Origin of the sequence: Streptomyces sp. NPDC014894, from assembly GCF_043080985.1 — a bacterium.
Taxonomy (GTDB): Bacteria; Actinomycetota; Actinomycetes; order Streptomycetales; family Streptomycetaceae; genus Streptomyces.
Window position 1 is genome coordinate 369677 of record NZ_JBIBWD010000003.1, and the last position, 57671, is coordinate 427347.

At 72.7% G+C, this 57671-nt stretch carries 40 protein-coding genes, 2 tRNA genes and 1 pseudogene (1 of these 43 cut by a window edge); 35 read left to right on the forward strand and 8 right to left on the reverse strand.

The annotated features are described in order from the left end of the window. Positions 1-382: 382 nt before the first annotated feature. Entirely contained in the window at positions 383-1417 is a 1035-nt protein-coding gene (locus ACF089_RS09515) for a lytic polysaccharide monooxygenase (protein ID WP_392024107.1), read from the reverse strand. Positions 1418-2130: 713 nt separating this feature from the next. Here ACF089_RS09515 and ACF089_RS09520 point away from each other — a divergent pair. After that, positions 2131-2511 (forward strand): ATP-binding protein, encoded by a 381-nt coding sequence (locus ACF089_RS09520; protein ID WP_392024109.1) that lies wholly within the window; start codon positions 2131-2133, stop codon positions 2509-2511. A 148-nt stretch (positions 2512-2659) separates the two neighbouring features. Here ACF089_RS09520 and ACF089_RS09525 read toward each other — a convergent pair whose 3' ends face one another. Both ACF089_RS09525 and ACF089_RS09530 read right to left on the reverse strand, forming a co-directional pair. Next, on the reverse strand, positions 2660-3064 hold the full coding sequence (locus tag ACF089_RS09525; RefSeq protein WP_392024111.1) for a peptidase inhibitor family I36 protein: 405 nt from the start codon (positions 3062-3064) through the stop codon (positions 2660-2662). A gap of 364 nt (positions 3065-3428) precedes the next feature. Further along, positions 3429-4595, reverse strand: a complete 1167-nt coding sequence (locus ACF089_RS09530; RefSeq protein WP_392024112.1) for a cation:proton antiporter — start codon at positions 4593-4595, stop codon at positions 3429-3431. 267 nt (positions 4596-4862) lie between these two features. Between ACF089_RS09530 and ACF089_RS09535 the strand changes: the two genes are divergently transcribed. The 3 genes from ACF089_RS09535 to ACF089_RS09545 are packed head-to-tail and all read left to right on the forward strand — an operon-like array spanning position 4863 to position 8840. Then, positions 4863-5864 (forward strand): ATP-binding cassette domain-containing protein, encoded by a 1002-nt coding sequence (locus ACF089_RS09535; protein ID WP_392024115.1) that lies wholly within the window; start codon positions 4863-4865, stop codon positions 5862-5864. Then, positions 5864-8320, forward strand: coding sequence for an ABC transporter permease (locus ACF089_RS09540; RefSeq protein ID WP_392024117.1), 2457 nt, complete (start codon positions 5864-5866; stop codon positions 8318-8320). The genes ACF089_RS09535 and ACF089_RS09540 overlap by 1 nt, the downstream gene beginning before the upstream one ends. Before the next feature lie 58 nt (positions 8321-8378). Next, positions 8379-8840 carry an HD domain-containing protein gene (locus tag ACF089_RS09545; protein WP_392024120.1) on the forward strand — a complete coding sequence of 154 codons (462 nt, stop codon included), beginning with the start codon at positions 8379-8381 and terminating at the stop codon, positions 8838-8840. A gap of 78 nt (positions 8841-8918) precedes the next feature. On the opposite strand, the gene ACF089_RS09550 is transcribed toward ACF089_RS09545, so the two are convergent. Next, entirely contained in the window at positions 8919-10100 is a 1182-nt protein-coding gene (locus ACF089_RS09550; RefSeq protein ID WP_392024122.1) for an acyltransferase family protein, read from the reverse strand. Positions 10101-10545: 445 nt separating this feature from the next. Between ACF089_RS09550 and ACF089_RS09555 the strand changes: the two genes are divergently transcribed. After that, complete coding sequence (locus ACF089_RS09555; RefSeq protein WP_392024125.1) at positions 10546-10740, forward strand: hypothetical protein; 195 nt, start codon at positions 10546-10548, stop codon at positions 10738-10740. 241 nt (positions 10741-10981) lie between these two features. Here ACF089_RS09555 and ACF089_RS09560 read toward each other — a convergent pair. After that, positions 10982-11052: transfer RNA gene (locus ACF089_RS09560), tRNA-Gly, on the reverse strand. A 176-nt stretch (positions 11053-11228) separates the two neighbouring features. Here ACF089_RS09560 and ACF089_RS09565 point away from each other — a divergent pair. The 5 genes from ACF089_RS09565 (at position 11229) to clpX (ending at position 16059) form a co-directional block, all read left to right on the forward strand. Further along, positions 11229-11305, forward strand: a tRNA-Pro gene (locus ACF089_RS09565). A gap of 202 nt (positions 11306-11507) precedes the next feature. After that, complete coding sequence (gene tig / locus ACF089_RS09570) at positions 11508-12923, forward strand: trigger factor (protein ID WP_392024127.1); 1416 nt, start codon at positions 11508-11510, stop codon at positions 12921-12923. Positions 12924-13198: 275 nt separating this feature from the next. Further along, positions 13199-13801 carry an ATP-dependent Clp protease proteolytic subunit gene (locus tag ACF089_RS09575; protein ID WP_392024769.1) on the forward strand — a complete coding sequence of 201 codons (603 nt, stop codon included), beginning with the start codon at positions 13199-13201 and terminating at the stop codon, positions 13799-13801. A 169-nt stretch (positions 13802-13970) separates the two neighbouring features. Then, positions 13971-14630, forward strand: a complete 660-nt coding sequence (locus ACF089_RS09580; RefSeq protein ID WP_392024129.1) for an ATP-dependent Clp protease proteolytic subunit — start codon at positions 13971-13973, stop codon at positions 14628-14630. A 145-nt stretch (positions 14631-14775) separates the two neighbouring features. Continuing rightward, entirely contained in the window at positions 14776-16059 is a 1284-nt protein-coding gene (gene clpX / locus ACF089_RS09585; RefSeq protein WP_351545469.1) for an ATP-dependent Clp protease ATP-binding subunit ClpX, read from the forward strand. Positions 16060-16131: 72 nt separating this feature from the next. Here clpX and ACF089_RS09590 read toward each other — a convergent pair whose 3' ends face one another. Further along, positions 16132-17178: a hypothetical protein gene (locus ACF089_RS09590; RefSeq protein WP_392024131.1), complete on the reverse strand. Its 1047-nt coding sequence runs from the start codon at positions 17176-17178 to the stop codon at positions 16132-16134. A gap of 136 nt (positions 17179-17314) precedes the next feature. Between ACF089_RS09590 and ACF089_RS09595 the strand changes: the two genes are divergently transcribed. The 20 genes and pseudogenes from ACF089_RS09595 (at position 17315) to ACF089_RS09690 (ending at position 49209) form a co-directional block, all read left to right on the forward strand. Further along, complete coding sequence (locus tag ACF089_RS09595; protein WP_392024134.1) at positions 17315-19936, forward strand: valine--tRNA ligase; 2622 nt, start codon at positions 17315-17317, stop codon at positions 19934-19936. Positions 19937-20085: 149 nt separating this feature from the next. After that, positions 20086-21291, forward strand: a complete 1206-nt coding sequence (locus ACF089_RS09600) for a sensor histidine kinase (RefSeq protein WP_392024136.1) — start codon at positions 20086-20088, stop codon at positions 21289-21291. Positions 21292-21410: 119 nt separating this feature from the next. Further along, the gene (locus tag ACF089_RS09605; protein ID WP_392024138.1) at positions 21411-22922 is read left to right on the forward strand and encodes a bifunctional folylpolyglutamate synthase/dihydrofolate synthase; all 1512 of its coding nucleotides are present in this window, start codon (positions 21411-21413) and stop codon (positions 22920-22922) included. Between the two features lies 1 nt (position 22923). Then, positions 22924-23277, forward strand: a complete 354-nt coding sequence (locus ACF089_RS09610) for a DUF4233 domain-containing protein (protein WP_392024140.1) — start codon at positions 22924-22926, stop codon at positions 23275-23277. A gap of 135 nt (positions 23278-23412) precedes the next feature. Continuing rightward, on the forward strand, positions 23413-23826 hold the full coding sequence (gene ndk / locus ACF089_RS09615) for a nucleoside-diphosphate kinase (protein WP_392024143.1): 414 nt from the start codon (positions 23413-23415) through the stop codon (positions 23824-23826). A gap of 254 nt (positions 23827-24080) precedes the next feature. Next, entirely contained in the window at positions 24081-25100 is a 1020-nt protein-coding gene (locus ACF089_RS09620) for a rod shape-determining protein (RefSeq protein WP_392024772.1), read from the forward strand. Positions 25101-25314: 214 nt separating this feature from the next. Continuing rightward, positions 25315-26454, forward strand: a complete 1140-nt coding sequence (gene mreC / locus ACF089_RS09625) for a rod shape-determining protein MreC (RefSeq protein ID WP_392024145.1) — start codon at positions 25315-25317, stop codon at positions 26452-26454. Positions 26455-26467: 13 nt separating this feature from the next. Further along, positions 26468-27136, forward strand: a complete 669-nt coding sequence (gene mreD, locus ACF089_RS09630; RefSeq protein ID WP_392024147.1) for a rod shape-determining protein MreD — start codon at positions 26468-26470, stop codon at positions 27134-27136. After that, complete coding sequence (gene mrdA / locus ACF089_RS09635; RefSeq protein ID WP_392024150.1) at positions 27133-29298, forward strand: penicillin-binding protein 2; 2166 nt, start codon at positions 27133-27135, stop codon at positions 29296-29298. The genes mreD and mrdA overlap by 4 nt, the downstream gene beginning before the upstream one ends. A 3-nt stretch (positions 29299-29301) precedes the next feature. Beyond that, positions 29302-30504 carry a rod shape-determining protein RodA gene (gene rodA, locus ACF089_RS09640; protein WP_392024153.1) on the forward strand — a complete coding sequence of 401 codons (1203 nt, stop codon included), beginning with the start codon at positions 29302-29304 and terminating at the stop codon, positions 30502-30504. A gap of 61 nt (positions 30505-30565) precedes the next feature. Continuing rightward, positions 30566-32080: a CHAD domain-containing protein gene (locus ACF089_RS09645; RefSeq protein WP_392024156.1), complete on the forward strand. Its 1515-nt coding sequence runs from the start codon at positions 30566-30568 to the stop codon at positions 32078-32080. A gap of 112 nt (positions 32081-32192) precedes the next feature. Beyond that, entirely contained in the window at positions 32193-34121 is a 1929-nt protein-coding gene (locus ACF089_RS09650) for a TIGR03960 family B12-binding radical SAM protein (protein WP_392024159.1), read from the forward strand. A gap of 514 nt (positions 34122-34635) precedes the next feature. Beyond that, on the forward strand, positions 34636-35403 hold the full coding sequence (locus ACF089_RS09655) for a hypothetical protein (RefSeq protein WP_392024161.1): 768 nt from the start codon (positions 34636-34638) through the stop codon (positions 35401-35403). Positions 35404-35627: 224 nt separating this feature from the next. Then, complete coding sequence (locus tag ACF089_RS09660) at positions 35628-36389, forward strand: TIGR03936 family radical SAM-associated protein (protein ID WP_392024163.1); 762 nt, start codon at positions 35628-35630, stop codon at positions 36387-36389. A gap of 275 nt (positions 36390-36664) precedes the next feature. Continuing rightward, positions 36665-40990, forward strand: coding sequence for an Rne/Rng family ribonuclease (locus tag ACF089_RS09665; protein ID WP_392024166.1), 4326 nt, complete (start codon positions 36665-36667; stop codon positions 40988-40990). Between the two features lie 287 nt (positions 40991-41277). After that, a pseudogene (locus tag ACF089_RS09670) lies at positions 41278-42384 on the forward strand (DegT/DnrJ/EryC1/StrS family aminotransferase); the annotation flags it as partial. A gap of 168 nt (positions 42385-42552) precedes the next feature. Further along, positions 42553-43635 (forward strand): Gfo/Idh/MocA family protein, encoded by a 1083-nt coding sequence (locus tag ACF089_RS09675; protein WP_392024167.1) that lies wholly within the window; start codon positions 42553-42555, stop codon positions 43633-43635. 59 nt (positions 43636-43694) lie between these two features. Next, positions 43695-45311 (forward strand): glycosyltransferase family 2 protein, encoded by a 1617-nt coding sequence (locus ACF089_RS09680; RefSeq protein WP_392024169.1) that lies wholly within the window; start codon positions 43695-43697, stop codon positions 45309-45311. 3 nt (positions 45312-45314) lie between these two features. Continuing rightward, positions 45315-46598: a nucleotide sugar dehydrogenase gene (locus tag ACF089_RS09685; protein ID WP_392024171.1), complete on the forward strand. Its 1284-nt coding sequence runs from the start codon at positions 45315-45317 to the stop codon at positions 46596-46598. 31 nt (positions 46599-46629) lie between these two features. After that, positions 46630-49209, forward strand: a complete 2580-nt coding sequence (locus tag ACF089_RS09690; protein ID WP_392024174.1) for a glycosyltransferase — start codon at positions 46630-46632, stop codon at positions 49207-49209. A gap of 475 nt (positions 49210-49684) precedes the next feature. Here the strand turns inward: ACF089_RS09690 and wecB are convergent, their stop codons facing one another. After that, positions 49685-50779 carry a non-hydrolyzing UDP-N-acetylglucosamine 2-epimerase gene (gene wecB / locus ACF089_RS09695; RefSeq protein ID WP_392024177.1) on the reverse strand — a complete coding sequence of 365 codons (1095 nt, stop codon included), beginning with the start codon at positions 50777-50779 and terminating at the stop codon, positions 49685-49687. A 169-nt stretch (positions 50780-50948) separates the two neighbouring features. Between wecB and ACF089_RS09700 the strand changes: the two genes are divergently transcribed. Continuing rightward, complete coding sequence (locus ACF089_RS09700; RefSeq protein ID WP_392024179.1) at positions 50949-52532, forward strand: glycosyltransferase family 4 protein; 1584 nt, start codon at positions 50949-50951, stop codon at positions 52530-52532. Here the strand turns inward: ACF089_RS09700 and ACF089_RS09705 are convergent. Continuing rightward, the gene (locus ACF089_RS09705; protein ID WP_392024180.1) at positions 52466-53092 is read right to left on the reverse strand and encodes an acyltransferase; all 627 of its coding nucleotides are present in this window, start codon (positions 53090-53092) and stop codon (positions 52466-52468) included. The two genes, ACF089_RS09700 and ACF089_RS09705, sit on opposite strands and share 67 nt — an antisense overlap. Positions 53093-53432: 340 nt before the next feature. Between ACF089_RS09705 and rplU the strand changes: the two genes are divergently transcribed. From rplU to ACF089_RS09725, 4 genes are all read left to right on the forward strand, one after another. Next, a complete protein-coding gene (gene rplU, locus ACF089_RS09710; protein WP_190122684.1) occupies positions 53433-53753 on the forward strand; it encodes a 50S ribosomal protein L21 in 321 nt (106 codons plus the stop codon). Positions 53754-53767: 14 nt separating this feature from the next. Then, a complete protein-coding gene (rpmA, locus tag ACF089_RS09715) occupies positions 53768-54025 on the forward strand; it encodes a 50S ribosomal protein L27 (RefSeq protein ID WP_351556859.1) in 258 nt (85 codons plus the stop codon). Positions 54026-54181: 156 nt separating this feature from the next. After that, the gene (gene obgE / locus ACF089_RS09720; protein WP_392024182.1) at positions 54182-55621 is read left to right on the forward strand and encodes a GTPase ObgE; all 1440 of its coding nucleotides are present in this window, start codon (positions 54182-54184) and stop codon (positions 55619-55621) included. Positions 55622-55921: 300 nt separating this feature from the next. Further along, on the forward strand, positions 55922-57671 hold the 5' portion of the coding sequence (locus ACF089_RS09725; protein WP_392024184.1) for a glycosyltransferase. Its footprint extends 392 nt past the window's final position; only the first 1750 of its 2142 coding nucleotides appear in the window; the start codon lies at positions 55922-55924; its stop codon lies off the right edge, out of view.

Below are 57671 nucleotides of genomic sequence, written 5' to 3' on the forward strand. Positions count from 1 at the left end.
CGGTTTCCCGCAGTGAATCGGACCGTTGCACCGGGGCTCCGCCTCGCCCCCGCGCGCCTCAATCGCCGGCGGGGCTGGGTGTGCTGTGCCGGGGTTCTGCCCGGGGCCCGGCGTTTCCAAGGCCGGTGGGGCTGTGGCATTCCAGCCCGTCCGGCGTTTGAGGACGGCCCCGGGCCCCGGTTTCCCGCAGTGAATCGGACCGCTGCACCGGGGCTCCGCCCCGCCCCCGCGCGCCTCAATCGCCGGCGGGGCTGGGTGTGCTGCACCGGGGCCCCGCCCCGCACCCCCCGCGCCGATCACCGCGGACCGCTGCCGACCGCCCGACCGCAGCCGTCCGCCCGCCGCCCCCTCACCGCGCGGCCGCTCTCATCGCCGTCCTGGCTCAACGCCGGTGCCGGTGCCCGTGCCCCGGGCCGCCGTCATGCCCGCCACCGGGCCCACCGGGCCCACCGGGCCCACCCTGTCCACCGGGCCCGCCGTGTCCGCCATGTCCACCGGGCCCGCCATACCCACCCCGCCCGTCGTCGTCGTACCCATCTCCCTGGGCCCGCCCCGGCGGGCGGAGCGTCGCGAGCGCGCCCAGGACGAGCAGTGCCAGCGCGGCGAATCCACCGGCGATCATCTTGAAGGAGACGCCGTTCCCGGAGTCCACCACCGCCTCGGCCCGGGCGGACGGCTTGCTGTCCGCGGCGGCCGACGGCGTGTCCAGCGCGCTGACCGGGCTCTGCTTCCCGTAGAGACCGAAGCTGCCGGTCTCCGGGGTCTCGCTGGTGAGGACCACGTCCGAGCAGGAGTAGTAGGTGTCCTGGGTGTCCGTGTTCCGCCAGACGGTATAGAGCACATGAGGCCCGGTCAGATCCTGAGGAATCGTTCCTCCGATCCGGTAGACGCCGTCCTTCGCCTCGGGGTCCTTGACCGAGGCGAACGGCTCGCTCTCCAGATCGGCCCAGCGCAGCGCCTTCGACGGGTCGTACCCCGCCTTGGTGAGGTACAGGTCGAATCTCCCTGGATGCTCCACGGTCGACCGGTACTCCAGGGTGAAGCTCTCGCCCGATGTCAGCTGGGTGGTGGGCCATTCGGCGTGGGTGATGTCCAGTCCGCGGTACGCGTCCAGACCGGCGCTGCACAGCTGCCCGTCCGGTATGAGTTCGCGATCCCGTCCCTGGACCCCGGCCACACCCACCTTGTCCCAGGCGTCGAACGTCAGTCCTCCGTTCGCGGCCAGGGCGGCCCGGCAGGCGGTCGAGTTCTTCGCCGCCTCCGTCGCGCCGCAGGCCGCGGCCCGGCTCATGGGGTCGACCGGCGCCCCGTGGGCGTGCGCGGTCCAGGGGACGGCTGTGGCGAACAGCACCGGTACGGCGATGACTGCGGCACAGCGCAGTGCGAGCGTGGTGGCGGTGCGGGGGTCGATCATCATTGGCAGACCTCCTTGTCGGCCCGGCGGCTTGCCGTCGATTACGGGTGCGCCCGGTGAAGTGTTCACTTCAGGAGGGACGGGCGAGACCCGACACGGTGACGGACAGTGCACCGGTGGGAGCATCCTGGTGGCCAAAAACGCCACCCGCAATGCCCCGGTCCGGAGAAAATCCACCGATTTCCAAGAAGTCGCCGAGGAGGGGGGAATGTCCTGGTTCGGTGGCGGCATCCCCAGGTGGGGACGGGTTGCCGCAGGGCAGGGAGAAGCCTCGGAAGATCGGCTTCCGGGCATGCGGGACCGGGAATCTCACCGAGTGGCCGACCGCGGGGCACGGTCTGCGCCGATGCGGTCGAAGGGGTCCGGCTCATCGCCCGGCGGGAGTTCCGTATCGAGCGATTTCGCGCCACTCACCGAAGCCCGTGGAGTGCGGACGGAAGGCTCTTCCACCCCGGACAGTGAGTGCTGTGATCCAGACTGTAGCGGGCTGAAAGTCGTTGTGGTGGCGAGTTCTCAACTTTTTTGGGGCGTTCGCGCCCGGGCGCCCGGCCGGCCGCGGCCGTCGGGGCGGCCTGGGATGGCACTCGATTGTGGCCAAGCGTAATCACTAGAGCGAGGTCTGGCGGGGAAGGGACTCAACCTACCGTTCCTCACCTGGAGTTATCGTGCAATTGATCGATCCGGCCTCGGCCTCAAGCTATCGGATGAACTTCACTGTGGGTGAGCATTCTCCTCGCCATCTGCGCCGTATCACCCGGGCGTATCTCCATCTCTGGTCTCTGGAAGAGGTGGTGGACGCCGCCGAGCTGGCGGTGACCGAACTGCTCGGCAATGTCGTGCGCCATGTCCCCGACCGACGCTGCGCGTTGCGTCTGCTGCGACTGCCCTGGGGGGTGCGGATCGAGGTGAGCGACGCGTGGGGCCGGATGCCGAGGACGCCCGCGGGCGGCCGGCCGGGGGCGTCGGCCCTGGACGAGAGCGGGCGCGGACTGATGCTGGTGGAGGCGGTGGCCGACCGCTGGGGAGTCGATCCGCTCCCGCCGCGCGGCAAGACGGTCTGGTGCGAGTGCGAGACGAAGAGACGCTCCCGGTGCTGAGTCCGGGGCCGGGCCCGTCGGGAGCCCGGATCCCCGCCCCCTCCTCCGGCGGCACCGCCGTCGGCCGCCGGAGGAGCGGGCGGGACCGGGTCCCACGGCCGGCGGCCGGGAGACGCGGAGGCCGGGACTCACCGGTGGAGGCCGGGACTCACCAGCACTCGACCGACGACGCGGTGTCGTTCTCGCCGGGCAGCACATTGACGCGGTAGCCGTCCCGGATGTCGTGGATGACGCCTCCCCGGCCCTCGTCGGTCCACCAGTCGCACACCTGGCCGGTGTCATTGGACCAGGACGACATCCGGTCGTCGAAGCCGTGGTCCCCGAGCCGCTCGACGTAGGTGTCGGGCCCGAGGGCGATCCCGCCGCCCGTGAAGTCGCGGTCGCGGTAGAGGCAGAGCGCGCCCGCCGGGCAGTCCGAGCCGGCGAAGTGGGCGACCGAAGCGGCGGGCGCGGCCCGGGGCGGCGGCCACGGCGAGGGCCCGGCGGACGCGGGAGCGGCGGCGAGCGCGGCGAAGACGGTCACGGCGGCGGCGATCAGCGCGGTACGGCGCACGGGGAACCTCCGGGGGAGCGGGTACGAGGGCGGTGGGCCCGTTCGCAGACCCGCCCCCGGGATACCCGGACCCCGCGATCGCATCCGCCCGCCGGGCCCCATTCACCCCAAGGTGTCCGCCCGCCCACGGGGGTTGACGCCCGATCCGGGCCACCGCCTGTTTCCGGACCGCCGCCCGCTCCGGACCACCGCCTGTTTCCGGGCCACCGCCCGCTCCGGACCGCCGTCCGATCGGGCTCCGGCGCCCGTTCCGGACCGCCTCCCGCTCCGGCCCAGGACCGCACCCCCGCCGAACGGCCCCGGCCCCGGTCGCGTACGGACGGCGGGTCCGTACACGACCGGGGCCGGGGCGCCCGTACGCGGGTCAGAGCCGGGACAGCTCGGGCTCCGGTTTCGCGTACGAGGGCAGGATCCGGGCCAGCAGGTGGGACCGGCCGGCCACCAGCGGAGCGAGCACGGCCAGCACGAGGACGTACCCCGCGATGAACGGCGAGAGCCGCTCGTCCAGCCCGGCCCCGGCCGCCATGGTGGCGAGGATCAGGGCGAACTCACCGCGCGCCAGCAGCGTGGTGGCGATGTTCGCGGTCGGGCCGGGGCCGAATTTGTAGATCCGCGCGGCGGCGAGCCCCGCGAGCACGTTCATCGCCAGCGTCACCGCGACCGCGGCCAGCACCGGCCAGAGCACGGTCGGCAGGTCGCCCGGGTCGATGGAGAGGCCGAAGGCGAAGAAGAAGATGGCGCCGAAGGCGTCCCGCAGCGGGTGGACCAGCTTCAGGATGCGCTCGCCCGACGTCGTGCTGCCGAGCATCAGGCCGACCATGAACGCGCCGATGGCGTCGGCGACTCCGAACCACTCCGACACGCCGGCCATGAAGACGGCCGCGCCCAGGAAGGAGATGACGAGCAGTTCGTCGTCGCGGGTGTTGATGAGCCGTCCGATGACCTTGGTCCCGAAGCGGGCGGCGAGCGCCAGCGCCAGCAGGAAGCCGAAGGCCTTGCCCGCGTCCATGACGGCGGCGGAGAGGCTGTCCGCGCCCGACAGGATCGGCTGGAGGGCGGCGAGGTAGAGCGCGAGGAAGATGTCCTCGACCACGATGATGCCGAGAATCGGTTTGGTCTCGGGGTTGCCGATGCGGCCGAGGTCGACCAGCACCTTCGTCACGATCGCGGACGAGGAGATGCCGAGGACGCCGGCGAGGACCAGCGCCTCCGAGGTGCCCCAGCCGAGCGCGAAGCCGAAGCCGAGTCCGGCGCCGACGTTGAGGAGCAGATACGCCCCTCCGGCCATGGCCATCCGCCGGCCGCCGGCCTTCAGATCGTCGAGGTGGAACTCCAGCCCGAGATAGAAGAGCAGCAGGACCAGCCCGAGGGCCGAGAGCATCTCCAGATCGTGCGGGTCGGAGAGCAGCACGATGCCGGGGGTGTGCGGGCCGAGAAGGATCCCGGCCAGGATGAACAGGGGAATCGTGGGCAGGCCGATACGGCCGCCGAGGCGGGCGAGCAGGGCGGCGGCGAGGAATGCGCCGCCCATGGCGATGAGAGTGTCCGCGTGTCCGATGGGTTCGTCCTCCGTTTAGGGCCGTCAAGAGGGCGTCAAGGAACCGTCAGTAATTAGTTTACCAAAAGATTGACGTTCGCAACTATATCGACTTCGCGGTGAGAGGGAAGAGCGTCCGGGGGTGGGGTTCTCCCTACCTCCGATGCGCCTGCGACCGCCATGGCCCGACCCGCCCGCGCTCCGTAGCGTCAGAGCATCAACCTGCACTGACCTGCACAGACAGCGACAACGGAGGACACGATGGGGCTGCGGCGCCGCAACCGACGGGACACCGAGGACATCCGGGGGACGGCCTCGACCGCCCCCGGCCCGTCCGGTCCGCACGACCCCCACCCCGTTCACTCCGCCACGCCGCGGTACGCGCAGGACCACCCGGCGTACCCGCCGTCGGACCACCCGGCGTACGCGCCGGGCCGGACCGGGGCGCACACCCCGGACCACCCCGCGCACGCGCCGAACACCCCGGACCACCCCGCGCACGCGCCGAACACCCCCGCCGCCGTCGAACTCGCCGGCGTCCGCCGTCAGTACGGCAGGGGCGGCGGCGCGGTCCACGCCCTGCGCGGCATCGACCTCGTCCTCCCGCGCGGCAGCTTCACCGCCGTGATGGGCCCCTCCGGCTCCGGCAAGTCCACCTTCCTCCAGTGCGCCGCCGGCCTCGACCGCCCCACCGCCGGATCCGTCCGCCTCGGCGGCACCGAGATCACCGGAATGAACGAGAACAAGCTCACCGTGCTGCGCCGCACCCGGCTCGGCTTCGTCTTCCAGGCGTTCAACCTGCTGCCGTCGCTGACGGTCGAGCAGAACGTGCTGCTCCCGATGCGGCTCGCGGGCGAGCGCCCCGACCGCCGCCGGGCCGCCGAGGTCCTCGGCCAGGTCGGCCTCGGCGACAAGGGCGCCCGCCGCCCCGCCGAGCTGTCCGGCGGCCAGCAGCAGCGCGTCGCCCTCGCCCGCGCCCTGGTCACCCGGCCCGACGTGATCTTCGCCGACGAACCCACCGGAGCCCTGGACACCACCACGGCCGCCGAGATCCTCACCCTGCTGCGCTCGGCCGTCGACGGCCTCGGCGCCACCGTCGTCATGGTCACCCACGACCCCGTCGCCGCCGGCTACGCCGACCGCGTGCTCTTCCTCGCGGACGGCTCCATCGCCGACAGCCTCACCTCGCCGGACGCGGAGCGGATCGCCGCCAGGATGCGGTCGCTGACCTCGCGCACCGCCTTCGCGGGGGCGGCCGCCTGATGTTCCGTCCCAACGGTCTGGCCCGCGCGGCCATCCGCTTCAAGCCCTCCTCGTTCATCGGCACCTTCGTCGCCCTGCTGATGACCGCCGCGATCGTCTCCGCCTGCGGAATCATGCTGGAGAGCGGGGTCAGGGCCACTGTGCCGCCGCAGCGCTACGCGGGCGCGCCGGTCGTCGTCGAGGCCGACCAGCGGGCCCACCTCTGGGTCGGCAGCGGCGAGGGCCGGTACGACGCCCACGCCGAACTGCCCGGCCGGGCCCGGCTGGACGGCGCCCTGCTCCGCACGGCCGCCGCCGTCCCCGGCGCGGCCCGAGCCGTACCCGACATCGCCTTCTCCGTACGGGACGAGAAGGCGGCCCTGCCCGCGCAGAACTGGGGATCGACCGCCTTCACCGGCGTCGCGCTCCGCTCCGGGAACGCGCCGCGCCCCGGCGAGGTCGTCCTCGGCGGCGGCGCGCGGATCGGCGAGCGGGTCACCCTCGAAACCCCCGCCGGAAGCCGGGGCTTCACCGTCTCGGGCCTGACCGGCGGCGGCGCCGGAGCCTGGTTCGCCGACGCCGAGGCCCTGAACCTCGCCGACCGGGCGGGGAAGATCGACGCCATCGCGGTCCTGCCCGAGCGGGGGACCGAGCCCCGCGCGCTCGCCGCGGAGCTGACCTCGGTCCTCGGCGCCGGCGACGACAAGCCCCGGGTCCGCACCGGGGACGCCAGGGGAGAGGCCGAGAGCTCCGCGCTCGCCGGGGCGAAGGAACTCCTCACGGGGCTCGGCGGCTCCTTCGGCGGCATCGCCACGATGGTCGCCGTCTTCACCGCCGCCGGCACCGTCGCGCTCTCCGTCGGACTGCGGCGGCGCGAGTTCGCCCTGCTGCGGGCCATCGGCGCGACCCCGCGCCAGGTGCGCCGCTCGATCGCGACCGAGGCCCTGCTCGTCGCCCCGGCCGCCGGCGCCCTCGGCTGTCTGCCCGGGCTCGCGCTGGCGACCTGGTGGTTCGGACAGCTCCGGGACAAGGGCGCGATCCCCGCCGCCGTGGAGCTGAGCGTGTCCTGGATCCCGCTGACGGCCGCCGCGGGCACCGCCGTCGTCACCGCGCTCCTCGCCGGATTCCTGGCCGCCCGCCGCCCCTCCCGGATCAAGCCGGGCCAGGCGCTGGCCGACGCCTCTGTCGAACGCCTCGGATTCGGCTGGATCCGTACACCGCTGGGCATCGCCGCGCTGGTCGGCGGGATCGTCCTCACCAAAATCGCCGCCGAGGAGACGGGGAGCGCCGCGGCGGACGCGGCGCTCGGCGTCGTGATGACCTTCATGCTGGCGGTGGCCCTGCTCGGCCCGCTCATCGCCCGGGCCTGCGCGGCGCTCTTCGGACTGCCGCTCCGCGCGGCCGGCGCCTCCGCCTCGCTCGCCGCCGCCAACTCGGCGGCCAACGCCCGGCGGCTGGCCTCCGCGATCACCCCGATCGTGCTGGCGACCGCGTTCGCCTCGGTGCTGGTCTTTCTCCAGACCAGCACCGACCGGGCGACGGAACGCCAGCAGCGCGCCGGCGTCACCGCCGACCATGTGGTGACCGGCCGCGACGGCACACTGCCGCTGGACGCCCCCGAGCGCGCGGCCGCGACCTCCGGCGTTTCGGCGGCCGTCTCCCTGCTCCGCACCTCCGTCCTGGTCACCGCCGACTCCGGCCCCGACGTCTCGCTGCTCCAAGCCTCCGCACAGGGCGTCGGCGGCCGCGCGGCCGATCTGGCGAAGGTGCAGGACCTCGGGGTACGGGAGGGCTCGCTGCGGAATCTCGGCCCCGGGAAGGTCGCGCTCGACGCGGCGCTCGCGGACTCGGCCGGAGTCGGCGTCGGCGACCGCTTCGACTTCCGGCTCCCGGACGGCACGGCCTCCCGCGCGAAGGTGGTGGCCCTGTACGGACGCGGTCTCGGCCTCGCCGAGGTCACCCTCCCGGCGGCCGCCCTCACCGGCCATGTCTCGTCCCCGTACCCGAACGATCTGCTGGTACGGGGGACTCCCGCGGCGGCCGGGGCGCTCGCGGCGCTGGGCACGGTCCACGACCGCGACGGCTATGCCTCGGCCCAGAGCACGGAACGTGAGCTGAACGCGTGGGCGAATACGACGATGGCGGCGATCCTGGGCGGATTCGCGGCCGTGGCGGCGGCGAACACCCTGGTGATGACGGTGCTGGACCGCCGTCGTGAGCTGGGCATGCTGCGGCTGATCGGCTCCACCCGCAGGCAGGTCATGGGCATGATCCGCTGGGAGGCGCTGCTCGTCGCCGTCATCGGCCTCGCGCTCGGCACCGGCATCGCGCTGGCCACCCTCATCCCCATGACGAACGGCCTCACCGGCGAGCCGCCGCACATCCCCCCGCTGCTGTACGGCTCCCTCGTCGCCGCGATCCTCGGCCTCTCCCTCGCCTCCACCGCGCTGCCGGCCCGGACGGCCCTGCGCACCTGAGCGGCACCGGCCGCCCGATCGAGGGCGGGGGAGGGGAGACGGCCGTAGAGTCGGTGGCATGTCCCAGCCGCTGACCCTCGCCCAGGTCGAATCCATCGCCCGCGACGCCCACGCGGGACGGACCGACAAGTCCGGCCGCCCCTACGCCGAGCACATCGCGGCGGTCGCCGAGGGCGTCCGCGCCCGGGGCGGCAGCGAGGAACAGATCGCGGCCGGCTGGCTCCACGACGCCCTGGAGGACCATGTCCTCTCGCTGGAGTGGCTCCAGACGGCCCCGCTCCACCAGTCCGTCAAAGACATGGTCCTCGCCCTCACCCGCGGTGAGGGCGAGGACCTGGAGTCCTACACCCGGCGGATCCTCGCCACCCCGGGCGCCCTCCTCGTCAAGGAGGCCGATCTCGCGAGCAACACCGACCCGGTGCGGCTCGCCGTCCTCGACGAGCCCACCCGCACCCGGCTCACCGAGAAGTACGCCGCCACCCGCGCCCTGCTCGGACTGGCCGAGGGCTCCCAGCCCTGACCCGGTTTCCCGGAAACGGACCCGTTCCGGGAAACCGGACCCGGCGCTCGGGCCCCGACCCAGTGCTCGGGCCCCGATCTAGCGCTTGGGCCCCAGCTCGGCGGCGTCCCGCCGGAACGCCCACTCCATGTCGGGCTCGGTCGCCCAGCGCAGCGCCCGCCGCACCGGCGGGGTGCAGAACAGGGTGACCATGACGGTGGTGACCAGCGTGAGCAGGATCTCTCCGGCCGGATCGCTCAGCCAGGCGTTCGCTTCGAAGAAGCCCGTGTACTCCGCGGCCTTCAGCGGCAGCCCGTGCAGCAGATAGCCGCAGATCGTGCCCACCCCGAGCGCCGTGAACCAGGTCTTGCGCCGGGGGACCCAGGCCAGGAACCCGGCGGTGAGCAGCACCCCGAGCGCGAAGATCGCGAGGGTCGTCACCACCCCGGTCCACCAGGGCATGCCCAGCTCCTGGGCGCTGTCGGAGCGGTAGAACCAGCCCAGCTTCACATGGGGCGCGACCCAGTACGCGAGAGCCAGCGTCACGGCGAAGAGCGGCACCGCGAGCATCCGCACCTCCCGCCGCCGCACCAGCTGGAAGTGCTCCGGCTTCAGCACCAGCCCCAGCACGAAGAACGGCAGGAACTGGAGCACCCGCTGGAGGTTCAGGTCCTCCCCGATGTTCGGCGAGATCGCCGCGAGACAGGCGATCACGATCGCGACCGGCAGCGGACGGCGGATCTGCCGCCACAGCGGGGCGGTCAGCCGCCAGACGAACAGCGCGGCCAGGAACCACGTCAGATAGAACGGGTCGAGCAGGCTGATCGGCTGATCGGATCCCTTGTCGAGCCACCGCCTGAGCAGGGTGTAGACCAGCTCGAAGACGACATACGGCAGGGCGATGCCGGTCAGCAGCCGTCTCAGCTGGTGCGGGCGCCCGGAGTAGCTTCGGGAGAAGTAGCCGGAGATCACGATGAACGCCGGCATGTGGAACGTGTAGACGACGAGGTACAGCGCCCGTGTGGCACGGCTGCCCTCCATCACCGGTTCCCATGCGTGCGCGATCGCGACCAGCACGATGGCCAGGTACTTCGCGTTGTCGAAGAACGGGTCCCGCCCGGGGGAGGCGGCGGCCGGGGCGGGCCGCGAGGCCGTCTTCGGCGTGGTCAGAACGGCGGTGGCGCCACCGCTCGTTCGGTCTGTGGGGACTGTGGGGGTGGGGTCCGGCTCCCGGGCCTTGGGGCCGGGGGCCCTGCGATATCCATGCGGAGCGTGGAACATTCGAGGCACCTTAGCCGTGAGGAATCGAATTCGTAAAACCCCCTACGAGTTCCTCCTATTGGATTCCTAAACCTCCGCCAACTGTCCCCTATGCCCCAATTAATCCTCCTTAAATGGTGCATTTCAGCACGACTTTGTGACCCTGTGAAATATCTCCCACCCCATGTTTGAATTTCTCGTGACCGTTGTGTGCCCGCATGGCAACGATCAAGCCGAATTCCCCGCCCCGCCGTTGCCCCCGTACGGGTCCCGGACGGCCTTCCGGACGCCGCGTCCTGCGGCGATGGCGGCCCGTGGCCGGTGGATGGCGTGATTCCGCCCCGGACGTTCTGTCAGGTGGCCGCATACAACGCGCTGTTGGTGGCACGATGGTCTTGAGGCAGGGGTGTGCAGGGCCGCATGGCCCCGGCCGGTTGTGCGGGACCGACCGAGGGTGTGATCAGTTGTGGCCATTTCACTGTCCGTGGTGCTGCTGTTGGGAATCATCCTCGTGATCATGATTCGCTCCGGCCAGCTCAAGGGCGGGCCGGTGATCGTCCCGATACTCTTCGGCTTCTTCCTCGCCTCGTCGGGCATGGCCCCGTCCATCGAGCGGTTCCTGAACTCGATAGCGGCCACGATCAACGACATCAGCTTCTGACGGCGGAGAGCCGCGGCCGATCGGGTGTGAACCACCGGTCGGCCCTTCGCCGTGTCCGGGGCCCGGCCGCGTGCGTCGGGGCGCGGTGCGGAAAGGGCGCGGCGCGGAAGGGGGCGCGGCCTGCATTCGGTCGCGGTGCGCATCGGCGTCCGGCGGCGATGCGGCCCGGCGGCGGGGCAGGGCCGCGAACGGCCTCGGGCCCGGTCGCGACGGAGGCGACCGGGCCCGAGGGCGTGAAGAGAGCGGGCGACGGGAATCGAACCCGCGTAGCTAGTTTGGAAGACTAGGGCTCTACCATTGAGCTACGCCCGCATGCGTCGCACCGCAGGTCATGGGCGGATCGCCCGACCGCGGTACGAGAAGCATCGTAGCGGGTCCGGGCCCCGGGTCGCACACCCCGTTCGGCCGCCGCTCCACTCCGCGGCGAAGCGCCGTGAAAATCCCGCGACCGCTCTGTCGGCGAACATGTACCCTACGTGTCGCACCGGCGGGGTGTGGCGCAGCTTGGTAGCGCGTCCGCTTTGGGAGCGGAAGGTCGTCGGTTCGAATCCGGCCACCCCGACCACGATCGTCTTCGACCCCCCACAAGATCGCGTTGTGGGGCTCATCCTGCGTGCGGCTACTATGCAAGCTGCGTGCCCGTGTGTCCGGCGATGAGTCCGACCGAGTGAGACGACTGAGACGACGATCCGGGCCGATCGGCCGAGCCGCCGCCTGTGCGGCGGATGCGGCAGAACCCCAGAATCAGCCACCAAGGAGACCGAACCGTGAAGAGCGCCGTGGAGACCCTGAACCCGACCCGGGTTCGGCTCACTGTCGAGGTGCCCTTCGAGGAGCTCAAGGACAGCCTCGACGCGGCGTACAAGAAGATCAACCAGCAGGTCACGGTGAAGGGCTTCCGCAAGGGCAAGATCCCCGCCCGGATCATCGACCAGCGGTTCGGCCGTGGTGCTGTGCTGGAGGAGGCCGTCAACGAGGCCCTCCCGAAGTTCTACACCGAGGCGGTCAATGAGGCGGAGATCAACCCGCTCGGCCAGCCCGAGGTCGACATCACGGAGCTGAAGGACGGCGAGACGCTGAACTTCACCGCCGAGGTCGACATCCGCCCGGCCATCGAGATCCCGGACTACTCCGGCATCGAGGTCACCGTGGACGCGATCGAGGTCACCGACGAGGACGTCGAGAAGGCCGTGGAGGAGCTGCGCGAGCGCTTCGCCTCCACCACGCCGGTCGAGCGTGCCGCCGAGGACGGCGACATCGTCACCATCGACCTGGAGGCCAAGGTCGAGGGCGAGGTCCTGGAGGACGGCGTCGCGACCGCCGTCCAGTACACGATCGGCTCGGGCGAGCTGCTCGACGGCATCGACGACGCCGTGAAGGGCGTGGAGGCCGGTGGCGAGGCCACCTTCACCTCCCAGCTCAAGGGCGGCTCGGCCGAGGGCAAGGACGCCGAGGTCACCGTGAAGGTCACCACGGTCGCCAAGCGTGAGCTGCCCGAGCTGGACGACGACTTCGCGCAGCTCGCGAGTGAGTTCGACACCCTCGAGGACCTGAAGGCCGACAGCCGCAAGCGGCTGGCCGGCATGAAGCAGTACGACCAGGCCACCCAGGCGCAGGAGCGCGTCCTGGAGAAGCTCCTGGAGCTGGCGGAGGTGCCGATCCCCGAGAAGCTTCTCGAGGACGAGATCAACACCCGCAAGCACAACCTGGAGCACCACCAGCTCGGCCAGATGGGCCTGGACCTCGCGAAGTACCTGGAGATCCAGGGCAAGACCGAGGACGAGTTCGTCGCCGAGACCAAGGAAGCCGCGGTCAAGGGCATCAAGACCCAGTTCATCCTCGATGAGCTGGTCAACCGGGAGAAGCTCAACGTCAACCAGGAGGAGCTCACCGAGCACCTCATGCGGCGCGCCGCTTCCTCCGGCATGAGCCCGGACCAGTTCGCCCAGGCCGTGGTCGAGGGCAACCAGGTGCCGATGCTCGTGGGCGAGGTCGCCCGCGGCAAGGCGCTGGCCCTGGTCGTCGAGGCCTCCAAGGTCCTGGACACCAACGGCGAGGTCGTCGACCTGGACGACGAAGAAGAGACCGCTGAGACCACGGAGACCGCTGAGGTCGCCGCCGACGCGGACGACAAGGCCGAGGTCAAGGCCGACGAGAAGGCCGAGGACAAGCCGGAGGCCTGAGCCCCCGACGACCCTCTCAGCCCGCACAGCCGTGCACAGGGCCCGGACGCCGCCGCGTCCGGGCCCTGTGCCGTACCGAACCCGCCGATTCCGCTCAACCCTCCCGTGGACACCTTGCGCTCCGAGCGAACAGTTCGGGAACCGGGATGGCGTTGTCCGACCTGCGCGTTAGGGTCCATGAGTACGAGGGCAGGGGAGTACCCGCCCCCAGCTACGAAGACGCTGAGACGGCAGGCAGCCGTCAGAGACGAGCAGGTGGATACGTGACGAATCTGATGCCTTATGCCGCCGGTGACCTTCTTGGTGGAGGCCTCGGCGACCAGGTCTACAGCCGGCTGCTCGGCGAGCGCATCATCTTCCTCGGCCAGCAGGTCGACGACGACATCGCCAACAAGATCACCGCGCAGCTGCTGCTCCTTGCCGCTGACCCGGACAAGGACATCTTCCTCTACATCAACAGCCCCGGCGGTTCGGTGACGGCCGGCATGGCGGTCTACGACACCATGCAGTACATCCCGAACGACGTGGTGACCATCGGTATGGGCATGGCGGCCTCCATGGGCCAGTTCCTGCTGACCGGCGGCGCGGCGGGCAAGCGTTTCGCCCTGCCCAACACCGACATCCTGATGCACCAGGGCTCGGCCGGACTCGGCGGCACCGCCTCCGACATCAAGATCCAGGCCGAGTACCTGCTCCGCACCAAGCAGCGTATGGCGGAGATCACCGCCCGGCACTCCGGCCAGACCGTCGAGGCGATCATCCGCGACGGCGACCGGGACCGCTGGTTCACCTCCGAGGAGGCCAAGGAGTACGGCCTCATCGACGAGATCATCACGGCCGCGTCGGGCGTTCCGGGCGGCGGCGGCACCGGCGCCTGAGCCGGCCGCCCCGCTCCCGCGGCCCGTACCCCGCCGCGGGAGCCGGGCCAGAGCCCTCAGCAGCACCGGCCGCCGCTCTCCCCGGCGCCCCCAAGCCACTCCAGCCCGCGAAACGCCGCGAACGCCCGCGCACGTTACGCAGAACGCCACCAGGACGGTGAACACCCACATGAGCAACAACTCCGCGAGCGGCCTCTACACCGGCCCGCAGCTGGACAACCGCTATGTCGTCCCGCGCTTCGTCGAGCGCACCTCGCAGGGCGTGCGGGAGTACGACCCGTACGCGAAGCTGTTCGAGGAGCGCATCATCTTCCTCGGCGTGCAGATCGACGACGCCTCGGCCAATGACGTCATGGCCCAGCTGCTCTGCCTGGAGTCGATGGACCCCGACCGGGACATCTCGATCTACATCAACAGCCCCGGCGGCTCCTTCACCGCGCTGACGGCGATCTACGACACGATGCAGTTCGTGAAGCCCGACATCCAGACGGTCTGCATGGGCCAGGCGGCCTCCGCCGCGGCCGTGCTGCTCGCCGCCGGCACCCCCGGCAAGCGGATGGCCCTGCCGCACACCCGTGTGCTGATCCACCAGCCGTCCTCCCAGACGGGCCGGGAGCAGCTCTCGGACCTGGAGATCGCCGCCAAGGAGATCCTGCGGATGCGCGAGCAGCTGGAGGAGATGCTGGCCAAGCACTCCACCACGCCGATCGAGAAGGTCCGCGACGACATCGAGCGCGACAAGATCCTGACCGCCGAAGAGGCACTGGCGTACGGTCTGGTCGACCAGATCGTCTCCACCCGCAAGACCACCGCGGGAGCGGCGGCCTGACCGGTGCGCAACCCTCGGCGCGGTGCACGAGCATGTGAACCGCGCCAAGGGGGGCCCGAACGAGGGCCCCGGCAAGGTACCGTCGGATATGAGGCACCAGGAGTCGGCCGAACCAAGCCGCTCCCAGGCGAAGGGGAAGCACCTCGTGGCACGCATCGGTGATGGCGGCGACCTGCTCAAGTGCTCGTTCTGCGGAAAGAGCCAGAAGCAGGTGAAGAAGCTCATCGCAGGCCCGGGTGTGTACATCTGCGACGAGTGCATCGATCTCTGCAATGAGATCATCGAGGAGGAGCTCGCGGAGACCTCCGAGGTGCGGTGGGAGGAGCTCCCCAAGCCTCGTGAGATCTATGAGTTCCTCGAGGGCTATGTCGTCGGGCAGGAGCCCGCGAAGAAGGCCCTCTCCGTCGCGGTCTACAACCACTACAAGCGCGTTCAGGCCGGGGAGACCGGCGGCGCGCAGGGCCGTGACGACGGCATCGAGCTGTCGAAGTCCAACATTCTGCTGCTGGGCCCCACCGGCTCCGGCAAGACCCTGCTGGCGCAGACGCTCGCCCGGATGCTCAATGTTCCCTTCGCCATCGCCGACGCGACCGCGCTCACCGAGGCGGGCTATGTCGGCGAGGACGTCGAGAACATCCTGCTGAAGCTCATTCAGGCCGCTGACTACGACGTCAAGAAGGCCGAGACGGGCATCATCTACATCGACGAGATCGACAAGGTGGCCCGGAAGAGCGAGAACCCCTCCATCACCCGGGACGTCTCGGGCGAGGGCGTTCAGCAGGCGCTGCTGAAGATCCTGGAGGGCACCACCGCCTCCGTGCCGCCGCAGGGCGGACGGAAGCACCCGCACCAGGAGTTCATCCAGATCGACACCACGAATGTGCTCTTCATCGTGGGCGGCGCGTTCGCCGGTCTGGAGAAGATCATCGAGTCGCGCGCGGGCGCGAAGGGCATCGGCTTCGGCGCCACGATCCGCTCCAAGCGCGAGATCGAGGCGAGCAATCAGTTCCAGGAGGTCATGCCGGAGGACCTGGTGAAGTTCGGGATGATCCCCGAGTTCATCGGCCGGCTGCCCGTCATCACCTCGGTCCACAACCTCGACCGCGAGGCCCTGCTGAAGATCCTGGTCGAGCCGCGCAACGCGCTGGTCAAGCAGTACCAGCGGCTGTTCGAACTCGACGGAGTCGAGCTGGACTTCGACCGTCCCGCCCTGGAGGCCATCGCCGACCAGGCCATCCTGCGCGGCACCGGCGCCCGCGGACTGCGCGCCATCATGGAGGAAGTCCTCCAGTCGGTGATGTACGAGGTGCCGTCCCGCAAGGACGTCGCCCGGGTCGTCATCACCGCCGACGTCGTCCGCAACAACGTCAACCCGACCCTGGTGCCCCGTATCGTGAAGAACGACGGCCGCCACGAGAAGTCGGCCTAGCGGCCCGTCACGCAGACGGACGAGAGGGGGCCCGGCCGAATGGCCGGGCCCCCTCTCGTCCGTGCGTCGGGCTCAGATCTTCGTACGCGAGGTCTTGTAGAGCTTGGCGGTCAGCTCGGAGAGCTGCTCCTGGGTCAGCGGCTTGCCGCCCATGCCGAACATCTGCCCGGCGTCCAGCGGGATGAGGGCGGCGATGGTGCTGTAGTCGGCCCACATGCAGACGGGCGTCTCGAACGTCTTCATCTTCAGTCCGCCGCCGACGTCGCCGGTGCCCTTGGGGTCGAACTTGGCGGTCTGGCACTTCATCACCGCGCCCTCGAAGCCGGCGGGCTTGTACTCCTTGGAGTCGCCGATCATCTCGATCTTGGGCTCGCCCGCCCCGCTCTTCTCCATCCCGCTCTGCTCGAAGTAGACGTCGATCGCCTTCTCCGGGTCGGAGATCTCGCCGTACAGACCGCTGAAGAGCAGTCCCTTGCGCTGGAGAGGGGAATCCCCCTTCTCGCCGGCCGCGTACTCGGCGTTGACCTCCTTGGGGCCCTTCACCCCGACCTTCTCGGCCTTCTCCAGCTTCTCGCCGCTCGGCGTCGAGTTCTTGACCGTGCCTTCCATGGCGAACTCGTCGACCGAGTCGGCCGGGGTCAGCTTGTACCCCTTGGTGCTGTCGGCGACCTGGCTGTCGCCGCCGCCGTCGCTGCCGAGCAGGAAGAACGCGCCGCCCGCGATCACCGCGAGCGCGACCGCGCAGGCCCCGACGATCAGACCGGTCTTCTTCTTGGGCGCGGGCGGCGGGGGCGGCACCTGTCCGCCGGGGTAGGGCGGCTGCTGCCCGTACGGCCCGGGCTGCTGCGGCGCGCCCCACTGGCCCGGCTGCTGCGGCTGCTCGCCGGGCCCGCCCGCTATCGGCTGCTGCGGCTGCTGGGGATAGCCGTACCCGGGGGCCGGGTGCTGCGGGTACCCGTAGCCGGGCTGCTGCGGCTGCTGGGGCTGCTGCTGCGGCGCGCCGTAGGGGCCCGGCGCGCCGTACGGCCCCGGCTGCGGCTGCTGCCCGTACGGTCCGGGCTGCGGCTGCGGGGGCTGCTGCGGCTGCTGCCCGTACGGCCCCGGCTGGTTGTGGCTCATCTCTGGGTTCCCCTCCAGATACTTATGTGATGCGAACATCCTCACTCAGCCGCCGGGGAACCGGAGCGGCGGGGGTCACACCGTTACCGAACTATCCCGTTTCAGTACGCCACCGTGACACCCCTAAACTGGGCCCGTGACCGAGAACGCTCAGCAGACGCCAGCCAGCAACCCCGAACTGCCGACCCAGTACGCGCCGGCCCAGGTAGAGGGGAAGCTGTACGAGCGCTGGGTGGAGCGGGGGTACTTCACGGCGGACGCCAAGAGCGAGAAGCCGCCGTACACCATCGTCATCCCGCCGCCGAACGTCACCGGCGCCCTCCATCTGGGCCATGCCTTCCAGGTCACCCTGATGGACGCGCTGACCCGCCGGAAGCGCATGCAGGGGTACGAGGCGCTCTGGCTGCCCGGCATGGACCACGCGGGCATCGCCACGCAGAACAAGGTGGAGCAGCAGCTCGCCGAGGAGGGCAAGTCCCGCCACGACCTCGGCCGCGAGCACTTCACCGAGCGGGTGTGGCAGTGGAAGGAGGAGTACGGCGGCCGGATCCTGGGCCAGCTCCGCCGGCTCGGCGCCGGGCTCGACTGGAGCCGTGAGCGCTTCACCATGGACGAGGGCCTCTCCCGGTCCGTCCAGACGATCTTCAAGAACCTCTACGACGACGAGCTGATCTACCGCGCCGAGCGCATCATCAACTGGTGCCCGCGCTGTCTCACCGCGATCTCCGACATCGAGGTCGACTACCAGGACGACAACGGCGAGCTGGTCTCGCTGAAGTACGGCGAGGGCGAGGACACCCTCGTCGTGGCGACCACCCGGGTCGAGACGATGCTCGGCGACACCGCCGTCGCCGTCCACCCCGACGACCCGCGCTACGCCCATCTCATCGGCCGGCGGATCAAGCTCCCGCTGACCGACCGAACGATCCCGGTCGTCGCCGACACCCATGTCGACCCCGAGTTCGGCACCGGCGCGGTCAAGGTGACGCCCGCCCACGACCCCAACGACTTCGCCATCGGCCAGCGCCACGGCCTGGAGTCGATCACGATCATGGACGAGCGGGCGGTCATCACCGTCCCCGGCCCGTTCCAGGGGCTGGACCGGTACGAGGCCCGCGCCGCGATCGTCGCCGCCCTGCGCGAGCAGGGCCGGGTCGTCGCCGAGAAGCGCCCGTACTCCCACTCGGTCGGACACTGCTCCCGCTGCGGGACCACCGTCGAGCCGAGGCTCTCGCTCCAGTGGTGGGTCAAGGTCGGCCCGCTGGCCCAGGCCGCCGGCGACGCCGTCCGCGACGGCCGGGTGGAGATCCACCCGGCGGAGCTGTCGAAGCGCTACTTCGACTGGGTCGACAACATGCACGACTGGTGCATCTCGCGCCAGCTGTGGTGGGGCCACCGCATCCCCGTCTGGTACGGCCCGAACGGCGAGACCGTCTGCGTCGGCCCCGACGAGCAGCCGCCGAGCGGCGAGGGCTGGGTCCAGGACGAGGACGTCCTCGACACCTGGTTCTCCTCCGGCCTCTGGCCCTTCTCCACCCTCGGCTGGCCGGAGCGGACGCCGGACCTGGAGAAGTTCTACGCCACCGACGTCCTGGTCACCGGCCACGACATCATCTTCTTCTGGGTCGCCCGGATGATGATGTTCGGTCTCTACGCGATGGACGGGGAGGCCCCCTTCCACACCGTCGCCCTCACCGGTCTCGTCCGCGACGAGAACGGCAAGAAGATGTCGAAGTCCAACCCGAACTCGGTGGACCCGCTGGACTGGATGGACGCTTACGGCTCCGACGCCGTCCGCTTCACCCTGGCGCGCGGGGCCAACCCGGGCGCCGACGTCCCGATCGGCGAGGACTGGGTCCAGGCCTCCCGCAACTTCGCCAACAAGATCTGGAACGCCACCCGCTTCGCGCTGATGAACGGCGCGACCGTCGAGGGCGAGCTGCCCCCGGCCGAGCGGCTCTCCGCCGCCGACCGCTGGATCCTGTCCCGGCTGAACAAGACCGTGGCCGAGGTCGACGCGTACTACGACGACTTCCAGTTCGCCAAGCTCTCCGACTCGCTCTACCACTTCGCGTGGGACGAGGTCTTCGACTGGTACGTCGAGCTGTCGAAGACCACCTACTTCGCCGGCGGCGAGCAGGCGAAGGTCTCCGCGCGGGTCCTGGGCGAGGTCCTGGACGTGACGCTGCGGCTGCTCCACCCGGTGGTGCCGTTCGTCACCGAGACCCTGTGGACGACGCTCACCGGCAAGGAGTCGCTGGTCGTCGCCGACTGGCCGGCGGACAGCGGCTTCCGCGACGAGGCGGCCGAGCGGGAGATCGAGCTGGTCCAGCGCGTGGTCACCGAGGTCCGCCGGTTCCGCAGCGACCAGGGCCTGCAGCCCGGCCAGAAGGTCCCGGCCCGCCTCGGTCTCGACGGCACGGCGCTCGCCCCGCACGAGGCGGCGATCCGCCAGCTGCTGCGCCTCCAGCCGGAGGGCGAGGGCTTCAGCGCCACGGCGACCCTGCCGGTCGCGGGCGCGACGGTGGCGCTCGACCTCTCGGGCACCATCGACGTCGCGGCCGAGCGCAAGCGGCTGGCCAAGGATCTGGCCGCCGCCCAGAAGGAGCGCCAGCAGGCCGAGGGCAAGCTCGGCAACGAGGCGTTCCTCGCGAAGGCCCCCGATCAGGTGGTGGCGAAGATCCGCGGACGGCTGGCCGCCGCCGAGGAGGACATCGCCCGGATCACCGCCCAGCTGGACCGCCTCCCGGAGGCGTGAGCAGGTCAGAGGCGTGAGCGAGGGCCCCGGGGGGATTCCCCCCGGGGCCCTCGCCGTACCCCGGCCGCCCCATCTACGGCATATCAGCCATACGGCTGAAAACCATCCCCCTGCCGAGTGCGCCCCCGCACCCCTGGATGATGGGGGACATGCCGCTCACCGCCGCGTCGTACGCCGGCCGCCGCCTGGTCGCGGCCGGCCGCAGGCGCACCCGCCGCTGGGCCACCTCACCCCGCGCGGTCGACGTCCTCACCGCCCTCAGCTGCTTCTCGCTGATGGTGCTCGACGTGCCCGGCCTCGCCACCGCGGACAACGCCCTCAACAGGTTCACCGCCACCCTTCTCCTCGCCTGCGGCGCGGCCACCCTCGTCGTACGCCGACGGCTCCCCTGGATCCCCTATCTCGTCGCCCTGATCCTCCTCGGCCTCCTCCACGAACTCACCCTCATCCAGTTCGCCCTCTACTCCATCGGACGCTTCCGGGGCCGCTGGGCCGGCTCCCTCGCCACCGTCGGCTACATCGCCGCCGCCTGGGCGCTCTTCACCCTCATCGGCCCGCCCGAACGGCACCCCGGCTCCCTGAGCGAATTCCTCAGCCTGGTCGTCCCCATCGGCGTCCTCGCCTCCGGCGTCGGCATCGCCGCCTACCGCCGGGACCTCGTCCGCGAACTGGAGGTCCAGCGCGCCGAGACCGCCGCCCTCCAGGCGGTCCAGGACGAGCGCACCTCCGTCGCCCGCGACGTCCACGACCTCGTCGGCCGGGAGCTGACCGTCCTCGCCGTACGCGCCGAGGTGCTCTCCACCCGCTCCCGGGGCACCGCCCACCAGAAGGACTTCGAGGAGCTGGCCGACACCGCCCGCCGCGCCCACCTCATGCTCAACGACACCATCGTCCACCGCGCGGACGAACGCACCGCCACCCCCGGACTCGAAGGGCTGCCCGCGCTCGCCGAGGAGAGCGCCGCCATGGGCAGCCCGGTGACCCTGGAGATCGACGAGGACGCGCGCAGACTCTCCCCGCTCCGCCAGACGGCCGTCTACCGCGTCGTCCAGGAGTGTCTGACCAACGCCGCCAAACACGCGCCCGGCGAGCGCGTCACCGTCACCATCGACCTGGAGGGCCACCGGCTGCGCGCCGTCGCCCGCAACGCCCTCCCGGCGGCCGCCCCGCCCACCGCGCCCGTCTCCAGCGGCACCGGCACCTTCTCCATGCGCGAGCGCGTCCGCGCCATGGGCGGCACGCTCCGCGCCGGTCCCGACGGGACCGGCGGCTACGAGGTGGCGGCCCTGCTCCCGGCCGGCTGGCTCCGCCGCGACCGCCCGGACGCCCGGGCCGCGAGCCCGCGCGCCCGCTGACCCGCCGTCCGCCGGGCCCGCCGCCGTCCGCCGCGCCGCCCCCGCCGGGCCCGCGCCCCCGGCCCCGGGCGCGGTGAGCCCGGGGAAGCGCCCCGGGCCCCGGAGCCTAGACTGGACCCGTGAGTGAGCATCCGGCCGACCGACCCGCAGAGCCCGACCCCTTCGACGAGATCGTCGGTGCAGAGACCGACCGTGACCCCGACCTGGCGGTGATCGAGGCCGGCAGCCGCACCCTGCGCGCCCAGTCCGGCTCCCCGCAGGGCGACACCGTGCCCGCCCGCCCCGCCGACCCCGAGGTCGACCGCGCGCTGCGCGCCGTCGAGGCGGATCTGGCGACCCGCTGGGGCGAGACCAAGCTCGAACCCTCGGTGACCCGGATCGCCGCCCTGATGGACGTGCTCGGCGAGCCCCAGCGCGCGTACCCCTCCATCCACATCACCGGCACCAACGGCAAGACCTCCACGGCCCGCATGATCGAGGCCCTGCTTTCCGCGTTCGACCTGCGCACCGGCCGCTACACCTCCCCGCATGTGCAGTCGATCACCGAGCGGATCAGCCTCGACGGCGCGCCCATCGACCCCGAGCGGTTCATCGCCACGTACGAGGACGTCAAGCCGTACGTCGAGATGGTCGACGCGTCCCAGGAGTTCCGGCTCTCCTTCTTCGAGGTGCTCACCGGCATGGCGTACGCGGCCTTCGCGGACGCGCCCGTGGACGTCGCCGTGGTCGAGGTCGGCATGGGCGGGACCTGGGACGCCACCAATGTGATCGACGCGGCGGTCGCCGTGATCACCCCGATAGCGCTGGACCACACCGACCGCCTCGGCTCCACCCCCGGCGAGATCGCCGCGGAGAAGTCCGGCGTCATCAAGCAGGACGCGACGGTGATCCTGGCCCAGCAGCCGGTGGACGCCGCGCAGGTGATGCTGAAGAAGGCCGTCGAGGTGGACGCCACCGTCGCCCGCGAGGGCATGGAGTTCGGCGTGGTCTCCCGCGAGGTCGCCGTCGGCGGCCAGCTGCTGACCCTGCGCGGGCTCGGCGGCGAGTACGGCGAGATCTTCCTCCCGCTGTACGGGGCGCACCAGGCGCACAACGCGGCGGTCGCGCTCGCGGCGGTCGAGGCGTTCTTCGGCATCGGCGCGGACCACGCGCGCACGCTGGACGCGGACACCGTCCGCAAGGCGTTCGCGGCGGTCACCTCGCCGGGCCGGCTCGAAGTCGTGCGGCGCAGCCCCACGGTCGTCCTGGACGCCGCGCACAATCCGGCGGGCGCGCGGGCGGCCGCCGAGGCGGTCACCGAGGCGTTCGGCTTCTCCCGGCTGATCGGCGTGGTCGGCGCGAGCGGCGACAAGGACGTCCGGGGGCTGCTGGAGGCCTTCGAGCCGATCTTCGCCGAGGTCGTCGTCACCCAGAACTCGACCGCCCGTTCGATGGACGCGGACACGCTCGCGGCGATCGCGGTGGAGGTCTTCGGCGATGAGCGGGTGGTGGTCGAGCCCCGGCTCGACGAGGCCGTCGAGGCGGCGATCACGCTGGCGGAGGAGGAGGCCGAGTACGCGGGCGCGGGCGTGCTGGTGACCGGTTCGGTGATCACGGTCGGGGAAGCCCGGCTGCTGCTGGGGAGGGGCTGACATGCGTACGCTCTGCGCGTCCACACTGATCGGCGAGTTCTTCGTCATCGGGTTCGCGGGCCTGGTGGCCATGAAGGACCCGGATCTGTCCATGGGTCTGGTCTGGACGGTCTGCGGGATCGGCATGGCCCTGTCGGTGCTGCTCTGCGGGATGCTCTCCCGCCCGGGCGGGGTCCAGCTCGGCTGGGCGCTCCAGATCGGTCTGGTGCTCAGCGGGTTCTTCGTGCCGATGATGTTCCTGCTCGGCGCGTGCTTCGCCGGACTGTGGTGGGCCTCGGTGCACTACGGCGGCAAGATCGACGAGGCCAAGGCCCGCTGGGCGGCGCAGGCCGCCCGGGCCGAGCCCCAGGGCTGACGCCCGGCCGCGGCGCCGGGGCCCGCGGGCCCCGGCGCCCCGGCTGACCGGCGGTCAGGTCCGGGTGCCGGCCGCCGGGAGCGCCCCTGTAGCCTCGGCTCACCGCACACGTATGCCTGCAAGGAGCCGTACACCATGACCCAGCGCACCCTCGTCCTCCTCAAGCCCGACGCGGTCCGGCGCAAGCTGGTCGGCGAGATCCTCGGCCGGATCGAGGCCAAGGCCGGCTGGACCGTCAGCGCGCTGGAGCTGCGCACGCTGGACCAGGAGACCCTGGAGCGGCACTACGGCGAGCACAAGGGCAAGCCGTTCTACGAGCCCCTGGTCGCGTTCATGGCCTCCGGTCCCGTCGTCGCGCTCGTCGTCGACGGCGAGCGGGTCATCGAGGGCGTCCGGCAGCTCGCCGGCCCCACCGACCCCATCGCCGCCGCCCCCGGTTCCATTCGCGGCGATTTCGGTACCGTCGTCCGCGAGAACCTGATCCACGCCTCGGACTCCGAGGAGTCCGCCATTCGAGAGCTGAAGATTTTCTTTCCGGGACTTTCCTGACCCCGCATCAGCCAAACAGCGCTCATGACCTGGGGCGACCGATGTAATTCGGTCGCCCTTCGGCATATGCGAACGCAATCCGGGAACGGATCGCTGCGACACCTCGTCCCGTAAAGAAGAGGTGGACCACCGCGCCGTGTCCGTGGGGACGGCATTACGATGGAAGCCTCACGCCACAGCACCCACCCTCGCCTTCCTGAAAAGCTGTCAAGGCTCGATCCGGGAAGGCCAGACGCATCCTCATGGGGAACAACATGTCGTTCATCGGCCGTGACATGGCTGTCGACCTCGGGACCGCCAACACGCTGGTGTACGTCAGGGGCCGGGGGATCGTTCTCAACGAGCCGTCCGTCGTCGCCATCAACACCAACACGGGCGGCATTCTCGCGGTCGGCTCCGAGGCGAAGAAGATGATCGGCCGGACGCCGGGCAACATCGTTGCCGTCCGGCCGCTGAAGGACGGCGTCATCGCCGACTTCGAGATCACCGAGCGGATGCTCCGCTACTTCATTCTGAAGATCCACAAGCGTCGCTATCTCGCCCGTCCGCGTGTCGTGGTCTGCGTGCCCTCGGGCATCACCGGCGTCGAGCGCCGCGCGGTCATCGAGGCGTCGACGCAGGCGGGCGCCCGGCAGGTGCACATCATCGAGGAGCCCATGGCCGCGGCCATCGGCTCCGGACTCCCGGTCCATGAGGCCACCGGCAATATGGTCGTCGACATCGGTGGCGGCACCACCGAGGTCGCCGTCATCTCCCTCGGCGGAATCGTCACCGCGCAGTCCATCCGGGTCGCCGGCGACGAACTGGACAACGCGATCATTCAGCACATCAAGAAGGAGTACTCACTCCTGCTCGGCGAGCGCACCGCCGAACAGATCAAGATCACTATCGGCTCCGCCTACGACATGGACCAGGACGAGCACACCGAGATCCGCGGCCGCGATCTCGTCTCCGGTCTGCCGAAGACGGTCGTCATCTCGGCCGCCGAGGTCCGCAAGGCGATCGAGGAGCCGGTCAATTCGATCGTCGACGCCGTCAAGACCACCCTCGACAAGTGCCCGCCCGAGCTGTCGGGCGACGTCATGGACCGCGGCATCGTCCTCACCGGCGGCGGCGCGCTGCTGCGCGGGCTCGACGAGCGGCTCCGCCGCGAGACCGGGATGCCCATCCACATCGCCGAGAACCCGCTGGACTCGGTGGCGCTCGGCTCGGGCAAGTGCGTGGAGGAGTTCGAGGCGCTCCAGCAGGTGCTGGACGCCCAGCCGCGCCGCTAGCCCTCCCCGCTCCCGCCCCCCCGGGGCGGGAGGGGCCCGCGCCCGGACGCCCGCCGCCGGCGGGACCCGGGGCGAGCGGCCCCCGGCCGGGGCGCGGCCGGCCCGGCACCGCGCGGACCCGGGCGGTCCACCGGACGGGTGCCTGCCAACCCGTACGGCAGATCGTTGATATACAGACATCCCCATTCCTACGAGGAAGGCACGGCCGCCGCACGTGAGGGACACACGAGAGAGCCGTCTGCTCCTGGTGCTGCTGATCGCCATCGCGTTCGCTTTGATCACGGTGGACATCCGCGGGGGCGAGGACTCACCGATCGACGGCGCCCGGCAGGCCGCCGCCACGGTCTTCGGCCCGGTGGAGAACGGCGTCGCCTCGGCCGTCGACCCGGTCGGCAACGCCATCGGGGCCGTACGGGACTCCGGCGAGCGCCATGACCGCATCAGCGTGCTGGAGCGGGAGAACGCCGAGCTGAAGGCCAGACTCGGCAGCGACGACCGCAACCGCAGCCGGGCGCGCGAGCTGGACCGGATGCTGAAGACGGCCGGCGCGGGACAGTACGGCATCAAGGGCGCCGAGGTCATCGCCATAGGAGCGGCCCAGGGCTTCTCCTGGACGGTCACCATCGACATCGGCTCCCGCGACGGCATCCGGCGCGACATGACCGTGCTCAACGGCGACGGGCTCGTCGGCCGCGTCACCACCGTCGGCCCGCACACCGCCACCGTCCTGCTCGCCAACGACCCCGACTTCGCCGTCGGCACCCGGATGGAGAAGACCGACGAGCTGGGCTTCGCCACCGGCCAGGGCGACCGCCCCCTCTCGGTCCAGCTGCTCAACGGAAAGCACAAGGTCAAGAAGGGCGACCGGCTGGTCACCTTCGGCTCCCAGGCCGACAAGCCCTTCGTGCCCGGGGTCCCGATCGGCCAGGTGGTCCGCGTCGACCCCTCCGGCGGCGATCTGACCCGCACCATCTACGTCGATCCGTATGTCGCCTTCAGCAAGCTCGACATCGTCGGCGTGGTCGTCCAGGCGCCCCGCACCGACCCCAGGGACACCGTGCTGCCCGCCAAGCCCGCCGGGCCCAGGCCCACCCCGACGGTCACCGTCACCGTCACCCCCTCCGCCCCCGGTCTCGGCAACGAGCAGGCGCAGGGCCGGGACAGCGGGCCCGTCCCCGGCACCGCCCGCGCCCCCGCGCCCGGCGAGACCCGGGCCCCCGGCGCCGCCCCCACCCCGGACCCGGGCGCGAGCACGGACCCGGGCGCGGCGGCGGACGGCGTACAGAACGGCGTACCGGACGCCCCACCGCCCCCGGCCGACCCCGGAACCGGCCAGAACAACGAGCAGCAGTAGGAGCTGATCCGCCATGCGTGTCAACCGGACGCTTCTCTCCACGGCCCTCGTCGTGGTCGCGCTCGTCCTCCAGGTCTCCGTCCTCTCCCGCCTCCAGCTCCCCGGCGCCGTCCCCGATCTGCTGCTGCTGACCGTCCTCGGACTCGCCCTCGTCTACGGGCATCTCGCCGGGGCCTTCATCGGCTTCGGCGCCGGCCTCCTCGCCGACCTCGCGCCCCCCGCCGACCACGCCGCCGGACGGTACGCCCTCGTCCTCTGCCTCATCGGCTACCTCGCCGGACTCGCCCGCCCCGAGAACGGCAAGCTCAAGTCCGCCACCGGCCCGATGCTGGTCGTCGTCGCCGCCGCCATCGGCTCCACCCTGCTGTACGCGGGAGTCGGCGCCCTCGTCGGCGACACCGCCGCCCGCCATGTGGGCCTCGGCAATCTGCTGTTCACCGCCGCCGTCTACGATCTGCTGCTCGCGCCGTTCACCGTGCCGTTCATCATGGCGCTGGCCCGCCGCACCGACAACGACCCGCTCGCCGACAGCCAGAACGGCGGCGCGGGCGACGTCTCCTCGGGCTGGCTCGCCTCCGGCACCGGGCTGCGCATCGGCGCCCAGCGCGGCGGCATGCGCGTCAAGGCGGCCCGTAACAGAGCCGCCCGCGCCGGACGGATCAAGGGGGTCAAGCGACTGTGAGCAACATCCCGGAGACCGGACGGACCCCACGGGTCCAGATCCGTCTGGTCGTCATCCAGGTACTCGTCTTCTCCCTGCTGCTCACCCTCGGCGGACGCCTCTGGTACCTCCAGATCCGCAATGGCCAGGAGTACACCGACGAGGCGAAGAACAACGGCGTCCAGCGCGTCGTCCAGCCCGCCGTCCGCGGCTCCATCCTCGACGCGCGCGGAGTGGCGCTCGCCGACAACGAGACCCGGCTCGTCGTCTCCGCCTCCCGCACCGAGCTGATGAAGATAAAGGACGACGGCGAAGCGGTCCTCACCCGGCTCGCCGGAGTCCTCGGCATGAAGCCCAAGGACGTCCAGGACAAGGTCCGGCTCTGCGACGCCAAGACCAAGAAGCCCTGCTGGAACGGCTCCCCCTACCAGCCGATCCCGGTCACCGACGAGGCCACCACCCAACAGGCCCTCCAGATCCGCGAACGCGCCGAGGACTTCCCCGGCATCACCGCCGAGCCCACCGCCGTCCGCCGCTACACCGCCCCCGGCAAGGCCAACACCGCCCAGGTGCTCGGCTATCTCTCGCCCGTCACCGACCAGGAGATCGAGAAGGCCAAGGACACCGAGTCCCCCTTCCTCCGCTCCGACCAGGTCGGCCGCTCCGGCCTGGAGCGCACCTACGACCACGCGCTCCGCGGCAAGGCCGGCGTCACCCGCTACGAGGTCGACAACCTCGGCCGCGTCATCGGCGAGGCCGACCGCGACAAGGCCCAGCCCGGCGCCAACCTCGTCACCTCCATCGACGCCCGCGTCCAGGCCGTCGCCGAGTACGAGCTGAACGAGGCCATGAAGGCCGCCCGCAAGGACATCGACAAGAACAACACCGGCGTCAACTACAAGGCCGACGCCGGCGCCGTCGTCGTGATGGAGAACAAGACCGGACGCGTCATCTCCATGGCCTCCCTGCCCACCTACGACCCCAACGCCTGGGTCGGCGGCATCTCCGGCAAGGACTACGAGCGCCTCACCGACAAGGGCTCCAACTACCCGCTGCTCAACCGGGGCATCCAGGGCCAGGCCGCCCCCGGCTCGATCTTCAAGGTGATCTCCTCCACCGCCGCCGTCAACGCCGGATACGACTTCGACGGCACCTACCCCTGCCCCTCCTCGCTCTCCTTCGGCGGACGCGAGTTCAAGAACTTTGAATCCAAGGGATACGGCTCCATCAGCCTCGGCCGCGCCCTCGAAGTCTCCTGCGACACCGTCTACTACGGCCTCGCCCACCGCGAATGGCTCAAGGACGGCGGCATCAAGCCCAAGAAGGACGCCAAGGACTGGTTCTACCGCACCGCCCACCAGTTCGGCCTCGGCGAGAAGACCGGCATCGACCTCACCAGCGAGGTCCCCGGCCGGGTCCCCGACCGCCAGTGGAAGCAGGACTACTGGGAGCAGCTCAAGGGCACCTGGTGCAAGGAGGGCAAGAAGGGCGGCAGCTACGTCGAGCAGATCGCCTACGAGAACTGCCTCGAAGGCAACCGGATGCGCGCCGGCGACTCCGTCAACTACTCCATCGGCCAGGGAGACACCCTCGTCACCCCGATACAGATGGCGACGATCTACGCGGCCATCTCCAACGGCGGCACCCTCTACCGGCCCACCGTCGGCCGGGCCGTCGTCAGCGCCGACGGCAAGCAGGTCACCGAGATCAAGCCCGAGCGGGCCGGCAAGCTCCCCATGGACACCGCCACCAACCGGAAGATAAACGACGCCCTCGCGGGAGTCGCGACCCGGGGATCCGCCGCCTGGCGATTCGGCGGCTGGCCCCAGGACAAGATCCCGATGCACGCCAAGACGGGCACCGCCGAGGTCTACGGCAAGCAGACCACCTCCTGGTTCGCCTCCTACACCGACGACTACACCATCGTCATGACGATCTCCCAGGGCGGCACCGGCTCCGGCGCCTCCGGACCCGCCGTCCGCAAGATCTACGAGGCGATGTACGGACTGGACGAGAAGGGCGGCCAGGACCTCGGGCGCGCCCTGCTGCCCGCCCCGCACAAGACCCTCCCCCGGATCGGGGCCGACGGATCCATCGACGCGCCCAAGATCTCCCCGTACCGGCCGCGCAAGCCGGTCGAAGCACCACAGCAGCTCGCGGCCGCGCCCGCGCGAAGGGACTGAGGCATGGCCGGCTCCCATGGCTTCTCCGTCTCCGGCTACGGACCGAGGCGCGGCGGACTCTGGTCCCAGCTCTCCGCCCGCGACTCGGTGGTCCGGCGGCTCGACTGGCCGCTGCTCTGCTGCTCCTTCCTGCTCTCCGGCATCGGCGCCCTGCTCGTCTGGTCCGCCACCCGCGGCCGCACCGAGCTGACCGGGGGAGACCCGTACGACTTCCTCTTCCGGCACATACTGAACACCGGAATCGGCATCACGCTGATGATCGGCACCATCTGGCTCGGCCACCGCACCCTGCGCGGCGCGGTCCCGGTGCTCTACGGCATCTCCGTCCTGCTGATCGTGCTCGTGCTCACCCCGCTCGGCGCGACCATCAACGGCGCGCACGCCTGGATCGTGATCGGCGGCGGCTTCTCCATCCAGCCCTCGGAATTCGTGAAGATCACGATCATCCTGGGCATGGCCATGCTGCTCGCCTCCCGGGTCGACGCGGGCGACCTCGCCCACCCCGACCACCGCACCGTCGCCAAATCGCTCGGCATCGCCGTACTGCCCATGGCCATCGTCATGCTGATGCCCGACCTCGGCTCGGTCATGGTCATGGTCGTCATCATGCTCGGCGTACTGCTCGCCTCCGGCGCGCCCAACCGCTGGATCCTCGGACTCATCGGCAGCGGAGTGGCCGGCGCGGTCCTCGTCACCGCCCTCGGACTGCTGGACGAGTACCAGATCAACCGGTTCGCCGCCTTCGCCAACCCCGAGCTGGACCCGGCAGGCGTCGGCTACAACACCAACCAGGCCCGGATCGCCATCGGCTCCGGCGGACTGCTGGGCACCGGCCTCTTCAAGGGCTCCCAGACCACCGGACAGTTCGTCCCCGAACAGCAGACGGACTTCGTCTTCACCGTCGCCGGCGAGGAGCTGGGCTTCGTCGGCGCCGGACTGATCCTGGTCCTCCTCGGCGTCGTGCTCTGGCGCGCCTGCCGGATCGCCCGCGAGACCACCGAGCTGTACGGCACCATCGTCGCCGCCGGAATCATCGCCTGGTTCGCCTTCCAGTCCTTCGAGAACATCGGCATGACCCTGGGGATCATGCCCGTGGCCGGACTCCCGCTCCCCTTCGTCTCCTACGGCGGCTCCTCCATGTTCGCCGTCTGGGTGGCGATCGGACTGCTCCAGTCCATCCGGGTGCAGCGGCCGATAACGGCCTGAGCCGTCACCCGGTCGTGGCGCGGGTCTGCCGCGCGGCGGCTTCGCGAACTAGATTCGGTTCATGGTGGACACGAAGCGCGAAATCGAGCGGAAGTACGAAGCCACTCCCGAGACCCGGCTCCCCGACCTGTCCGGGGTCGCCGGGGTCGCGGCCGTCGCCGACCGGGGCACGGCCGAGCTGGACGCCGTCTACTACGACACGGCCGATCTGCGGCTCGCCGCGGCCTCCATCACCCTGCGCCGGCGCACGGGCGGCGACGACGCGGGCTGGCACCTCAAACTGCCCGTCGCCCCCGGCGTCCGGGACGAGATCGGCGCCCCCCTCTCCGACACGCTCCCGCGCGCGCTGCGATCGCTGGTGCGCGCCCGCGCCCGGGAGGCGGAACTCGTCCCGGTCGTGCGCCTGCTCTCCTCCCGCCGTCTGCTCCATCTCGTCGGCGCCGACGGCGAGCTGCTCGCCGAGGTGGGCCGGGACTCCGTCCGCGCCCGGCGGCTCCTCGGCGGCGACCACGAGACGGCCTGGGACGAGATCGAGGTCGAGCTGGGCGACTACAGCGACCCCGTCGTCCTCGACCAGGCGCACAAGAAGCTCGTCAAGGCCGGGCTCGCCCCCTCCGCCGCCCCCTCCAAGCTGGCCCGGGCCCTGGCCGAGACCGGATTCGCCGTCCCGGCCCACCGGCCGCCCGACACCGCCGACGCCGGCGGCCGGATCCTCGCCCATCTGCGCGAGCACGTCGGCGCCCTGCTCGCGTACGACCCCGGCGTACGGCGGAATCTGCCCGACGCCGTCCACCAGATGCGGGTCTCCACCCGCCGGCTGCGCAGCGCCTTCCGGACGTACCGGAAGATCCTCGACCGCACGGTGACCGACCCCATCGGCGAGGAGCTGAAATGGCTCGCCGGGGAGCTGGGCGTCGCCCGCGACCAGGAGGTGCTCGCCGAACGCCTGCGCGCGCGGATCGACGAGCTGCCGCGCACCCTGCTCCTCGGCCCGGTGCGCGGACGGCTGCGGATCTGGACCGTCGCCCAGGGCTCCGGGGCCCGCCGCCGGGCCGTGGCCACCCTCGACAGCCCGCGCTATCTCGCCCTGCTGGACTCCCTCGACGCCCTGCTGGCGGATCCCCCGCTGCTCAAGGCGGCCTCGGGCGCGCCCGAGGACGTGCTGCCGCGCGCCATGGTGAAGGACTTCCACCGGCTGGAGGCCAGGATCGACCACGCCCTGGGGCTGCCGCCGGGCCCCGAGCGCGATCTGTCCCTGCACGACGCCCGCAAGGCCGCCAAACGGGCCCGTTACGCGGGGGAGGCGGCCACCCCCGCCCTCGGCCGCCCGGCCAAGCGGTTCGCCAAACGGATGAAGGCCGTGCAGTCCGTCCTCGGCGACCACCAGGACAGCGTGGTGGCCCGCGACACCCTGCGCAATCTGGCGATCCAGTCCCACGCGGCCGGTGAGACGTCCTTCACCTGGGGGCTGCTGTACGGCCAGGAGCAGCGGTCGGCGGCCGATCGCGAGCGCGAGCTGCCCGAGGTGTGGGCCCGGGCCGCGGATCCCGCGCTCCGCGACCGGCTCGGCGGCTGACGCCCGGACCGGCCCGGCCGGCGCCCGGCCCCGGCGGCGGACCGTACGGAGGCGGCTCTCCAGCGCGTTACGCTAGAGAGTCGCCCCCTTGCCAGCTCACGAAAGTCCCGAGATGTCTGCTGCTGAGTCGGTCTTCCCACAGCTCGAAGCTCTGCTCCCGCATGTGCAGAAGCCCATCCAGTACGTCGGCGGTGAGCTGAACTCCACCGTCAAGAACTGGGACGAGTGCGATGTGACGTGGGCGCTCATGTATCCGGACGCCTATGAGGTCGGGCTGCCGAACCAGGGCGTCATGATCCTTTACGAGGTGCTCAACGAGCGTGAGGGCGTCCTCGCCGAGCGGACCTACAGCGTCTGGCCGGACCTCGAGGAGCTGATGCGCGAGCACAAGGTGCCCCAGTTCACCGTGGACAGCCACCGGCCCGTCGGCGCCTTCGACGTCTTCGGCCTCAGCTTCTCCACCGAGCTGGGCTACACCAACATGCTCACCGCCCTCGATCTCGCGGGCATCCCGCTGGAGGCGCGGAACCGCACGGTGGACGACCCGATCGTCCTCGCGGGCGGCCACGCGGCCTTCAACCCCGAGCCGATCGCCGAGTTCATCGACTGCGCCGTCATCGGCGACGGCGAGCAGGCCGTGCTCGACATCACCGAGATCATCCGCGCCTGGAAGGCCGAGGGCCGCCCCGGCGGCCGCGAGGAGGTGCTCTTCCGGCTCGCCAGGACCGGCGGCGTGTACGTCCCCGCCTTCTACGACGTGGAGTACCTCCCCGACGGCCGGATCGCCCGCGTCGTGCCCAACAGGTCGGGCGTGCCGTGGCGGGTCTCCAAGCACACCGTCATGGACCTGGACGAGTGGCCCTACCCCAAGCAGCCCCTCGTCCCCCTCGCCGAGACCGTCCACGAGCGGATGTCCGTCGAGATCTTCCGCGGCTGCACCCGCGGCTGCCGTTTCTGCCAGGCCGGCATGATCACGCGTCCCGTACGGGAGCGAAGCATCACCGGCATCGGCGAGATGGTCGAGAAGGGTCTCAAGGCCACCGGCTTCGAGGAGGTCGGACTGCTCTCCCTCTCCAGCGCCGACCACTCCGAGATCGCCGACGTCGCCAAGGGCCTCGCGGACCGGTACGAGAAGGACAAGATCGGCCTCTCGCTCCCCTCCACCCGCGTCGACGCCTTCAACGTCGACCTCGCCAACGAGCTGACCCGCAACGGCCGCCGCTCCGGGCTCACCTTCGCCCCCGAGGGCGGCTCCGAGCGGATGCGCAAGGTCATCAACAAGATGGTCTCGGAGGAGGACCTGATCCGCACCGTCGCCACCGCCTACGGCAACGGCTGGCGTCAGGTGAAGCTCTACTTCATGTGCGGTCTGCCCACCGAGACCGACGAGGACGTCCTCCAGATCGGCGACATGGCGGTCAACGTCATCGCCAAGGGCCGCGAGGTCTCCGGCTCCCAGGACATCCGCTGCACCGTCTCCATCGGCGGCTTCGTGCCCAAGCCCCACACCCCCTTCCAGTGGGCCCCGCAGCTCAGCGCCGAGGACACCGACGCCCGCCTCACCAAGCTCCGCGACAAGATCCGCGGCGACAAGAAGTACGGCCGCTCCATCGGCTTCCGCTACCACGACGGCAAGCCCGGCATCGTGGAGGGCCTCCTCTCCCGCGGCGACCGCCGCATCGGCGCCGTCATCCGCGCCGTGTACGAGGACGGCGGCCGCTTCGACGGCTGGCGCGAGCACTTCTCCTACGACCGCTGGATGGCCTGCGCCGCCAAGACCCTCCCCGAGACCGGCGTCGACGTCGACTGGTACACCACCCGCGAGCGCACCTACGAGGAGGTCCTCCCCTGGGACCACCTCGACTCCGGCCTCGACAAGGACTGGCTCTGGGAGGACTGGCAGGACGCCCTCGACGAGACCGAGGTCGAGGACTGCCGGTGGACGCCGTGCTTCGACTGCGGGGTCTGTCCTCAGATGGACACCCACATCCAGATCGGCCCGACGGGGAAGAAGCTGCTTCCGCTGTCGGTCAAGAAGTAGGGGCGACCAGCGGTCACGCCGGCCGGCGGATGGCTCGGCCGCTTGCCCGCGTACCCGGGGCGGCCCGCGCCGAAGCCCTCTGAGGGCGCTCGAGGCCCAGGAACGTGAGCAGGCGTCCCGTCCCGCACGCCGCGCACGCCGCTCCGCCCTCCGGCGGGACCAGGGCATCGTTGATCACCGCGGGAGTGAACGGAACGGCCGCCGACATGACTCGTGCCGCGGCCTGCTGATCGGCCGTCACCGACCTCGGCGCGTGCCTGGCAGGAACACTCGGACCGCCCGTGCCCGGCTCGCCCGTCCGACGCGCGACGGGCGGGCCCGGGCCGGAGCCCGAGTGTCCGTCCTGGTCGTCCGTGCCCCCGGCGAACGCCGGTTCGTGCCGGGGCTTTGGGGCCGGTGAGGCGAGAAGGCGCGAGGGGGGATCCGGAAGGGCGTGGGGTGCGTCATGGCTGGTATGGCCGCTACCGCGCAGAATCAGCCACCCGCCCGTGACGACGCGGCGGGGGAGGGGTGCTTGGCCGCGGCCGTGCGGTTTCCCGTGCGGGTGGCGGTGCTGCTCGTGGTGGTGCCCGTGCGGATGGTCTGGGAGCTGCTGGTGCCGCTGGGGCGGGCGGCGCGGCCGCTCGGGCGGGCGATCGGCGGGGCGCTGCGGTTCGTGGTGAAGCTGGTCACGGTCTGGCCCTGGCGGTATCTGGTGGTGCCGGTATGGACCTTTGGCATCGTCCGGCCGGCCGTCTGGCTCCATGAGCATGTGCTGCGGTACGCGGTGCTCGTCCCCCTCCGGTGGCTGCTGGAACGGGTGCTCGTCCCGGCCGCCCGGGGTGCGTTCACACTGCTGGTCCGGATGGTCGTGGGCGTCGGCAGGGCGCTGGGGTGGACCTTCGCGCATCTGGTGTGGGGGCCTCTGTGCTGGGTGATCGGGCATGTGATCGCCCCGCCGCTGGGTCTGCTCTGGAGATATGTGCTCCGGCCCGTCGCCCGGGAGATCGTCGCGGCGCTCGGTCTCGCCTGGCGGATCACCGGCCGGGCCGCCCGGGCGATCGGCGCCGTGCTGGCCCCGGTGCTGCTCCCGCCGCTTTGGTGGCTCGGGCGGCTGGTCCGCGACCGGCTCTGGGCCCCGGCGCGCGCCGCCGCCCGCTCGGCGCTGCGGACGGCGCGCGAGACCGTGGAGCAGATCCGCCGGGCGACCCGCCGCCGGCCCGACGGTCCGAGGCCCGGGAAGGCGTCCTCCCGGGCCCGGAAAGCGCCGCCCGGGAAGCGTACGGACGGCCCGGACCGCTGAGCCCCGGGAACCGGGGCCGCCCGCGACGCGTACTCTGGGTAGTACAACGACTGTCCCCGGCGCGGCGGCCGGGCCCGAGATCTCCCTCCATCAGCGGGGGTGAGCCGGGCCGGGCCCGCACGGGGGGCCCGCATTCCGAGGGCTGCGCCGCCGGCGCCGCCCCGCACCGAGGAGAAGAACCACTGGGCAAGCGACAGCCCGAAGGCCCGCCGCCCGCACCCGCGGTGCAGCGCATCCGACTGCGCTACACCAAGCGCGGCCGCCTCCGGTTCACCAGTCACCGTGACTTCCAGCGCGCCTTCGAGCGGGCGCTGAAGCGTGCCGAGGTGCCCATGGCGTACTCGGCGGGCTTCACCCCGCACCCGAAGGTGTCGTACGCCAATGCCGCACCCACCGGCACGGGCAGCGAGGCCGAGTATCTGGAGATCGCCCTCACCGAGCAGCGCGACCCCGCGATCCTGCGGGAGCTGCTCAACGAGTCGCTGCCGACCGGTCTCGATGTCACGGACGCCGTCGAGGCCCGTACGTCGGGGCTCGCCGACCGGCTCACCGCTTCCGAGTGGGAGCTGAGACTGGACAAGGTCGAGGTCGAGGACGCGGAGAGGGCCGCCGCGCTCTTCCTCGCGGCCGAGACGGTCGAGGTCCAGCGCCGTGCCAAGAACGGCATGCGCACCTTCGACGCGCGAGCCGCCGTGGTGGAGCTTCAGGTGGTCCCTCCACAGCCTGATAGGCCCGTGGACGGCCCCTGTGCGATACTGCGGCTGGTTGTTCGGCACGTAACGCCTGCCGTGCGACCCGACGACGTCCTGTCCGGTCTCCGCGCTGTGGCCGACCTGGCGCCGCCGGTCCCCGCAGCGGTGACCAGGCTGGCGCAGGGGCTCTTCGACGAGGAGTCCGGCACGGTGACCGACCCGCTCGCGCTCGACCGCGAGGCAGTTCCGGCCGCCCCACCCACGGCCGCCGGGACGGCCGCCCCCCAGCTCTGACCGGGGGGTCCCGCGGCGGATCGGGTGTTTTGGTCCCGCCGCGCTCACAGGCAGTCGTTGCAGCACGGCCCTGGTACTCGGGAGCCACCTGAGTCGGGCCGCGCGAACCCACACAAGACTTTCGCCAGGCCGTGCGTACATCGCGTAGGGAACCGGCGAGCCAGACATTGAGCTCCCGTGCGGCGCCCGCGCCCCGGACGGCACCACCGCGCGTCGCGCGGTTCACGGCCGTACGGAAAGCCGGCGCCCGGGAGCGTGACGGGAGAACCGCCCGCATGCTTGAAATGAACGAATCCGGCACCGCCGGAGACAACACCGAGGACAACAGTCCCAGCGACACGCTGCCGCCGCGCCGCCGTCGCCGCGCCGCGTCGCGCCCCGCCGGTCCGCCCGGCGGCGCCGCCGAGGCCGCCGCCCCGGAGACGGCCGAGTCCGCTCCGGCCGCCGAGGCCGAGACCGCCGAGGAGACGCCCGCGCCGCGTGCCCGTCGCCGTGCCACCCGCAAGGCCACCGCGCCCGCCGGTACGCCGCAGTCCGCCGAGCCGCTGCAGGCCGCCGAGCCGGTCGAGGCTGAGGCTGAGGCCGCTGAGGAGACGCCCGCGCCGCGTGCTCGTCGTCGTGCCACGCGTAAGGTCGCCGCGCCCGCCGCCGAGTCGGTCGAGGCTGCTGAGCCTGCCGCCGAGCCGGCCGAGGAGGTCCCGGCCGCCGCCCCCGCGCGTAAGAGCCGTCGTGCCACGCGTGCGGTGAGCGCTCCCGAGGCTGAGACGGTTGCCGAGCCGGTCGAGGCTGAGGCTGAGGCCGCTGAGGAGACGCCTGCGCCGCGTGCTCGTCGTCGTGCCACGCGTAAGGTCGCCGCGCCCGTCGCCGAGTCGGTCGAGGAGGCTCCGGCCGCCGAGTCGGTCGAGGAGGTTCCTGCCGCCCCCGCGCGTAAGAGTCGTCGTGCCACGCGTGCGGTGAGCGCTCCCGAGGCCGCCGAGTCGGTCGCTGAGTCGGTCGAGGCTGAGGCTGAGGCCGCTGAGGAGACGCCTGCGCCGCGTGCTCGTCGTCGTGCCACGCGTAAGGTCGCCGCGCCCGCCGCCGAGTCGGTCGAGGCTGCTGAGGTTGAGGCTGCTGTGGCGGATGTTGTCGAGGATGCTCCGGCCGCGGCTCCCGCGCCGAAGCGTCGTCGTGCCACGCGTGCCGTGAGCGCCCCCGAGGCCGCCCAGCCGGTCGCCGAAGCCGCCGAGCCCGTGGCGCCCGTCGCGGCCGCCGTGACCGAGGCCGAGACCGAGGTCGCCGAGGAGGCCCCCGAGCCGCGTCGCCGCCGCCGGGCCACCCGTGCGGCGAGCGCCCCCGAGCCCGTCGCCGCCGCCGTCGAGACCGCCGAGCCGGTCGCCGAGACCACCGAAGCCGCCGAGCCGGTCGCCGAGGCCGTCGAGCCCGAGGCCGCCCCGGTCGGCCGTACCCGCCGCCGGGCCACTCGCGGCGCGTCCGCCCCCGCCGGTGCGCCGCGCTCCGCCGAGCGCGAGCCCGAGGCCGCTCCGGTCGCCGCCGAGCCGGTCGCCGAAGCCGTCGCGCCCGCCGCCGCCGAGGTCGCCGAGGAGGAGGCCGCCGAGCCGCGTCGCCGCCGTCGCGCCACCCGTGGCACGAGCGCTCCCGAGGCCCCCGCCGTGAGCGAGCGGCAGCCGCAGCAGAGCCCGCCCGCCGAGCAGTCCGGCCCCCGGGGCCGTGGCCGCAGGCGCGCCACCTCGCCCGAGTTCACCGCGCAGTCGGACGCCTCCCCGGCGCGCCGCTCGGCCCGCCCGGCCGTCGCCGTCTTCCAGGCCCCGGTCTTCACCGAGCCGATGTTCCAGACGCCCGAGACGGCGGCCGCTGCCGCCGCCGCGGCGCTCGACACCGACGTCGACGAGGAGGCGATCGAGCCGGAGGAGCGGATCGCCGAGTCCGCCGAGCCGGCCGTCGCGGAGCCGGTCGCCGCCGAGCCCGCCGGCCGCCGTCGCCGCCGCCGTCGCGGTGAGAGCGCCGAGACCGCTCCCGCGCCGGCCGAGAAGGCCGCCGAAAGGACCGAGAAGGCCGAGAAGGCCGACAGGATCGCGGAGCAGCAGTCCGAGGAGGCCTCCGTCGAGGACGCCGCCGAGGCCGAGCCCGCCGGAGCCGACGAGCACGACGAGTTCGAGGACCGCCCCTCGCGCCGCCGCCGCCGCGGAGGCCGTCGCCGTCGCCGCGGTGAGTCGGCCGACGCCGACGAGACCGACGAGCGGGGCGCCGAGCCGGAGGAGCGGACCGCCGAGGACACCGCCGCCGAGCCGGCCGCCGCCGACGAGGAGACCGAGCACGACGACGAGGACGAGCACACGGGCAGCTCCAGCAGCCGCCGTCGTCGCCGTCGCCGTCGCCGCAGCGGTGACTCCGTGGGCGACGACGAGTCGGGCACGAGCGACCCCGAGCGTACGGTCGTCAAGGTCCGCGAGCCGCGCCCCGCCCGCTCCCGCGGCGAGGAGCCCTCCGACGAGGTGCAGTCCATCAAGGGCTCCACCCGCCTGGAGGCCAAGAAGCAGCGCCGTCGTGAAGGCCGTGAGCAGGGCCGCCGCCGGGTGCCGATCATCACCGAGGCCGAGTTCCTCGCCCGCCGTGAGGCCGTCGAGCGGGTGATGGTCGTCCGCCAGAGCGGCGAGCGCACCCAGATCGGCGTCCTGGAGGACGGCGTCCTGGTCGAGCACTACGTCAACAAGGAGCAGGCGACCTCGTACGTCGGCAATGTCTACCTGGGCAAGGTGCAGAACGTACTGCCGTCCATGGAGGCCGCCTTCGTCGACATCGGCAAGGGGCGCAACGCCGTCCTGTACGCCGGCGAGGTCAACTTCGAGGCGCTCGGCATGGCCCACGGCCCGCGCCGGATCGAGGCCGCGCTCAAGTCCGGCCAGTCGGTGCTCGTCCAGGTGACGAAGGACCCGATCGGCCACAAGGGCGCCCGGCTGACCAGCCAGGTCTCCCTGCCCGGCCGCTACCTGGTCTATGTGCCCGAGGGCTCCATGACCGGGATCAGCCGCAAGCTGCCCGACACCGAGCGCGCCCGGCTGAAGACCATCCTCAAGAAGATCGTCCCCGAGGACGCGGGCGTGATCGTGCGCACCGCCGCCGAGGGCGCGAGCGAGGACGAGCTGCGCCGTGACGTCGAGCGGCTCCAGGGTCAGTGGGAGGACATCCAGAAGAAGGCCAAGAGCGGCAACGCGCCGACGCTGCTCTACGGCGAGCCGGACATGACCGTCCGGGTCGTCCGGGACATCTTCAACGAGGACTTCTCCAAGGTCATCGTCAGCGGTGACGAGGCGTGGGAGACCATCCACGGCTATGTCCACCAGGTCGCGCCCGACCTCTCCGACCGTCTGCAGCGCTGGACGAGCGAGGTGGACGTCTTCGCGACGTACCGCATCGACGAGCAGCTGATGAAGGCGCTGGACCGCAAGGTCTGGCTGCCGTCCGGCGGTTCGCTGGTCATCGACAAGACCGAGGCCATGATCGTGGTCGACGTCAACACCGGGAAGTTCACCGGCCAGGGCGGCAACCTGGAGGAGACGGTCACCAGGAACAACCTGGAGGCGGCCGAGGAGATCGTGCGTCAGCTGCGGCTGCGCGACCTCGGCGGGATCGTCGTGGTCGACTTCATCGACATGGTCCTGGAGTCCAACCGGGATCTGGTCATGCGCCGGCTGCTGGAGTGCCTGGGCCGCGACCGTACGAAGCACCAGGTCGCCGAGGTCACCTCGCTGGGCCTGGTCCAGATGACGCGCAAGCGGGTGGGCCAGGGTCTGCTGGAGTCCTTCTCCGAGACCTGTGTCCACTGCAACGGCCGCGGTGTGATCGTGCACATGGAGCAGCCGACCTCCTCCGGCGGCGGCGGTGGCGGCAAGCGCTCCAAGAAGCGCGGCCGCGGCGGCGCCGAGCACGTCCACGAGCACGAGGAGACGGGCGGCCGGACGGCCGACGCCGAGGCCGAGACGGAGGCGGAGGTCGCCGCCGAGGTGGCCGCGCCCACCGCGCTGCCCGAGCCCGCGTTCGTACCGGACGAGGATCTGTACAGCAGCGCCGCCGAGGCGGAGGCCGCCGCCCTGCGCGGGCGCGGCCGCCGTCGGGCGACCCGCAGGGCGTCGGCTCCGGCCGGTGCGCCGAGGGCCGCCGAGCCCAGGGCCGCCGAGCCGGAGGTCGTGATCGAGGCGAAGGCGGAGCCGGTCGCGGAGCCCGTGGCGGTTCCCGAGCCCGTCGCCGCCGAGCCGGCCGCCGTGTCCGAGGCGGCCCCGCCGAGGGCCCGTCGCCGGGCGACCCGCAAGGTCAGCGCGCCGGCCGGTTCGCCGTCGGGCGCCGAGGAGGCCGCGGTCGTCGTGGTCGAGGCGCCCGCGCCCGCCGCCGAGGCGGCGGAGCCGGCGGCTCCGGCCAAGAAGGCGGTCCGCAAGACCGCCAAGAAGGCCGCGCCGGCGAAGAAGGCGGCCGCCAAGAAGACGGCGGCCAAGACCACGGCCAAGAAGACGGCGGCGAAGAAGACCACCGCCAAGAAGGCCACGAAGAAGACGGCCGCGGCCGAGCAGCAGTCACCGGCGTCGGTCACGGCGTCGACCGACGACTGACCGGTCGACCGGCTGACGCCCGGCCCCGCGCCGGTACGCGTACCGATGCCCCCGTCCCGTACTCCGGGACGGGGGCATCGCGCGTTCCCGGGCTCCTCGCGCGTTCCCGGGCTCCTCGCGCGGGCCGTCCCGGCGTCCCCCGTACGGGGTCGACAGGACCGAACGGTTGACGCGCCGGGTTGACGGAGTGTTCGTGTTGAGCCGATAGGGGGAGGGCGGCCCGTGGGACACCGGGGCCGCCGTCCCCCTCCTGCACGATGGCCCTGCCGCGATCAAGGAGGGCGTCCATGGCGACCAGCAGTCGGCAGCCCGTTCCCGCCGCTCGCCCGGTCATCGACGAGGAGGAGATCGAGGCCGCCGTCCGGGTGCTGCGCAGCGGCCGGGTGGTGCAGGGGCCCGAGGTGGCGGCGTTCGAGGAGGGGTTCTCGGAGCTGGTCGGCGGGCGGCACTGCGTCGCCGTCAACTCCGGCACCTCGGCCCTCTTTCTGGCCCTGCTGGCGCTGCGCGTCGGACCGGGCGACGAGGTCGTCGTGCCGTCGTTCTCGTTCGCCGCCACCGCCAATGTGGTCCGGCTGGCCGGGGCCGAGGTGGTCTTCGCCGACATCGACCCCGTCACCTACTGTCTCGACCCGGCCGCCGTCGAGGCCGCCGTCACCCCGCGCACCGCCGCGATCATGCCGGTGCATCTGTACGGGCATCCGGCGGCCATGGACCGGATCATGGCGATCGCCGCCGCCCGGGGGCTGGCCGTGGTCGAGGACGCCTGCCAGGCGCACGCGGCGGCGCTGCACGGCACCCCCGTGGGGGCGTTCGGCGACGCCGGGGCGTTCAGCTTCTACCCGACGAAGAACATGCACTCCCTGGAGGGCGGCATGGTCTCCACGGCCGACGCGGGGCTCGCCCGGACCCTGCGGCTGCTGCGCAACCAGGGCATGGAGCAGCGGTACGCGAACGAGATCATCGGCATCAACATGCGGCTGACCGACGTCGCCGCCGCCGTGGGCCGGGTGCAGCTGGCGAAGCTGCCCGCCTGGACCGAGCGCCGTATCGCCAACACCGCCTATCTCAGCGCGCACATCACCGCGCCGGGGGTGGTGAAGCCGACCGCGGCCCGGGGCGCGCGGCACAGCTACCACCAGTACACGATCCGGGTCCCGGGCGACCGGGAGGCGGCGGTGGCCCGGCTCGCCGGGGCGGGGATCGGCAGCGCGGTGCACTATCCGACGCCGATCCACCGGCTGAGGCCGTTCTGGGAGCCGGACCAGCGGGCGGGCCGCCGCTGGGAGCTTCCGGAGACCGAGCGCGCGGCGGCGGAGGTGATCTCGCTGCCGGTGCACCCCTCGCTGTCGGAGGCGGACCTCGCCCGGGTCGCGGAGGCGGTGAACGAGCTGGGGGGCGGCCGGCCTGGACGCGCCGGGCCCTGGCCCGAGCCCGAGCCAGGACCCGGACCCGAGCCAGGACCCGGACCCGAGCCAGGACCAGGGCCCGAGCCAGGACCCGAGCCAGGCCCAGGCCCAGGCCCAGGCTCAGGCCCCTGACCGTGCCGAGCGGGGAGCGGCCCGGTGACCGGCGCGCCCAGGCCCCCGGGTCCGGGGCCCACCGCCCCCAGGCCCCCGGGCCCCGGCTCCACCGCCCTCCGCCCCCCGCTCCGCGTCGGTCTCACCGGGCTCGGCTCGATGGGCCGCCATCACGCCCGGGCGCTCGCCGCCCTGGACGGCGTCGAGCTGGTCGGGGCGGTGGATCCGCTCGGCGACCGGGAGGGCCGCGCCCAAGGCGCACCGGTGCTGCGCACCCTGGGCGAGCTGATCGCGCTGGGCATCGACTACGCGGTGGTGGCCTGCCCGACCGCGCTCCATGTGGACGTCGGTCTGGAGCTGGCCCGGGCCGGCGTCTGCGCGCTGATCGAGAAGCCGCTCGCCGACACGGTGGAGGGCGCGCGCCGGCTGGTGACGGCGTTCGAGTCGCGGTCGCTGGTGGCGGGGGTGGGCCATATCGAGCGGTGCAATCCGGCGCTGCGCTCGCTGCGGCTGCGGCTGGAGTCCGGCGAGCTGGGCGAGGTGTACCAGGTGGTGACCCGCCGTCAGGGGCCCTTCCCGCACCGGATCGCCGATGTGGGCGTGGTCAAGGACCTCGCCACCCATGACATCGACCTCACCGGCTGGGTGACCGGCCGCGAGTACGCCGCGATCGCGGCGCGCACGGTCTCCAAGTCGGGCCGTCCGCACGAGGACATGGTCTCGGCGGTCGGCCGGCTCGGCGACGGCACCGTGGTCAACCACCTGGTGAACTGGCTGAGCCCGCTGAAGGAGCGATTCACCTCCGTCACGGGCGAGAACGGCTGCTTCGTCGCCGACACCCTCACCGCCGACCTCACCTTCTACTCCAACGCCGCGCAGCGCACCGAGTGGGAGGCGCTCCAGGCGTTCCGGGGCGTCAGCGAGGGGGACATGATCCGGTACGCCATTCCCAAACGGGAGCCGCTGCTCGTGGAGCACGAGCTGTTCCGGGACGCGGTGCTCGGCGCGCCCGCCGACATCTGCACCCTGCGCCAGGGGCTGCGGACGGTGGAGGTGGCGGCGGCCGTCCTGGAGTCGGCGGCGAGCGGGACCACGGTCGAGCTGGCCGCGCCGGCCGTGGCCCGGTAGGGCGGCGCGCCGTGGCCGGGCCGTCGCCCCTCCCCGAGACCTCCCGAGGCGGCACGGCCGTGACCGGCCGCCCCGATGTGACGGTGGTGATCGCCGTCTACAACACGATGCCGTATCTGACCGAGTGTCTCGACTCGCTGGTGGCGCAGTCGATCGGGCTGGACCGGCTCCAGATCGTGGCCGTGGACGACGGTTCCACCGACGGCGGCGGGGCCGAGCTGGACCGGTACGCGCGAGCCCATCCGCGGACCTTCACCGTGATCCACCAGCCGAACTCCGGCGGTCCCGCCGCCCCCAGCAATCGCGGCCTGGCCTCGGCCGACGGCCGCTATGTGTACTTCATGGGCTCCGACGACCGGCTCGGCCCGGAGGCGCTGGCCCGGCTGGTGGCCTGCGCCGACGAGCACGGGTCCGACATCGTGGTCGGCCGGATGACGGGGGCGGGCGGCCGCTATGTCCATCAGGCGCTCTTCACCGAGAACGCGCGGGACGTCGGTCTGAACGACTCGGCGCTGCCGTTCACGCTCTCCAACGCGAAGCTGTTCCGCCGCGAGCTGGTGGACCGCCACGGGCTCAGCTTCCCCGAGGACATGCCGGTCGGCAGCGATCAGCCGTTCACCATCGAGGCCTGTGTCCGGGCCCGCCGGATCTCGGTCCTCGCGGACTACACGTACTACTACGCGGTCAAGCGCCGGGACGCCGGGAACATCACCTACCGGGCCGGTCATCTGGCCCGGCTGCGGTGCACCGCGCGGATCATGCGGCACGCGGCCGGGCTGATCCCGCCCGGCCCCGAACGGGACAGTCTGCTGCACCGGCACTTCACCTGGGAGCTGGCCAAACTGCTCCAGGCGGACTTCGCCGCGCTGGACGGGCCGGACCGGGCCGAGGTGTGCGCGGGGATCGCCGAACTCGCCGACGCCTATCTCACCGAGGCGGTGAGCGCACGGCTCCCGGCGCGACGGCGGGCCGCGCTGGCCCTCGCCCGGTGCGGCGCGGTCGGCGGTCTGCTGGCGCTGATCGAGGACGAGGAGCGGCACGGGCCGGTGTTCGAGCTGGCGGGGGACCGGGCGTTTCTGCGCCGCCCCGGTTTCCGGGATCCCGCGCTCGGCCTTCCGGACCGGGAGTACGAGCTGCTCGGCGAATCGGTTCTCCCCGCGCTGGCGGCCGGTACGGAGCTGCTGGCGGCCGACTGGGAGCAGCACGGCGACGACCTCGCCCTCACGATCGCGGTCCGCGTCCCGCTGACCGGCGACACCTCCTCGGCCGTCGTCCGGCTGACGCCCGGTCCGCTGCCGGAGGAGCCGGGCCGGATCCTGCCCCCGGGCTCCGGGCCGCCGCCCGCCGCGGGCGCGTTCGTCCGTACGGAGCGGGACGGCGGGACGGTGGTCCGGGCCGTGATCCCCGTCGAGGCGCGGACGGCCGATCTCGCCGTATGCCTCCAGGTCAGGATCGCGGGCCGGCTCCATGAGATCCCCGTCCGGGCCCGGGGCGCGCCCATGCCGCTGGCCCGGCGCTGGCGGATGACGGATCCGTACCGGGCGGCGGTCCGGATCGGGGCCGGGGACCGGCCGGTCCTGCGGACCGCGCCGCTGTGTCCGCCGTACGAGCCCCGGCTCTCCCGGGTGCGCCGCGAGCTGGCCGCCCTGCTGCCCCACCGCGCGAGGAGGACGTGACTGATGGACATCTGTGTGGTGGCGCTCGGCAAGATCGGACTGCCGCTCGCGGTCCAGTTCGCGGCCAAGGGCCACCGGGTCAGGGGCGCGGACGCCGACGAGCGGGTCGTGGAGCTGGTCAACGCGGGCGCGGAGCCCTTCCCCGGCGAGGCGGGGCTCGACCGGGCGCTCAAGGACGCCGTCGGCGCGGGGCTGCTCACCGCGACCGCGGACACCGCCGCCGCGGTCGCCCGCTCGGAGGCCGTCGTGATCGTCGTCCCCCTCGTCACCGACCCGGCCGGCGATCCCGACTTCGCCTCCCTGGACGCGGCCACCCGCGCCGTCGCCCGGGGCCTCGCCCCCGGCACTCTCGTCTCGTACGAGACCACCCTGCCCGTGGGCACCACCCGCACCCGCTGGGGGCCGATGCTGGCCGAGGGCTCCGGTCTCGCCCCCGGCTCCGGCTTCTCCCTCGTCTTCTCGCCCGAACGCGTCCTCACCGGACGGGTCTTCGCCGATCTGCGCCGCTATCCCAAACTCGTCGGCGGCGTCGACGCCGCCTCCGCCCGGCACGGCGCGGACTTCTACGCGCGGGTGCTCGACTTCGACCCGCGCCCCGAACTGCCCCGCCCCAACGGCGTCTGGGACCTCGGCAGCGCGGAAGCCGCCGAGCTGGCCAAACTCGCCGAGACGACCTACCGCGATGTGAACATCGCCCTCGCCAACCAGTTCGCCCGCTTCGCCGGCCGGCACGGCATCGACATCGCCGGCGTCATCGACGCCTGCAACTCCCAGCCGTACAGCCGCATCCACCGGCCCGGCATCGCGGTCGGCGGCCACTGCATCCCGGTCTACCCCCGGATGTATCTGTGGAACGACCCGGACGCCACCGTCGTCCGCGCCGCCCGCGAGGCGAACGCCGCCATGCCCGGGTACGCGGTCGAGCTGCTCGCCGCCGCCCACGGCGATCTGACCGGGGCCCGGGTCCTGGTGCTCGGCGCGGCCTACCGGGGCGGCGTCAAGGAGACCGCCTTCTCCGGCGTCTTCCCGACGGTCGCCGCGCTCGCCGCGCGCGGGGCCCTCCCGCTCGTCTCCGACCCGCTGTACACGGCCGCCGAACTGACCGCGCTCGGGCTCACCCCGCACCGGGGCGAGCCCGTCACCGCCGCGGTCCTCCAGGCCGACCACCCCGAGTACCGCACCCTGTCCGCCGCCGATCTGCCGGGGGTGCGCGTCCTGGTCGACGGCCGCCGCACCACCGACCCGGCGCGCTGGGCGGGCGTGCGCCGGGTCGTCATCGGCGGCTGACCGCCCCACCACACCGAAGGACTCGATGCAGATGCCGCTGTCCCCCACCCCGCCGAAGCTGGCCGTCGTCGTCGCCAACGGCATCACCGGGGACTCCCGGGTGCAGAAGACCGCGCTCGCCGCCGCCCACGCGGGCTGGGACGTCACCCTCGTCGGCCGCGCCGCCGGGAAGAAGCCCGAACACTCCTGGCTCGGCCCCGTCAAAGTGGTCCGGCTGCCCGTCGGCAATCGGATGGAACGCCTGGTCAACGCCCGGAAGAACCGGGGCGGCCCCCGAGCCAGACTCACCCAGTGGGGCATCCGCGACCGCGCCGCCCTCGATCAGATCCGCGACGCCCACCGCGTCTGGGTCCGCGAACAGACCACCCGGATCGGCCATCTCGGCGCGACCCCGCTCGGCGGGGCCGCCGCCATCGGCCTGCGCGCGCTGGTCCGCGCCCGGCGCGGCGCGCACCGGCTCCGGATCCGCGCCTACCGCTGGGAGCAGCGCCGCAAGACGTCCCGGACCACCGGCGACTGGCGGCGGGACTGGCCCGCGCTGCTCGACCTCGATCTCGCCTTCGGCCCCTTCGTCGAGGAACTCGCCCCCGACGTCATCCACGCCAACGACATCACCACCATCCACACCGCCGCCTCCCGGCTGCGCGCCCGGGGCCGCCGCTGCGCCTGGCTGTACGACGCGCACGAGTACGTCGCGGGCATCGGCTGGGCCAAACCGGCGATGGCGAGCGCCTTCCCGGCCGTGGAGCGGGAGTACATCCACCGGGCGGACGCGGTGGTGACCGTCTCGCCCGAGCTGGCCGGTCTGCTCCGCGCCGACCACCGGCTCCGCGAGACCCCGTCCGTCGTCCGCAACGCCCCGGTCCGCGCGGTCGTCGGCGAGGCCGCCGGGCGGGTCTGCGTACGGACCGCCTGCGGGCTCCCGGAGGGCGTGCCCCTGCTGGTGTACGCGGGGTGGCTCGCGCCCGACCGGGGGGTGGCCACCGCCGTCGACGCCCTGGCGCTGCTGCCGGACCACCATCTGGCGGTGGTGACGGGGCGGCCCGGCGCGGGGCCGGCCGCGCTGCGGGAGCGGGCGGAGCGGCTGGGCGTGCGCCACCGGGTGCATGTGGTGCCGTATGTGCCGCCGCACCAGGTGGCCGACTATCTCTCCTCCGCCGATCTGGGGCTCATCCCCTTCCACCGGGTCCCCAACACCGAGAACTCGCTGCCCACCAAGGCCGCCGAGTATCTGCACGCCGGGCTGCCGCTGGTCTCCAGCGACGTCCGGGCGGTGAGCGCGTTCGTCCGCGCCCACGGGGTGGGGGAGGTGTTCACCGCCGAGGACGCCGGCTCCTGCGCGGCCGCGGTGCTGCGGGCCACCGCCGACCGGGACGCGCTGCGGAAGAACATCACGGAGGCGCTGCTGGCCGAGCTGAGCTGGGAGCGGGAGGCCGAGACCCTGCTGCGGGTGTACGGGCGGATCTCCGGGAAGACGCCCGGCGCGGGCCCGGCCCGGCCGTGCTGGGACGCCGAGGAGCGCGCGGACCGGGACGGCGGGCGGACGGCGGGGCGCTGGCGGCCGCTCGGGGCCACCCCCGTACGGCTCGGGCTGGCCCCGGCCAATCACGCCGGGCAGCTCGCGGCCTTCGCGACCGCGATCACCAGCCGCCGCGAGACGGTCTCGGCCGAGGTGGTCAAACACCGGTCGGCGGGCCGCTGCCACGACTATCCGGCCGATGTGCTCGTCGACGGCACGGCGCTGCGGAATCTGGACGTCCAGCTCGAACAGGTCCAGCGCGTCCTGCGCCGCTACACCCATCTGATCGCCGACGCCTTCCGCCCGGTCTTCGGCCCGCTCAACGGCACCGGCGTGGAGGGCGATCTCCCGGCGCTCGCGCAGGCCGGGATCAAGGTGGCGCTGCTCGCCCACGGCAGCGAGGTCCGCGATCCTGCCCGGCACCGCGCCCGCCATCCGCACTCCCTCTTCCACGACGCTCCCGACGGCTACGAGGCCGAGCTGTCCCTGCTGGCCGAGCGGAACCGGCGCGTCGCCGAGGAGTCGGGGCTGCCGGTCTTCGTGACCACCCCGGATCTGCTGCTCGATCTGCCGGGCGCGGTCTGGGCCCCGCTGGTCGTCGACGCGGACGCCTGGTCCGGTCTGCGTCCGGTGATGGCGCGGACCCGGCCGCTGGTGGTCCACGCGCCGTCCGCGCGCTGGACCAAGGGGACCGGGCGGGTGCTGCCGCTGCTGGAGGATTTCGACCGGCGCGGCCTCATCGACTTCCGGCTCGCCGAGGGGCTGCCGCCGGCGGCCGTGCGGGAGCTGGTGCGCGGCGCGGACGTGGTGATCGACCAGTTCGCGATCGGGACGTACGGGACCTTCGCCTGCGAGGGCATGGCGGCGGGCCGCCCCGTCGTCGCCCATGTGGACGAGGAGTCCGTCGCGGCCTGCGGGGTCCGCCCGCCGATCGTCGGCGCCACCCCCGACACCCTGCGCTCGGCCCTCGAACACCTGCTGGACGACCGCGACTTCGCCGTCCGCACCGGCCACGAGTCCGCCGCCTTCGTCCGCGCGTTCCACGACGGCACGGCGACGACGGCGGCCCTGGACGCTTTCCTCCGCTCCTGAGCCGTGGCCTCCGCCTCCCGGGCCGCGGGCCCGGGGTTTCCCGAGCGCGAGGCCCGTGCCTGTCGCGGCACGGGGCGACGCTGCCGCGGTGTCCCCGTTCCCCGCTCCGTCGGGCCGGCGCTTCCCGACCGACCGCAGGTCCCGCGCCTCCCGGGCCCCGCGCCTCCCGGGCCCCGTGCTTCCCGGGTCGCGCGCCGCACGTCCTCGGGGCTGCGGAGCACTGCCTTCCGCGCTGCGGGCCCCGTGCTTCCCGGGTCGCGCGCCGCACGTCCTCGGGGCTGCGGAGCACTGCCTTCCGCGCTGCGGGCCCCGTGCTTCCCGGGTCCCGCGCCGCACGTCCTCGGGGCTGCGGAGCACTGCCTTCCGCGCTGCGGGTCCCGCGCCTCCCGGGCCGCCGGCCCGGGGCCTCTCGGCCCTCCGGCTCGCGCCCGCCCGGCGAGCCGCCCCGTCCGACCCGCGCCCGCGGGGCGCGCCCTCACCCCCCGGCCGCGCCCTCCTCCTCCAGCAGCCGCACCACCCGGCCGGCCGCCGACCCGTCCCCGTACGGAGCCCCGCGCGCGGCCCGGGGCGCGGGGCGGGCCGCCAGGCGGGCCCAGCGGTCCCGGGGCAGCTCGTACGGATCGGGTACGAGCATGTTCCAGCCGCCGTCCAGCGTCTCCACCCACTCCGTCTCGGGGCGGACCGTGGTGCAGGGCCGGCCCAGCAGGAACGCCTCCTTCTGGAGCCCGCCCGAGTCGGTGACCACCCCCGCCGACGCCAGCACGGCGGCGACCAGCTCCGCGTACGGCAGCGGACGGCTCACCCGCACCGAGCCGCGCGCCAGCTCCACGCCGTACTCCCGGGCACGGGCGGCGAGCCGGGGATGGACGAGCAGCGCCACCGGCAGCGGCAGCCCCGCCAGCGCGCCGATCAGCGCCGCCAGCCGCGCGGGGTCGTCGGTGTTGCCCGGGCGGTGCAGGGTGGCCAGCAGAAACGGCCGCCCCGCCGGGACCCCGGCTGGCGGCGCGGCCGGCCGCCGCGCCGCCAGCACCTCGTCCCGCGTCCGCAGACAGACGTCCACCATCACATCCCCGGCCAGCCGGGTGCGGGCGGCCAGCCCCTCCCGGGCGAGATGGCGCACGGCCTCCTCGGTGGGGGCGAGCAGCAGATCGGCGCAGTGGTCGGTCAGCACCCGGTTGTGCTCCTCCGGCATCCGCCGGTTGAAGGAGCGCAGCCCCGCCTCCAGATGGGCGACCGGCAGCCCGGTCTTCACCGCCGAGAGCGCGCCCGCGAGCGTCGAGTTGGTGTCCCCGTAGACCAGCACCCAGTCCGGGCGCTCCTCGGCGAAGACCTCGTCCAGGGCGGCCAGCGCCGCGCCCGTCTGCACCCCGTGGCTGCCGGAGCCGACGCCGAGACGGACATCGGGATCGGGGATGGACAGCCCGGAGAAGAAGACGTCGGAGAGATCGGCGTCGTAGTGCTGTCCGGTGTGGACGATGCGGTGCCGGTGGCCGGCGGCAAAGAGGGCCGCCGCGACCGGGGCGAGCTTCACCAGCTGGGGGCGGGCCCCGACGACGCTGAGAACCTTCACGCTGCTGCGCTCCCTGGGCTCGTCCCGCGGACCCGGCTCCCCGGGGAGTGATCCGCCGCCGGGCGGCGCGTGGCGAACGCGCCGGAAAACCGATCAAACCATGACGATGGTGGGGCGGGCGGGAATACCGGGTGGAATCACCTCCCGGCGCATCGGGAAGGGCGTGCGCATGGAATCCTCGCAGGGCACCCGGGGCCGGGTCGTCATGCTCGTCGACAACGGCGTCAAGGCCGACTCACGCGTCCAGAAGGCGGCCCGCTCCGCCGCCGCGGCGGGCTGGGACGTCATCCTCCTCGGCGTCTCGCCCACCTCCAAGATCCAGACCTGGCGGATCGGCGGGGCCCGCGTCCGGCTGATCCCCAAACCGGCCCATCTGGAGCCGCGCCGCCACGAGCTGCGCCATCCGCTGTTCCGCCGCCCGCTGGCGTACCGCTCCCAGCGGCTGGCCCGCTACCGGGTGCAGACCGTCAAGGCCTGGCGCTCCGACCTGGCCTTCCGCCGGGCGGCGGAGCGGGCCGCGCGGGCCGGTCACCCCGGCTCCAGCGCGAGCGGCTCGGCGGCCCGGCTGCTGCTGCCGAGGGCCGCGGCCAGGGCGCTCGCCGCCTGGGTCGGCCTGCGGGCCCGGGAGACCGACCGCCTCCAGCGGCTGCGCGCACCGCTCACCGCGCCGCTGGACCGCACCTCCACCGCGCTGTGGTCGACGCTGATGGGCCGGCGCGCCTGGCGCCGGCTGATGCCGGGGCTCTGGGACTACGAGCTGGCCTTCGCCGCGCACATCGACGCCTTCGAGCCCGATCTCGTCCACGCCCACGACTTCAGGATGCTCGGCGTCGGGGCGCGGGCCGCGGTGCGCGCCCGGGCCCGGGGCCGCGCGGCCAAGCTGGTCTGGGACGCCCATGAGTACGTGCCGGGGCTGCCCGCCTTCCACGGCCGCTGGCTGCCGGGCCACATCGCCTGGGAGAAGGAGCACGCGGTCTTCGCGGACGCCGTGATCACCGTCTCGCCGCCGCTGGCGCGGATGCTCCAGGAGGGCCACGGGCTGCGCGAGCTGCCCTCCGTCGTCCTGAACGCGCCGGTGACCCGCCCGGAGGCGGACGAGATCGCGGACGCCCCGCCGGCGGGGGACCTGCGCGCGCTGTGCGGGGTGGACGAGACGACCCCGCTGCTGGTGTACGCCGGGGGCATCAGCCCGGTGCGCGGGGTGGAGACCGTCATCGGGGCGCTGCCCTCGCTGCCCGGCGTCCATCTCGCCCTGGTGTCGGTCACCCCCCGGAAGATGAAGGCCGTCGCGGGCGCCCGCCGCGCCGCCGCCCGGGCGGGCGTCAGCGACCGGGTCCACTTCCTGCCGTACGTGCCGCACTGGCAGGTGCCGCGCTTCCTGGCCCCGGCGGACGCCGCCGTCAGCCCGCTGCTCCATCTCGCCAACCACGAGCTGGCCCTCAGCAACAAGTTCTTCGAGTACGCGCAGGCCCGGCTGCCGCTGGTGGTGAGCGACATCCGCACGATGGCCGAGATGGTCGAGGCGACCGGGGCGGGCGAGGTCTTCCGGGCCGGGGACGCCGAGGACTTCGCCCGGGCCGCGCGGACCGTGCTCGCCGACCCGGAGCGCTACCGCGCCGCGTACCGTGCGCCGGGGCTGCTCGACGGCTGGACCTGGGAGGCCCAGGCGGAGGTCGTCGAGGCCCTCTACACCCGGCTGCTGCCGGACCGGCCGCCGCTCTCGCTGAGCGTCCCGTCCGGCGACTCGCGATAGTGCGCCCCGGTGCTCGGGCACTCCCAGCCGCCCGGCTCGCCCGCCCGCTCGGTCAGCCGGACCCCGGCCCGGCCCACCCAGCCGATCCGCCGCGCCGGGACCCCGGCGACCAGCGCGAAGTCCGGGACGTCCCGGGTGACCACGGCCCCGGCGGCGATCATCGCCCAGCGGCCGACGCGCAGCGGGGCCACACAGACGGAGCGGGCGCCGATCGACGCCCCGTCGGCGACGCGCACTCCCACCGGCTCCCAGTCCCCGGCGCGCTTGAGCGCGCCGTCCGGGTCGACGGCGCGCGGATGCCGGTCGTTGGTGAGGACCGCCGCCGGGCCGACGAAGACGCCGCGCCCCAGCTCGGCGGGCTCGTACACGAGGGCGAGGTTCTGGAGCTTGCAGTGGTCGCCGATGCGGACGCCCGCGCCGACATAGGCGCCGCGCCCGATCACACAGCCCTCGCCCAGCCGGGCCCGCTCGCGGATCTGCGCCAGCTCCCAGACCGTGCTGCCCGCGCCGATCTCGGCGCTCTGGTCCACCTGCGCGGTGGGCCGGACCGTCCAGGTCACCGTGGGTCCCCTTCCATGGGTCGGGACGGCGGGCGAGGCGGCGTCCCCGCCGCGCGGGTCGCCCCGCCCCGGCCGCCGCCCGCCGAGCATAGGCCCGGTTTGACCCTCCGCAGCGGTCCCCGTAACCTTGACCCTCGGTGTGTTTCCCTACGCACCCATCCCCTGAGCACCCACCTCCCGTAGATTCTCCGGTTCTCCGGTTCTCGGTTTCCGTCTTCACGGTTTCCGGTTCGGTACGCCGGTACGGGGGAGGCCGCTCGTCCTTCCGGATCGTCACGGCCCCCGGGCCCGTGTGAGCGGCTGGCATCAGGGGTCCGATCCGAGCGAAAGAGAGATCCGCGTGTACGCCATCGTGCGCAGCGGTGGTCGCCAGCACAAGGTTGCTGTCGGCGACATCGTTGAGGTTGACAAGATTCCCACCGCCAAGGTTGGCGACACGGTAGAGCTCTCTACCCTGCTCGTGGTCGACGGCGAAGCCGTCACCAGCGACCCGTGGGTCCTGGCCGGGATCAAGGTCACCGCCGAGATCGTGGACCACCACAAGGGCGTCAAGATCGACATCCTGCGCTACAAGAACAAGACCGGCTACCGCCGCCGCCAGGGTCACCGTCAGCAGTACACGGCGATCAAGGTCACCGGCATCCCGACGGCCGCGAAGTAAGGGACTGAGGAGACATGGCACATAAGAAGGGCGCATCGTCCACTCGGAACGGTCGCGATTCCAATGCTCAGCGGCTCGGCGTGAAGCGCTTCGGCGGTCAGGTCGTCAACGCCGGTGAGATCCTGGTCCGCCAGCGCGGCACCCACTTCCACCCGGGCTCGGGCGTCGGCCGCGGCAGCGACGACACCCTGTTCGCACTGAACGCCGGGGCGGTCGAGTTCGGCCGGCACCGTGGCCGCAAGGTCGTGAACATCGTTCCGGTCGCCGGCTGATCGATTCATTCGATCCATTCGGAACCGTAGAACGGTTTTCGCCGCGGATTGTTCCGTGAGTTTGCGTGGAGGCGGATCTCACTTCCCTTATCGGGAAGCGGGTCCGCCTCTGCTGTGTTACTGCTAGAAAGTTCCGTAAACAATGGAGGCACACCCATGACCACCTTCGTGGACCGCGTCGAACTGCATGTCGCCGCGGGTAACGGAGGCCACGGCTGCGCCTCCGTTCACCGGGAGAAGTTCAAGCCGCTCGGCGGCCCCGACGGCGGCAACGGCGGCCGCGGCGGCGATGTGATCCTGGTGGTGGAGCAGTCGGTGACCACCCTGCTCGACTACCACCACAGCCCCCACCGCAAGGCCACCAACGGCCAGCCCGGCGCGGGCGACAACCGCTCCGGCAAGGACGGCCAGGACATGATCCTGCCCGTCCCGGACGGCACCGTCATCCTCGACAAGGACGGCAATGTCCTCGCCGACCTCGTCGGCCAGGGCACCACCTTCGTCGCGGGCCAGGGCGGCCGCGGCGGCCTCGGCAACGCGGCGCTCTCCTCCGCCCGCCGCAAGGCCCCCGGCTTCGCGCTGCTCGGCGAGCCCGGCGAGGCCCGTGACGTGGTCATGGAGCTGAAGACCGTCGCCGACGTGGCCCTGGTCGGCTACCCGAGCGCGGGCAAGTCCTCGCTGATCTCGGTGCTCAGCGCCGCCAAGCCCAAGATCGCGGACTACCCCTTCACCACCCTCGTGCCCAACCTGGGCGTCGTCACCGCGGGCTCCACCGTCTACACCATCGCCGACGTCCCCGGGCTGATCCCCGGCGCCAGCCAGGGCAAGGGCCTCGGCCTGGAGTTCCTGCGCCATGTCGAGCGCTGCTCGGTCCTGGTGCACGTCCTGGACACCGCCACGCTGGAGTCCGACCGCGACCCCGTCTCCGACCTCGATGTCATCGAGGCCGAGCTGAAGCAGTACGGCGGCCTGGACGACCGGCCCCGGATCGTCGTCCTCAACAAGGTCGACATCCCCGACGGCCAGGACCTCGCCGAGATGATCCGCCCCGAGCTGCTCGCCCGCGGCTACCGGGTCTTCGAGGTGTCGGCCGTCGCCCGCACCGGGCTGAAGGAGCTGTCCTTCGCCCTCGCCGGGATCATCGCCGAGGCCCGCGCCGCCAAGCCCGCCGAGGAGGCCACCCGTATCGTCATCCGCCCCAAGGCGGTCGACGACACCGGCTTCACCGTCGTCCGCGAGGAGGGCGACCTCTACCGGGTGCGCGGCGAGAAGCCCGAGCGCTGGGTCCGCCAGACCGACTTCAGCAACGACGAGGCCGTCGGCTATCTCGCCGACCGGCTCAGCCGCCTCGGCGTCGAGGAGAAGCTGATGAAGGCCGGCGCCCGGGCCGGCGACGGCGTCGCCATCGGCCCCGAGGACAACGCCGTCGTCTTCGACTGGGAGCCGACCATGATGGCGGGCGCGGAGATGCTCGGCCGCCGCGGCGAGGACCACCGCCTGGAGGCCCCGAGGCCCGCCGCCCAGCGCCGCCGCGACCGCGACGCCGAGCGCGACGAGGCCCAGCGCGAGTACGACGAGTTCCACCCGTTCCAGTGAGGCCGCCGATCCGGCGCTGAATCGATCCGGTGACGGGAACACCCCGTCCCGGACCGGCTCCGCGCCGGATCCGCCGCGCCCCCCAAGGCCCGCGCGCCCCAGGGCCCCCGCCGCCGCCCGCCCCGGGCGTCCGCCCCCCGCCTCCCCGGCGGCCACTCTGTTTCCGCACGGCCGCCCGCACCGCTGTCGCGGCCGGGTCCCCCCGGCGTGTCACGGCGCGCCGCGAGCGGCACGGCCCGCCGACGCCGCGACCGGTCGGGGCGGCACGGCAGACGGCCCGGGCGGACGAGCGGAGCACCGGTGAAGATCTCTTTTCTCATCCACACCATCTACGGCATCGGCGGGACCATCCGGACCACGCTGAACCTGGCGGAGGAACTCGCCGGCGGCCATGAGATCGAGATCGTCTCGGTCTTCCGCCACCGGGACGTCCCGCTCTTCGACATCGACCCGCGGATCACCGTCGTACCGCTGGTCGACACCCGGCCCAATTCGCCCGCCCGGGAGAAGGACCACCCCGACCACCGGACCCCGGCCGCGCTCTTCCCCCGCTCCGAGGCGCGCTACGGCGAATACAGCGCCCTCACCGACCGCCGGGTCCGCGAGCACTACGCCGCCTCCGACGCCGATGTCGTCATCGGCACCCGCCCCGGCCTGGTCGCCTACACGGCCCGGTTCGCGCCCCCCGGGGCCGTGACCATCGGCCAGGAGCACATGAGCCACAACCACCACAGCGAGGCCCTCCGCGAGGAGATGCGGCCGCACCTCGCCGCCCTGGACGCCTTCGTGACGGTCTCCGAGGGCGACGCGGCCGTCTGGCGGGCCCGGATGCCGCTCCCCGACACCCGGGTGCTGGCCGTCCCCAACAGCGTCCCCGCGCCCGCCGTGGCCCCCTCCGACCTCTCCCGCCCCGTCGTCGTCGCCGCCGGCCGGCTCTCCCGCGAGAAGCAGTACGAGGTGCTGATCCGCGCCTTCGCCAAAGTGGTCGCCGTCCACCCCGAGTGGACCCTGCGGATCTGCGGCGCGGGCGCCGAGAAGGAACGGCTCCGCCGCCGTGTCCAGAAACACCTGCTGAGCAATCACGTCCTGCTCATGGGCCCCCGCTCGCCGATCGACCCCGAGTGGGTCAAGGGATCCGTCGCCGTCTCCACCTCCCGCCACGAGTCCTTCGGCATGACCCTCGTCGAGGCGATGCGCAACGGTCTCCCCGTGATCAGCACCGACTGCGACTACGGCCCGCGCGAGATCGTCAGGGACGGCGAGGACGGAATCCTGGTCCCGGTCGGCAAGGCCGACGCGGTCGCCGGCGCGCTCCTCGCGCTCATCGAGGACGAGGGGCTGCGCCGCAAGATGGGCGCCGCCGCCGCCCGCAACTCCCGCCGCTTCGACCCGGCCCCCGTCGCCCGCCGGTACGCCGACCTCTTCGCCGAACTGGGCGCGGGCTCCCCCGCCCGCCGCGCCCGGACCGCCACCGCCCCCGCCGTCGCGCTCGCCTCTGCAGCCGCCGCCCCGCCCGCTCTCGCGCCCGCCGCCCCGCCCGCCGCGCCCCGGCCGGCCCCCGGGCGCGCCTTCGAACCGGTGGCCGACTGCGTCGCCGAGGACGACGGCTCGCTCACCGTCACCGTGGTCGCCCCCGCATCCGCCGTCCTCACCCACCCCGGCCTGCGTCTGGTCTGCGTCCGCACCGGCGGCCCCGACCCGGCGGAGACCCGGATCTACCCCTTCGGCCCGGACGGCGCCGCCACCGTCCCCGCCGACGACGACTTCGCCGAGGGCCAGTGGCTCTGCGCCGCCGACCACCCCGGCGGCGCCCGCCGCACCGCCCTGCTGACCCGCTCGGTCGACCAGCGCGGCGCACTGGGCGCGGAGCGCCGGCTCACCCCCGGCGCCGGGGTCCGCCACCGGGTGCCCTACCGGCGCGGCCCCCGGCACCAGCTGGCCCTGCGCTCCTGGGTGCGGCCCGTCCACGCCGAGGCGGGCGACATCCGCCGCTCCGGGTCCCGGCTCACCCTGGAGGGCCGGGTGCTGGGTCCCGCCGCCCCCGCGGACG

What these genes read in the sequence shown, in the direction of transcription:
- ACF089_RS09515 (WP_392024107.1), bottom strand. Translation starts at nt 1,417, where the DNA reads ATGATGATCGACCCCCGCACCGCCACCACGCTCGCACTGCGCTGTGCC.
- ACF089_RS09530 (WP_392024112.1), bottom strand. Translation starts at nt 4,595, where the DNA reads ATGGGCGGCGCATTCCTCGCCGCCGCCCTGCTCGCCCGCCTCGGCGGC.
- ACF089_RS09535 (WP_392024115.1), top strand. Translation starts at nt 4,863, where the DNA reads ATGGGGCTGCGGCGCCGCAACCGACGGGACACCGAGGACATCCGGGGG.
- ACF089_RS09540 (WP_392024117.1), top strand. Translation starts at nt 5,864, where the DNA reads ATGTTCCGTCCCAACGGTCTGGCCCGCGCGGCCATCCGCTTCAAGCCC.
- ACF089_RS09545 (WP_392024120.1), top strand. Translation starts at nt 8,379, where the DNA reads ATGTCCCAGCCGCTGACCCTCGCCCAGGTCGAATCCATCGCCCGCGAC.
- ACF089_RS09550 (WP_392024122.1), bottom strand. Translation starts at nt 10,100, where the DNA reads ATGTTCCACGCTCCGCATGGATATCGCAGGGCCCCCGGCCCCAAGGCC.
- ACF089_RS09575 (WP_392024769.1), top strand. Translation starts at nt 13,199, where the DNA reads ATGCCTTATGCCGCCGGTGACCTTCTTGGTGGAGGCCTCGGCGACCAG.
- ACF089_RS09580 (WP_392024129.1), top strand. Translation starts at nt 13,971, where the DNA reads ATGAGCAACAACTCCGCGAGCGGCCTCTACACCGGCCCGCAGCTGGAC.
- ACF089_RS09590 (WP_392024131.1), bottom strand. Translation starts at nt 17,178, where the DNA reads ATGAGCCACAACCAGCCGGGGCCGTACGGGCAGCAGCCGCAGCAGCCC.
- ACF089_RS09600 (WP_392024136.1), top strand. Translation starts at nt 20,086, where the DNA reads ATGCCGCTCACCGCCGCGTCGTACGCCGGCCGCCGCCTGGTCGCGGCC.
- ACF089_RS09610 (WP_392024140.1), top strand. Translation starts at nt 22,924, where the DNA reads ATGCGTACGCTCTGCGCGTCCACACTGATCGGCGAGTTCTTCGTCATC.
- ndk (WP_392024143.1), top strand. Translation starts at nt 23,413, where the DNA reads ATGACCCAGCGCACCCTCGTCCTCCTCAAGCCCGACGCGGTCCGGCGC.
- ACF089_RS09620 (WP_392024772.1), top strand. Translation starts at nt 24,081, where the DNA reads ATGTCGTTCATCGGCCGTGACATGGCTGTCGACCTCGGGACCGCCAAC.
- mreD (WP_392024147.1), top strand. Translation starts at nt 26,468, where the DNA reads ATGCGTGTCAACCGGACGCTTCTCTCCACGGCCCTCGTCGTGGTCGCG.
- rodA (WP_392024153.1), top strand. Translation starts at nt 29,302, where the DNA reads ATGGCCGGCTCCCATGGCTTCTCCGTCTCCGGCTACGGACCGAGGCGC.
- ACF089_RS09645 (WP_392024156.1), top strand. Translation starts at nt 30,566, where the DNA reads ATGGTGGACACGAAGCGCGAAATCGAGCGGAAGTACGAAGCCACTCCC.
- ACF089_RS09650 (WP_392024159.1), top strand. Translation starts at nt 32,193, where the DNA reads ATGTCTGCTGCTGAGTCGGTCTTCCCACAGCTCGAAGCTCTGCTCCCG.
- ACF089_RS09665 (WP_392024166.1), top strand. Translation starts at nt 36,665, where the DNA reads ATGCTTGAAATGAACGAATCCGGCACCGCCGGAGACAACACCGAGGAC.
- ACF089_RS09685 (WP_392024171.1), top strand. Translation starts at nt 45,315, where the DNA reads ATGGACATCTGTGTGGTGGCGCTCGGCAAGATCGGACTGCCGCTCGCG.
- ACF089_RS09690 (WP_392024174.1), top strand. Translation starts at nt 46,630, where the DNA reads ATGCCGCTGTCCCCCACCCCGCCGAAGCTGGCCGTCGTCGTCGCCAAC.
- ACF089_RS09700 (WP_392024179.1), top strand. Translation starts at nt 50,949, where the DNA reads ATGGAATCCTCGCAGGGCACCCGGGGCCGGGTCGTCATGCTCGTCGAC.
- rpmA (WP_351556859.1), top strand. Translation starts at nt 53,768, where the DNA reads ATGGCACATAAGAAGGGCGCATCGTCCACTCGGAACGGTCGCGATTCC.
- obgE (WP_392024182.1), top strand. Translation starts at nt 54,182, where the DNA reads ATGACCACCTTCGTGGACCGCGTCGAACTGCATGTCGCCGCGGGTAAC.